The 57,497-nt window shown below is 56.2% G+C and carries 51 protein-coding genes, 1 other RNA gene, 1 pseudogene and 1 other annotated feature (1 of these 54 running past the window's edge); of the genes and pseudogenes, 30 read left to right on the top strand and 23 right to left on the bottom strand.

Annotated features, from left to right (window positions below; all coding sequences use genetic code 11):
* The 6 genes from BMW97_RS09860 to BMW97_RS09835 form a co-directional block, all read left to right on the top strand.
* Positions 1-467: the 3' portion of a LuxR C-terminal-related transcriptional regulator gene (locus tag BMW97_RS09860; protein ID WP_175481435.1), read on the top strand. It extends 142 nt beyond the left edge of the window; the window shows 467 of its 609 coding nt (coding positions 143-609); its start codon lies off the left edge, out of view; it ends in the stop codon at positions 465-467.
* 99 nt (positions 468-566) lie between these two features.
* Positions 567-1,112, top strand: a complete 546-nt coding sequence (locus BMW97_RS09855) for a fimbrial protein (protein WP_045909280.1) — start codon at positions 567-569, stop codon at positions 1,110-1,112.
* A gap of 35 nt (positions 1,113-1,147) precedes the next feature.
* Positions 1,148-1,810: a fimbrial biogenesis chaperone gene (locus BMW97_RS09850; protein WP_052714370.1), complete on the top strand. Its 663-nt coding sequence runs from the start codon at positions 1,148-1,150 to the stop codon at positions 1,808-1,810.
* Positions 1,811-1,854: 44 nt separating this feature from the next.
* Positions 1,855-4,383, top strand: a complete 2,529-nt coding sequence (locus tag BMW97_RS09845; RefSeq protein ID WP_052714369.1) for a fimbria/pilus outer membrane usher protein — start codon at positions 1,855-1,857, stop codon at positions 4,381-4,383.
* An 11-nt stretch (positions 4,384-4,394) separates the two neighbouring features.
* Complete coding sequence (locus BMW97_RS09840; protein ID WP_080474238.1) at positions 4,395-5,429, top strand: fimbrial protein; 1,035 nt, start codon at positions 4,395-4,397, stop codon at positions 5,427-5,429.
* Positions 5,430-5,513: 84 nt separating this feature from the next.
* Complete coding sequence (locus BMW97_RS09835; RefSeq protein WP_045909278.1) at positions 5,514-6,032, top strand: DUF6622 family protein; 519 nt, start codon at positions 5,514-5,516, stop codon at positions 6,030-6,032.
* A gap of 2 nt (positions 6,033-6,034) precedes the next feature.
* Here BMW97_RS09835 and BMW97_RS09830 read toward each other — a convergent pair whose 3' ends face one another.
* The gene (locus BMW97_RS09830; protein WP_045909277.1) at positions 6,035-6,454 is read right to left on the bottom strand and encodes a nuclear transport factor 2 family protein; all 420 of its coding nucleotides are present in this window, start codon (positions 6,452-6,454) and stop codon (positions 6,035-6,037) included.
* Positions 6,455-6,551: 97 nt separating this feature from the next.
* Between BMW97_RS09830 and BMW97_RS09825 the strand changes: the two genes are divergently transcribed.
* A complete protein-coding gene (locus tag BMW97_RS09825) occupies positions 6,552-7,289 on the top strand; it encodes an AraC family transcriptional regulator (protein ID WP_045909276.1) in 738 nt (245 codons plus the stop codon).
* Positions 7,290-7,337: 48 nt separating this feature from the next.
* Here BMW97_RS09825 and BMW97_RS09820 read toward each other — a convergent pair whose 3' ends face one another.
* From BMW97_RS09820 to BMW97_RS09805, 4 genes are all read right to left on the bottom strand, one after another.
* Complete coding sequence (locus BMW97_RS09820; protein WP_090392900.1) at positions 7,338-8,507, bottom strand: beta-barrel domain-containing protein; 1,170 nt, start codon at positions 8,505-8,507, stop codon at positions 7,338-7,340.
* Positions 8,508-8,517: 10 nt separating this feature from the next.
* The gene (locus tag BMW97_RS09815) at positions 8,518-10,716 is read right to left on the bottom strand and encodes a type I secretion system permease/ATPase (protein ID WP_045909275.1); all 2,199 of its coding nucleotides are present in this window, start codon (positions 10,714-10,716) and stop codon (positions 8,518-8,520) included.
* A complete protein-coding gene (locus BMW97_RS09810) occupies positions 10,713-12,116 on the bottom strand; it encodes a TolC family outer membrane protein (RefSeq protein WP_045909274.1) in 1,404 nt (467 codons plus the stop codon). Before BMW97_RS09810 ends, BMW97_RS09815 begins: the two co-directional genes overlap by 4 nt.
* An 80-nt stretch (positions 12,117-12,196) precedes the next feature.
* Positions 12,197-22,291 (bottom strand): BapA/Bap/LapF family large adhesin, encoded by a 10,095-nt coding sequence (locus tag BMW97_RS09805; RefSeq protein ID WP_090392703.1) that lies wholly within the window; start codon positions 22,289-22,291, stop codon positions 12,197-12,199.
* A 761-nt stretch (positions 22,292-23,052) separates the two neighbouring features.
* On the opposite strand from BMW97_RS09805, the gene BMW97_RS09800 reads away from it, so the two are divergent.
* Genes BMW97_RS09800 through BMW97_RS09790 form a run of 3 tightly spaced genes read left to right on the top strand, consistent with a single transcriptional unit; the run spans position 23,053 to position 24,906 of the window.
* Complete coding sequence (locus BMW97_RS09800; RefSeq protein WP_023294382.1) at positions 23,053-23,580, top strand: tetratricopeptide repeat protein; 528 nt, start codon at positions 23,053-23,055, stop codon at positions 23,578-23,580.
* The gene (locus BMW97_RS09795) at positions 23,561-24,118 is read left to right on the top strand and encodes a sigma-70 family RNA polymerase sigma factor (protein ID WP_045909272.1); all 558 of its coding nucleotides are present in this window, start codon (positions 23,561-23,563) and stop codon (positions 24,116-24,118) included. Before BMW97_RS09800 ends, BMW97_RS09795 begins: the two co-directional genes overlap by 20 nt.
* The gene (locus BMW97_RS09790; protein WP_045909271.1) at positions 24,115-24,906 is read left to right on the top strand and encodes an anti-sigma factor family protein; all 792 of its coding nucleotides are present in this window, start codon (positions 24,115-24,117) and stop codon (positions 24,904-24,906) included. The genes BMW97_RS09795 and BMW97_RS09790 overlap by 4 nt, the downstream gene beginning before the upstream one ends.
* Here BMW97_RS09790 and BMW97_RS09785 read toward each other — a convergent pair.
* Both BMW97_RS09785 and BMW97_RS09780 read right to left on the bottom strand, forming a co-directional pair.
* A complete protein-coding gene (locus BMW97_RS09785; RefSeq protein ID WP_045909270.1) occupies positions 24,898-25,458 on the bottom strand; it encodes a YceI family protein in 561 nt (186 codons plus the stop codon). The genes BMW97_RS09790 and BMW97_RS09785 overlap by 9 nt on opposite strands.
* A 105-nt stretch (positions 25,459-25,563) precedes the next feature.
* Complete coding sequence (locus BMW97_RS09780; RefSeq protein WP_023333137.1) at positions 25,564-25,920, bottom strand: hypothetical protein; 357 nt, start codon at positions 25,918-25,920, stop codon at positions 25,564-25,566.
* A 402-nt stretch (positions 25,921-26,322) separates the two neighbouring features.
* Here BMW97_RS09780 and BMW97_RS09775 point away from each other — a divergent pair, with 402 nt between their 5' ends.
* On the top strand, positions 26,323-26,637 hold the full coding sequence (locus BMW97_RS09775; protein WP_045909269.1) for a hypothetical protein: 315 nt from the start codon (positions 26,323-26,325) through the stop codon (positions 26,635-26,637).
* Here BMW97_RS09775 and BMW97_RS09770 read toward each other — a convergent pair.
* Positions 26,615-27,418, bottom strand: coding sequence for a DUF4225 domain-containing protein (locus tag BMW97_RS09770; protein ID WP_045909268.1), 804 nt, complete (start codon positions 27,416-27,418; stop codon positions 26,615-26,617). The two genes, BMW97_RS09775 and BMW97_RS09770, sit on opposite strands and share 23 nt — an antisense overlap.
* Before the next feature lie 330 nt (positions 27,419-27,748).
* Between BMW97_RS09770 and BMW97_RS09765 the strand changes: the two are divergent.
* The 3 genes and pseudogenes from BMW97_RS09765 to BMW97_RS09755 form a co-directional block, all read left to right on the top strand.
* Positions 27,749-28,015: pseudogene (locus BMW97_RS09765) on the top strand (nucleotidyltransferase domain-containing protein); the annotation flags it as partial.
* Positions 28,016-28,173: 158 nt separating this feature from the next.
* Positions 28,174-28,950, top strand: a complete 777-nt coding sequence (locus tag BMW97_RS09760; protein ID WP_045909267.1) for an isocitrate lyase/PEP mutase family protein — start codon at positions 28,174-28,176, stop codon at positions 28,948-28,950.
* Positions 28,934-29,980 carry a bifunctional transcriptional activator/DNA repair enzyme AdaA gene (locus tag BMW97_RS09755; protein ID WP_045909266.1) on the top strand — a complete coding sequence of 349 codons (1,047 nt, stop codon included), beginning with the start codon at positions 28,934-28,936 and terminating at the stop codon, positions 29,978-29,980. Before BMW97_RS09760 ends, BMW97_RS09755 begins: the two co-directional genes overlap by 17 nt.
* Before the next feature lie 141 nt (positions 29,981-30,121).
* On the opposite strand, the gene ssrA is transcribed toward BMW97_RS09755, so the two are convergent.
* Together ssrA and smpB are read right to left on the bottom strand one after the other, a co-directional pair.
* Positions 30,122-30,485: a transfer-messenger RNA gene (ssrA, locus tag BMW97_RS09750) on the bottom strand.
* Between the two features lie 89 nt (positions 30,486-30,574).
* Positions 30,575-31,057: an SsrA-binding protein SmpB gene (gene smpB, locus BMW97_RS09745; RefSeq protein ID WP_008502505.1), complete on the bottom strand. Its 483-nt coding sequence runs from the start codon at positions 31,055-31,057 to the stop codon at positions 30,575-30,577.
* A gap of 156 nt (positions 31,058-31,213) precedes the next feature.
* Here smpB and BMW97_RS09740 point away from each other — a divergent pair, with 156 nt between their 5' ends.
* Together BMW97_RS09740 and BMW97_RS09735 are read left to right on the top strand one after the other, a co-directional pair.
* Positions 31,214-31,651, top strand: a complete 438-nt coding sequence (locus tag BMW97_RS09740) for a type II toxin-antitoxin system RatA family toxin (protein WP_014832955.1) — start codon at positions 31,214-31,216, stop codon at positions 31,649-31,651.
* Positions 31,641-31,928, top strand: coding sequence for an RnfH family protein (locus BMW97_RS09735; protein ID WP_008502503.1), 288 nt, complete (start codon positions 31,641-31,643; stop codon positions 31,926-31,928). The genes BMW97_RS09740 and BMW97_RS09735 overlap by 11 nt, the downstream gene beginning before the upstream one ends.
* 104 nt (positions 31,929-32,032) lie before the next feature.
* Here BMW97_RS09735 and bamE read toward each other — a convergent pair whose 3' ends face one another.
* The 3 genes from bamE to nadK all read right to left on the bottom strand — a co-directional run bounded on the left by bamE (position 32,033) and on the right by nadK (position 35,135).
* A complete protein-coding gene (gene bamE, locus BMW97_RS09730) occupies positions 32,033-32,371 on the bottom strand; it encodes an outer membrane protein assembly factor BamE (RefSeq protein ID WP_045909265.1) in 339 nt (112 codons plus the stop codon).
* 138 nt (positions 32,372-32,509) lie between these two features.
* Positions 32,510-34,171, bottom strand: coding sequence for a DNA repair protein RecN (gene recN / locus BMW97_RS09720; RefSeq protein WP_045909264.1), 1,662 nt, complete (start codon positions 34,169-34,171; stop codon positions 32,510-32,512).
* 85 nt (positions 34,172-34,256) lie between these two features.
* Complete coding sequence (gene nadK, locus BMW97_RS09715; RefSeq protein WP_008502500.1) at positions 34,257-35,135, bottom strand: NAD(+) kinase; 879 nt, start codon at positions 35,133-35,135, stop codon at positions 34,257-34,259.
* A gap of 122 nt (positions 35,136-35,257) precedes the next feature.
* Between nadK and grpE the strand changes: the two genes are divergently transcribed.
* Positions 35,258-35,851, top strand: coding sequence for a nucleotide exchange factor GrpE (grpE, locus tag BMW97_RS09710; RefSeq protein ID WP_008502499.1), 594 nt, complete (start codon positions 35,258-35,260; stop codon positions 35,849-35,851).
* A gap of 52 nt (positions 35,852-35,903) precedes the next feature.
* Here the strand turns inward: grpE and BMW97_RS09705 are convergent, their stop codons facing one another.
* On the bottom strand, positions 35,904-37,190 hold the full coding sequence (locus BMW97_RS09705) for an HlyC/CorC family transporter (RefSeq protein ID WP_045909263.1): 1,287 nt from the start codon (positions 37,188-37,190) through the stop codon (positions 35,904-35,906).
* An 18-nt stretch (positions 37,191-37,208) separates the two neighbouring features.
* A complete protein-coding gene (locus tag BMW97_RS09700) occupies positions 37,209-38,000 on the bottom strand; it encodes a cytochrome C assembly family protein (protein WP_014884879.1) in 792 nt (263 codons plus the stop codon).
* 166 nt (positions 38,001-38,166) lie between these two features.
* Between BMW97_RS09700 and ffh the strand changes: the two genes are divergently transcribed.
* From ffh to BMW97_RS09665, 7 genes are all read left to right on the top strand, one after another.
* On the top strand, positions 38,167-39,528 hold the full coding sequence (gene ffh, locus BMW97_RS09695; protein WP_014884878.1) for a signal recognition particle protein: 1,362 nt from the start codon (positions 38,167-38,169) through the stop codon (positions 39,526-39,528).
* Between the two features lie 116 nt (positions 39,529-39,644).
* Complete coding sequence (rpsP, locus tag BMW97_RS09690; RefSeq protein WP_003863133.1) at positions 39,645-39,893, top strand: 30S ribosomal protein S16; 249 nt, start codon at positions 39,645-39,647, stop codon at positions 39,891-39,893.
* A gap of 15 nt (positions 39,894-39,908) precedes the next feature.
* A complete protein-coding gene (gene rimM, locus BMW97_RS09685) occupies positions 39,909-40,448 on the top strand; it encodes a ribosome maturation factor RimM (protein ID WP_029741020.1) in 540 nt (179 codons plus the stop codon).
* 31 nt (positions 40,449-40,479) lie between these two features.
* On the top strand, positions 40,480-41,247 hold the full coding sequence (gene trmD / locus BMW97_RS09680; protein WP_008502493.1) for a tRNA (guanosine(37)-N1)-methyltransferase TrmD: 768 nt from the start codon (positions 40,480-40,482) through the stop codon (positions 41,245-41,247).
* 43 nt (positions 41,248-41,290) lie between these two features.
* Positions 41,291-41,638, top strand: coding sequence for a 50S ribosomal protein L19 (gene rplS / locus BMW97_RS09675; RefSeq protein ID WP_002914145.1), 348 nt, complete (start codon positions 41,291-41,293; stop codon positions 41,636-41,638).
* 132 nt (positions 41,639-41,770) lie between these two features.
* The gene (locus BMW97_RS09670; RefSeq protein ID WP_045909262.1) at positions 41,771-42,175 is read left to right on the top strand and encodes a DUF2946 domain-containing protein; all 405 of its coding nucleotides are present in this window, start codon (positions 41,771-41,773) and stop codon (positions 42,173-42,175) included.
* Positions 42,176-42,212: 37 nt separating this feature from the next.
* Complete coding sequence (locus BMW97_RS09665) at positions 42,213-43,583, top strand: PepSY-associated TM helix domain-containing protein (protein WP_045909261.1); 1,371 nt, start codon at positions 42,213-42,215, stop codon at positions 43,581-43,583.
* A 2-nt stretch (positions 43,584-43,585) separates the two neighbouring features.
* On the opposite strand, the gene BMW97_RS09660 is transcribed toward BMW97_RS09665, so the two are convergent.
* The 4 genes from BMW97_RS09660 to BMW97_RS09645 form a co-directional block, all read right to left on the bottom strand.
* Positions 43,586-44,071 (bottom strand): OmpA family protein, encoded by a 486-nt coding sequence (locus BMW97_RS09660; protein WP_045909260.1) that lies wholly within the window; start codon positions 44,069-44,071, stop codon positions 43,586-43,588.
* Positions 44,072-44,083: 12 nt separating this feature from the next.
* Entirely contained in the window at positions 44,084-45,304 is a 1,221-nt protein-coding gene (dgcN, locus tag BMW97_RS09655; RefSeq protein WP_045909259.1) for a diguanylate cyclase DgcN/YfiN, read from the bottom strand.
* Positions 45,297-45,848 (bottom strand): regulatory sequestration protein YfiR, encoded by a 552-nt coding sequence (locus BMW97_RS09650; RefSeq protein ID WP_198925595.1) that lies wholly within the window; start codon positions 45,846-45,848, stop codon positions 45,297-45,299. Before BMW97_RS09650 ends, dgcN begins: the two co-directional genes overlap by 8 nt.
* 138 nt (positions 45,849-45,986) lie before the next feature.
* On the bottom strand, positions 45,987-46,361 hold the full coding sequence (locus BMW97_RS09645; RefSeq protein WP_045909257.1) for a DUF2799 domain-containing protein: 375 nt from the start codon (positions 46,359-46,361) through the stop codon (positions 45,987-45,989).
* A 214-nt stretch (positions 46,362-46,575) separates the two neighbouring features.
* On the opposite strand from BMW97_RS09645, the gene aroF reads away from it, so the two are divergent.
* Genes aroF through BMW97_RS09630 form a run of 3 tightly spaced genes read left to right on the top strand, consistent with a single transcriptional unit; the run spans position 46,576 to position 49,711 of the window.
* The gene (aroF, locus tag BMW97_RS09640) at positions 46,576-47,646 is read left to right on the top strand and encodes a 3-deoxy-7-phosphoheptulonate synthase AroF (RefSeq protein WP_045909256.1); all 1,071 of its coding nucleotides are present in this window, start codon (positions 46,576-46,578) and stop codon (positions 47,644-47,646) included.
* A 10-nt stretch (positions 47,647-47,656) separates the two neighbouring features.
* Positions 47,657-48,778, top strand: coding sequence for a bifunctional chorismate mutase/prephenate dehydrogenase (gene tyrA, locus BMW97_RS09635; RefSeq protein ID WP_008502473.1), 1,122 nt, complete (start codon positions 47,657-47,659; stop codon positions 48,776-48,778).
* A 60-nt stretch (positions 48,779-48,838) separates the two neighbouring features.
* A complete protein-coding gene (locus tag BMW97_RS09630; protein ID WP_045909255.1) occupies positions 48,839-49,711 on the top strand; it encodes an SMP-30/gluconolactonase/LRE family protein in 873 nt (290 codons plus the stop codon).
* Here BMW97_RS09630 and pheA read toward each other — a convergent pair.
* The 4 genes from pheA to bamD all read right to left on the bottom strand — a co-directional run bounded on the left by pheA (position 49,708) and on the right by bamD (position 52,482).
* Positions 49,708-50,868 carry a bifunctional chorismate mutase/prephenate dehydratase gene (gene pheA, locus BMW97_RS09625; RefSeq protein ID WP_021242003.1) on the bottom strand — a complete coding sequence of 387 codons (1,161 nt, stop codon included), beginning with the start codon at positions 50,866-50,868 and terminating at the stop codon, positions 49,708-49,710. The genes BMW97_RS09630 and pheA overlap by 4 nt on opposite strands.
* Before the next feature lie 30 nt (positions 50,869-50,898).
* Positions 50,899-51,024 (bottom strand) — a sequence feature (Phe leader region).
* Positions 50,976-51,023, bottom strand: a complete 48-nt coding sequence (gene pheL, locus BMW97_RS23860; protein ID WP_100249759.1) for a pheA operon leader peptide PheL — start codon at positions 51,021-51,023, stop codon at positions 50,976-50,978. (Overlaps the previous feature by 48 nt.)
* A 110-nt stretch (positions 51,025-51,134) precedes the next feature.
* Positions 51,135-51,476 carry a ribosome-associated translation inhibitor RaiA gene (gene raiA / locus BMW97_RS09620; RefSeq protein ID WP_008502470.1) on the bottom strand — a complete coding sequence of 114 codons (342 nt, stop codon included), beginning with the start codon at positions 51,474-51,476 and terminating at the stop codon, positions 51,135-51,137.
* Positions 51,477-51,744: 268 nt separating this feature from the next.
* Positions 51,745-52,482, bottom strand: a complete 738-nt coding sequence (gene bamD / locus BMW97_RS09615; protein WP_023308867.1) for an outer membrane protein assembly factor BamD — start codon at positions 52,480-52,482, stop codon at positions 51,745-51,747.
* 131 nt (positions 52,483-52,613) lie between these two features.
* On the opposite strand from bamD, the gene rluD reads away from it, so the two are divergent.
* The 3 genes from rluD (at position 52,614) to clpB (ending at position 57,025) form a co-directional block, all read left to right on the top strand.
* On the top strand, positions 52,614-53,594 hold the full coding sequence (gene rluD / locus BMW97_RS09610; RefSeq protein ID WP_008502468.1) for a 23S rRNA pseudouridine(1911/1915/1917) synthase RluD: 981 nt from the start codon (positions 52,614-52,616) through the stop codon (positions 53,592-53,594).
* Complete coding sequence (gene yfiH, locus BMW97_RS09605; protein ID WP_045909254.1) at positions 53,591-54,322, top strand: purine nucleoside phosphorylase YfiH; 732 nt, start codon at positions 53,591-53,593, stop codon at positions 54,320-54,322. The genes rluD and yfiH overlap by 4 nt, the downstream gene beginning before the upstream one ends.
* A gap of 129 nt (positions 54,323-54,451) precedes the next feature.
* Positions 54,452-57,025: an ATP-dependent chaperone ClpB gene (clpB, locus tag BMW97_RS09600; RefSeq protein WP_045909253.1), complete on the top strand. Its 2,574-nt coding sequence runs from the start codon at positions 54,452-54,454 to the stop codon at positions 57,023-57,025.
* Positions 57,026-57,497: the final 472 nt, after the last annotated feature.

The following is a 57,497-nucleotide window of genomic DNA, read 5'->3' as shown; positions in this document are numbered from 1 at the left end:
TAATCATTGACTATTATATTGCTGACCACAGTTTACTGTTGTTACTGTTAAAGATGAAGCGCCAGAATGTTTTTGACAATATACTTATTATTACGACTAATGCGCGAATTGTGGAAGTGACTGAAAATATTTTGCTGGACTCGGTTGCGGATATCTTAATTGATAACAGCGAATCATTTGATAAACTCAGCACTTTTATGGTCAAAGATAAGGCTGGCCAGATTATTTCAAAATCCGTGACCAATAAAACCTGGGCGATGATTAAGAAAAATTCAAATCTCACCCATCGGGAATTAGACCTGATGCCATTTTTTATTACAGGGAAAGGTAATAAAGAGATCTCCCGGCAGGTCGATATTAGTGAGAAAATGGTCAGTATTCACCGGCGTAACATTTATTCCAAACTCCAGGTTGAGAGTCTTACCGGGCTTTATCATTACCTGACAACGGATATAAAGGTTACATAACGTTCGCCGGGAAATGAAGCGTTTTATGCGGGTGTAGTATTCAGGCAGAAACGATGCACTGTTATTCATAATATGTTGTATAAACAGAAGGAGCTGTATATGAAATTGAAATCTCTTTGCGCGGCGATGGTTGCCCTGGGGCTTTTTACCTCTTTTGCCCATGCGGCAGACGGTAAGTTAAAATTTGTAGGGCAAATTGGCTCATCATCCTGCAAGCTCTCCGGGGAAAGCACTGCCGAAATTACGGTTCCGATGGGAACTATTCCGATGGAAACCTTGAAACAAGATGCCAACGGTCCGGAGGTGGGCTTTGCCATTAACCTGACCGGATGTCAGCCGGGCACCTATTATCTGGTTCTTGACGGCGTCAGCCCGTCCGGTCAGCCGAACGTGCTGGACCTGGATAACGCGACCGCCAGCACCACGGCAAAAGGGGTGGGGATTCAGATTAAAGATATCTCCGACCAGAACATTACCTTATCCAAAACCCTTGATAAATCCGATGCCAGCATCACCATTGCTGAAGGCGACACCTCGGGCAGCGGGACGTTCTTCCTGAAAGCGAACTATTACGCCTATAACAAAGATGCGGTCACCACCGGGGAAGCAAACGCAACGGCCACCTTCACCATTGTTCAACAATAACAGGAGCAGGCCTTCGGGCCTGCTTTTAAGGTGGTATGATGAAGTCACTTATTATTGCGCTATTCGCGCTGTACTCCGCATCGGCTATTTCAGCTATTCAGATTGAAAGTTCACGGGTGATTTATTCCGGTGAGAATAAATCGGCCTCGTTGACGCTGCATAACGCGTCACAAAAAAATTATATTATCCAGACCTGGCTGGACGAAGATTCAGACAAGCCCGGAAAAGAGATGGTGGTGACGCCGCCAATTATGAAGGTGAAACCCGATCAATCCGCCGTGTTACGTTTTATCTATTCCGGTAAAGGATTACCGACCAACAGAGAAAGCGTTTACTGGATTAACGTTCAGGAAATACCACCCCGGGCCAGCGAGCCTAATGTGATGCAGCTGGCGATTCGAACGCGCCTTAAGCTTTTTTATCGCCCGGTTGGGATGAAGGCAAAACTGGACGAGCAGATAGGTCAGTTAACGCTGACGAAAAGCAGTGAGGCATTGGTCGTCAGCAATCCCGGGCCTCTGCATATTAGCCTGAGCCAGTTAATTATTAAAACCCCGCAGGGAAAAGAACAAAAAATAACGGCCCCGATGATCGCTCCCTTTGGCAGCGAAACGATTCCTTTTCCCAAAGGCTCGCGGGTGGTTGGCTTAACGTACATTAACGATTACGGCGGCGTTGCCGACGTGAAAATGCACTAAGCCCACCGTTGCAGATTATTAAATAATGTCATGGATGAATCATTATGCAACGAACATGGATCCCCCTGTGCGCGCTCACCTCTTTACTGGTTTCCGGCAGCGAATGTCTGGCGCAAAGTGAATATAACACCGCATTTTTTCATGGAGCGGGCGAGCAATCGTTCATTAATTTGATCGACCCTGATTCCGGCATTATTCCCGGAACCTATTCCCTCGATGTTTACATAAACCGAAAGCTCGTTGAACAGCGTGACGTTGAGATCGTCCGCGATAAGCCCGACAGCGCGCTGCACCCGTGCATTAGCGCCGATCGGCTGCGCGCGTGGTCCGTCGCTCTTCCCGCTGACGATAACGAGTCGTGCTATCCCCTCGAGCGCCGGATTGCGGGTGCGTCCATGAGCGTTACGATGACCGAGCACCGGCTGGATATTCAGGTTCCCCAGCTCAATATGCTGACGCAACCGCGCGGAACGGTACCCGCCACGCGTTACGACGAGGGCATCAATGCCGCTTTTGTGAACTACAACCTGGCGGCGAACACCATCAGAAGCTACGGGCAAAACAGCCAGTACGCCTACCTTTACCTGAATAACGGCATCAATATAGGGGCGTGGCGCTTGCGCCAGATGGCGAACCTGACAAAGCGGGATGGGGAAACGGGCCACTGGAAAAATGTCTCGTCGTGGGCTGAAAGGGCGCTTCCGTCAATCAGGAGTCGTCTGCTGCTGGGACAAGGGAGTACCGGAACAACCCTCTACGACAGTATTCCGTTTCGCGGGGTGCAGCTGGCCTCGGAGCCCATGATGCGTGCAGACAGCCAGTCGCGCTATGCCCCTGTCGTCAGAGGCGTGGCGGAAAGCAATGCCCGCGTGGAGGTTCGACAGAATAAGTATCTGATCTACTCTACCAACGTGCCGCCGGGACCGTTCGCGTTTGATGACATTGTACCGGTCAGTCAGAGCGGGGATCTGTTTGTCACCATCATTGAAACCGACGGACGGAAAACCAATCTGGTGATCCCCTATACCGTGCTCCCGGGACTGGTTCGCAAGGGGCAGTGGAACTATGAAATCACGGCCGCAAAATATCATGACGGTGCCGACGGCTATGCCCCTGCGTTTGTTGAAAGCCAGCTCGCCAGAGGGATGAGCGATACGGTGACCCTGTCGGGCGGCCTGCTTTCGGCGGAACACTACCGCAGCGCGGCGATGGGCGTGGGCAAAAACATGGGGCATTTTGGCGCGGTGTCCGTCGATCTGGCGTTATCCGACACGCGGCTGGCGCGGGGCGACGATGAGCAAGGGGGGAGCGCTCGCTTCCTGTACGCGAAATCCTTTCTCGATTCCCGCACCGATTTTCAGGTGGCGGGCTATCGTTACTCCTCGTCCGGTTATTACGATTTCCAGGAGTCGGTTCAGGAACGTCGCCGCTGGGATAATGGCCGATATAAAACCTATTACTGGGATGACGCCGATCAGGATAACCCTGACTGGGTCGCGTCAAAGCCTGAAATCCATTACGACAGCCGCTACGCAACCAAAAAAGCGCGGCTGGATATCTCAATGAGCCAGCAGATAGGTGAGATCAGCCAGCTTTATCTCACCTTCAGCAAGCAAAGCTACTGGCAGGATGCCGGTTCTGATACCACGGTTCAGTCTGGCTTTACCTCACGGCTGGGCAATGTGACCTGGAGTCTGTACTACCAGAATACGCGCAACCACTACATTGCACATGACAGCAGCATTAACCTGCGCCTGTCCCTGCCGCTCAGCTTTGGCAGCCACCCGGCGACGGCGACGACAGACCTTCACGCCGATCGTGCCGGAAACGTGTCCTCCTCCGCGGGGCTGAGTGGCTCCCTGCTTGAGGATAACCGCCTTAGCTACGCCATGCAGGTGCAGCAAAACGATGCTGAGGGGACGGCGGGCGATCTGAGCATGGGCTACAAGGGGGGCGCCGGAAATCTGTGGCTGGGCTATTCCAGAGCGGAAGATGTGCAGCAAAGCAGCATGAACCTCAGCGGCGGCATCCTTGCTCACGCTGGCGGCGTGACGCTGTCCCAGCCACCGGGCAGAACCTTTACCCTGATTGAGGCTCAGGATGCGCAAGGGGTGAGGGTAGAGAATCAGGCCGGAGTGCGGATCGACGCTGCGGGCTATGCCGTTGCCCCGCATGCGATTCCTTATCGCAACAATACCTGGTCGTTAAACACCCAGGACTTCCCGGAGGGGCTGGACGTGCCTGTTGCCACCCAGAATAACGTCCCTACCCGCGGCGCGATTACGCGCGTGACGTTTGAAACATATCGGGGCGACAGCGTGCTGATTCACAGCAAACGACCCGACAACAGCGTGCCGCCGGTTGGCGCGCAGGCCTACAGCCGGGGCGAGCGTAACAACGGCATTGTCGGGCCTGACGGGGATATTTTTGTTTCAGGCGTGCTGCCGGGCGAAGCGATCGCCATTCGCTGGGGGGAGGGGGATGACGAACAGTGTCGTATCCAGCTTCCGGATGAGGAACGGCGTGAACAGGATACCGCGGGCTATCGCGAGATCAGCGCAATTTGTCGATAAAGGAGAGGACAATGCAATTTCAGGGACGACATATGCTGTACGCCGCGGTGATTTTTTGCTTCGGCCTGTTTTCTTCCACCGTTATGGCGCTGACCTGTAAAGCCCAGGGCTCGGTGAGCCAGTACGTTGCCATTAACAGCATCATCAAAGCGTCGATCGGTGACTTCGGCACCAACACCAAAATATGGGTATCGTCACCGATCACGGCGACGTTTACCTGCTCTGACACGGACGCCTATCCAAACGGCGAGAGCGCCTATTTATGGCTCGATCCGAAAGATGCGGTGAAAAACGTGCACAACTCTCTGGAGATTGGCATCACCTTCAGGAACGTCGATTACAAGCTGAAGAAAGGCGATAAAATAGAAATTGGTCCCGGTACCGTGTGCCGCCCTAACGGCAACAAAGGCTGTCTCTCCCCGGCGGCCCCGCAGACGTTCACGCTCACCTATCAGGTTTACATCAAAACCACCGGCCTTCCGGCGGCCACCAATGGCAAAGTGATGGGGGATGTCAGCCTGTCGCTCTTCCAGGTAGATGGCGTCGGCGGTCTGCGAGGCGGCACGGTGACTCAGGACGGTAACTTTAACCTGACCATTACCGGGCTGGATAAAATCACCTTTCTGGCCTGCACGCCAAAAGTGCTGCTGGTACCCGATACCCTCGACTTTGGCGTCATCAACGGCAGCTGGGCGACGCCCGGTAAGATTGAAAAAACAAAACCCTTTACGCTACAGGTCGATTTGACGCGTGAAGCCAGCGGTAAAACCTGCACGGGGGAGACGTTGCTGATGACGTTAAGCTCGACGAATACGGTCAAAGACGGAGCAATCATCATGCCCGCGGCAGACAGCGGCTTTGGCTTTATCATTTCCGCCAGCAGCCTGATGGAGCCGCGCATTGCGCTGAACACGCCGCAGGAGATAGGAACGATCGGTGGAGACCGGCTCACGCATGATTATCACGCAGGGTTTATATGGACGACCACGACGCCGAAGCTTGGGGATTACAGTGCGACAGCCACCTTTACCGTGACGTTCAAGTAACAAAAGTGGGGATTGCGCGCGGGCTATTTTGCGTAATACTTATCCCGCGCGATAACGGCCGCGTGACGCCCACGGTAAACAGCTATGTTCGAACAACTGACTGGTATTCTGACGCACACCCCCATCTGGGTCTGGGTGTTGTTTGTGTTTCTGGTTTCTCGTGGGCTCCGGGCCCGCCGGCCCGCCACGGTCACGCTGGAAAAACTGGCGATAATCCCGGCCATTTTTCTGCTATGGGATATTTACGATCTGGTGATGTACCGCTCTCTCAGCATCGCGACGCTGTCGATGTGGCTTGCGGGCATTCTGGCTGGCGCTGCGCTGGGTTACGCATTGATTCGCCCGACGGCGGTAACTCGCGCCGCCGCGCCGCGCACCCTTTGCCGCCAGGCTGACTACACCGCGCTGCCGTTTATGATGCTGGCGTTCGCGGTGAAATACGTGCTGGGGGTAATGAGCGCCATCGCGCCGCAGACGCTGCAGCAGCCCGCCATCAGCGCCCTTGCGATTGTCTCCGGCGGGCTGTTTGCCGGGGTGTTTATCGGCAAGTTTACGCGGTATGTTGAGGTGCTTAGCCGTACCGCGCCGCACCCGGCGGAGTGACGTTATTCTGTCGCGTGTGCCAGGGTGCGATCTGAAACATCGCCGCTGAGGGCTCGCGTGACTTCATGGATCCGCCAGATTTTCCCTTCACGCAGCGCGGCAAACAGGTAAACCTCTATCTCTGCCTGACGACCATCAGGATACGTGACCGTCACGATATGCCGGTCAGCCAGAAGTTCGTCATGACAGGCTATCTCCGCCACGGTAAAGGCGATCGCGCGGATCTGCGAGCGGACGTGGTTCAGGTGCTGAATAAAACCCCGGTAGTCAAGGGCGTGACCGTCCGTAACCTGTTGGTAATCGGGCGTAAATACCTCTGCCGGATCGATATCGCCGTTGAATAAGCGGGTTAACAGGCACGCCATTTTTTCGCGCTGCGCGGCGTTGTCAGGCTGGGCTACCAGAGAGGTGATAATGCTCATACGGGCTCCTTATGTGGTTGAGTCCCCATTATCCTTGACAGCCGAAGACGTGGTTTCTGTAATAGGCCGATGAATAACGATTTTCGGTCAAAATGAGATGGTCAGTTTTGAAACGCTCCGTCATCCCGGCGGGTATCGAACACCGTGGCACAGTCATCGCACCGGCCAGCTGTGGCGCATTGCAACGGGTCTGCTGGTCATTGAGACGCAGCAGGCGCGCTCGGTCGTACCGGCAAAACACATCGGCTGGATCCCGCCAGGTCAGCAGCATGCCGCCTTTTCAGAAAGCGCAATAGAAGGCTGCGCCATCTATCTTGACCCCGCCTGCTGTGCAGGGCTTCCCGATGCACCCGCGCTGTTCGAGCCCGACGCTCTCACTCATGCACTGTTTTCCCGTTTATGTGGTGCAGAGAACGAGTACGATCCGCGAAAGCTGACTTTGCTGCTGGATGAGCTTGCCCTGACGCCCCAGGTTCACTTTTCTCTGCCCGTGCCGACGGATCCGCGTCTGAAGAACGTGGTCAGCCATTTGCTGCAGTTTGTCGATGATAACCAGACGGTCGAGAGTCATGCTATTCATGCTGGGATGAGCGTGCGTACGTTCAATCGTCGGTTTAGTGCCCAGACCGGAATGAACTTTGTTAACTGGCGGCAGCTGGCGCGCGTCATGCAGGCTATGGAGTGGCTGGCGGCGGGGAAGCCGGTAGGGTGGATTGCGCTGTCCTGCGGCTACAGCAGCGTCAGCGCATTTATTGAGGTTTTCAGAGCATGGACCGGTAAAACACCGGGGCAGTGGGCGATGTTGCGGTCTGATGCCCTCCCCACGTCCCGCTGAGCTTTACAATGTAGGCCGGGTAAGGCGAAGCCGCCACCCGGCGATTGACTACCGCTCCTTCAGCGCCTCTTTCGCCCGGTTAAACGGCTTGATCAGATAATCCAGCACCGTTTTCTCGCCGGTCTTAATGTCCACCGTGGCAATCATCCCCGGCACAATCGAGAAATGCCTGCCCGCCTTATTGACCAGGTAATCCTGGCTGGTGCGGATAAATACCCGGTAGTAAAACACCTCCGGCTTGGCCTCGTCCTGAATAGTGTCCGGCGAAATCGTCTCCACGACCCCGTGCAGCCCGCCGTAAATGGCATAATCGTAGGCGGTGATCTTCACCAGCGCCTCCTGATTCGGGTGGATAAAGGCGATATCACGCGGCGACAGGCGGGTTTCAATCAGCAGATGATCGTCCACCGGCACAATCTCCATCAGCTCGCCGTTGGGCGGGATCACGCCGCCGATGGTGGTGACCTTGATGTTTTTGACGATCCCGCGCACCGGGGATTTTACCGTCAGACGGGTGACGGAATCCTGACGGCCCTTGAGGATCGCCGAAACCATATCCACCTCCGCGTTGGCCTTGGAGAGCGCCTCGCGGGCCTGGACGTAATACTGCGAACGCACGTCGGTGAGCTTCAGTTCCAGATCGCTTTTCTGCCGCTGCAGGCGCAGCACCTCCACGTGGCTGGCGGCCCCGGTCTTCACCAGCCTCTGGGTAATGGCCAGCTCTTTATTCGCCAGATCTAACGCGGCGCGAAGCTCCCGCTGGGTATCCTCCAGCTGAGCGCGGCGCGAGTTGTACAGCCGCGTTTCGTCGGCAATCAGATCCGGCCATTTCGCCAGCGAAGGAGGGAACTTCAGCGGCAGATCGTTCACCTCGGCATACAGGCGGGCGCTGGAGGCCAGAGACGCGCGGTAGCGCGCCGCGCTTTCGCCGACGTTTGATTCGGAACGGGTAGGGTCAAGCCGCGCCAGCACCTGTCCGGCCTGCACCTGATCGCCCTCGTGGACGTTCAGCTCGGTGAGGATCCCCCCGTCCAGCGACTGTAAAACTTGCTCACGCGAGCTGGGGATCACTTTCCCCGATCCGGTTGACACCTCATCCAGCACGCCAAACCACGCCCAGATGCCCAGCACCACAAACATCAGCAGCGAGAAGATCACGATCCGACGCGCGCCGGTGTAGCCGCTTTCGGAGTCGAGGGCATTATCCAGATCGTCCATTGCCGCCACGTCACGCTGACTGATTTTCATTTTTCCACTCCCGTCCGGTTGCTGCCTGCTGTTGTTGCTGCTGCATACGGCTGTTGCTCAGCGCCTGGGCTTTTGGCGCGTCCATCACCAGCATCCCATCTTTCAACACGACCACGCGCTCCACCAGCTCCAGCACCGGTACGCGATGGGTGGCGACGATCAGGGTGCGGTGCCCGAGCCAGTCGCCCAGCCGCTGGATAAATTCCCGCTCGGTGTGCTCGTCCAGCGAGGCGGTGGGTTCATCCATCAGCACGATATTCGGATCGCGCAGCAGCATCCGCGCCAGCAGAATCGACTGACGCTGCCCGCCGGAGAGCCCCACGCCGTTTTCCATGATCGGGTAGTCCAGCCCCTTGGGCAGCTTCTGCACGAAGCCCGCTGCGCCGGTTAGTTCCAGCGCCTCAAAGATCTCTTCGTCGGTGGCGCGCGGCATGCCGAGGGTGATGTTCTCGCGCAGGGTGCCGTAAAACAGCCGCGCGTTCTGGGTCATAAAGCCGACGTTGCGCCGCACGTCCGCCACGTCGAGATGCGGCAGGCTGAAGCCGTCGAGCCGCAGCTCGCCCGCCGCCAGATCCATCCCGCCCGCCATCGCCTGCAGCAGGGTCGATTTGCCCGCACCGTTGCGCCCGAGGATCGCCACTTTCTCACCCGGCCCGATCTCCAGGCGGTTAATGCGCAGCGCCATGCGCGGATCGTCCGGCTGATAGCGGAACTGCGCCTGCTCAAAGAGGTAGTGACCGCGCAGCACGTCCTGGCGGATCGGCGTCTCCTCGCGCTGGTTTTCGGTTGGGAGCTGCATGATGCTGTCCAGCCCCTCTTTTGCCGCTTTGACCTGCTGCCAGCGGGCCAGCACGCCGCACAGCGTCGCCATCGGGGCGATCATGCGGGAGGCCAGCATCGAGGCGGCGACCACCGAGCCGGTGGTCAGGGTGCCGTCGATCACCATCGGCGCGCCGACCACAATCACGGCGGCGTAAACCAGGCTCTGGATGGTCATCCCCCAGCTGATCAGGTTCTGCGTCAGCTCGCGGGTGCGCAGGCCGGATTCGGCGGTGATCTGGATATAGCTGTTCCACTGCTGCAAAAAGCGGTTTTCCGCCTGCATCAGCTTGATGTCCTCCAGCCCCTGCACGCTCTCCACCAGTACCGCGTTGCGCAGGGTTGATTCATGCGCCGACTGCTTTGCCAGCTCCGCCAGCTTTTTCTGCAGCAGCAGGCCGGGCAGGACCATAATCACCGCCGCGACCGGGGCGATCCACGCCAGCTGTGGGGCGATGATCGCCAGCACCACCACGAACAGTAAAAAGAAGGGCAGGTCGACAATCGTCGAGATGGTGGACGAGGTGACCATCTCGCGGATCTGCTCCAGCTCGCGTAGCTGTGAGATAAAGCTGCCGGTGGAGCGGGGAATCGCACTGTTGCGCAGCCGCAGCGCGTGGCCGAAGACGCGATCCGAAACGCGCATATCCGAGCGCTTGCCCAGCAGATCCATAATGTGCCCGCGCGCCACGCGCAGCACGAAGCCAAACAGGGTGGCGATCAGCACCCCGATGGTCAGGACGTACAGCGTCGGGTAGGACTGGGCGGGGATCACCCGGTCATAGACCTGCATGGAAAAGACGATCCCGGAAAGCGACAGCACGTTGATAAACAGCGCGGCCAGCATTACCCAGCTGTAGGGGCGGAGATCGCGCATCACCAGCCGGTAGAGCCAGTCCGGGCGATATTTTGAGATATAGGCATCCACGCGGCTGTCCTTCAGCGCGGCGAGTGGCCGCAGGGCAATGACGTGGCGGATGGCGGGCAGCATGGCCGTCATCGACAGCCGGTTAGTGTAGGTCTGGTCGTCGAAGAAGCTGACTTCCAGCGTGTCGTCGCCGTCGAAGTGCTCGATCGCACCGACCCGGCCGTCATTCAGCGCCACCACCACCGGCAGACGCCAGCTGTTGATCGACTGCTGGTCAGCGGTGAGCAGCTGAAACGACAGCCCCGCCTCACGCGCCAGCTGGGTGAGGGCGGGTACCATCGGTTTGCCTTTCAGCCACGGTGCGCCTGCGATCAGCGCGCCGGGCGAGCAGGCGACGCGGTAGCGCGTGGCGATAAAGCCAAAGGCCTGCGCCCACTGCGCCAGCGCCTCATCCGTCATGTTTTCACCTTGCGGGATATCACGCTGCTTCATGGCTGGATCTCCACGGTCTGGATGGTGCGGTTATCAAGGTCGAACGCATGACGCAATTGCCCGGTGTTATACAGGCAGTTGAGCTGCAGCTGGTGCAGCTGACCGAGGGTCTGCTGCTGGGTGAAGCGCGCCTGATAAACCTCCTGTTCGGCGTTGAGCACGTCGAGCAGCGGGCGCGAGCCGAGGTCAAGATACTGCTGCTGGTACAGTTCGCGGGTGCGGGCGCTGAGCGCCTCCTGGCGGCCCTGAATTTGCAGCGTGCTTTGTAGGCTCATCACCTGACTGCGGGCTTCCAGCAGTTTCTGTCGGACATCCAGGCGCGTGCGCTGAATGGTGGACTGTGCCGCTTCCACCGCGTGTCCGGCGGCGTTACGCCGGGCGGTGAGGCCGCCGCCCTGATAGAGCGGCATCTGCACTTTCACCCATGCGGAATACTGGGTGCGATCCCGCGTGTCGCTGCCCGCGTAGCGATCGTTCATGTAATGGCGCACCTCCGGCTCCAGCGAGACGGTTGGCGTCATCTGCGCGTCGGCGTAGTCGAGGTTAGCCTGGGCGACGTTAGCCTGCGCCCAGGCGGCGAGCACCGCAGGAACCAGGCGGTCGTCCGGCTCGGCGACATCGCAGCTGCGGGCCAGCTTTTGCGGAAAGTCGTTGCTGATCGCGTTCAGGCTGTTCCAGCCGAGAAAGCTCATCAGCGTCGCGCGGGCGCTCTCCAGGCTGGCCTGGTACTGCATCAGCTGGGCGCGCGCGCCTTCGATACGAGCATCGGTCTGCACCACGTCAGAGAGCGACGTGGCGCCCTCGTCGTTACGCTGGCGGGTCAGCGTGCCGATGGAGGAGAGGGCCTCAAGCTGCTCTTTAGCGGTGTCGACCATCTGCTGCCAGGTCTGCACCTGTACCATGGCGACGGCGGTATCGTGGGCGATGGTGTCGATACTCACCAGCACGTTGGCCTGCTGCTGGGCAACGCCAGCGCTCTCGGCGCGCACCTGGCTGGCCACTTTGCCGAAGTCGTAGAGCATTTGAGAGAGAGAAAGCACCAGCGACGGCGTAAAGCCGTTCTGGTCGCCGTCGTGGGAATACCCGTTGTCCACGCCGGCATTAATCTGCGGATAGTATTTTGACTTCGCGACGTCCACCTCTTCGCTCTGCTGGTAGAGTTTGCCCACGGCTTCGCTGATGGCCGGGTGCCACGTGACGGCACGGTTAACGGCTTCGCCAAGCTGTAATGAACCGGGAGCGGCGTTGCCAGCCACCGGGGCCACGCGGCCGTTGAGTGAGGGGAGTTCCTGTGTTTCGCGAAGCTGTCCGGTATTGATGGTTGCCGCCGGATTTGCGCAGAAAGCGGGTACAGATATCAGGCAGCACGAGAGCCACCAGTAAGGCATCTTCATTCCCATGTCATGTCCCTAATAAAAAAGTACAGCTTTATTATTAATGCCCGGGCGCTGTGCGCCCGGGTCATCTCTTGCAGGTGCTATCAGGTAATGATGTGTTGCTGGTTAACGAGCTCGTCGTACGTGGTCTGAACGTTATCAAGCGTAACGAGTGCAGTATTAGTGTAGGTGGACCCTGCACCATCACGGTCGATGGAGATCACAGTGTTGCTACCGCTTTGTGTGACATGGATATAATTCCCCAACGAGGCGGTATTTCCGTCCCAGCCCACCAGCAGATCGCCGATGTCGATCTTGTCCCCCTGCGCCAGCGAGAACCCGGTCCAGTGATCGCCTCCGGCGCTGCTGGTGTTACCCGCCGTGGCATTTCCCACCGTACTGTTCAGCACCTGGTAAATCAGCGTATCGCCGTAGGCTGTACCGGTGATGGCGTCGTTATGCTCCGAGCTGATGAACTGCGGCGCCATATTGATGGTCAGCGTGGCGCTGTCCGTTCTTCCGGCAGAGTCGGTCAGGGTGTAGTTGAAGGTCTCCTTCGAGGTCATGGTTGAGAGCGATACCCCGCTGTTGAGGGTATAGGTGTAATGGCCGTCAGCGCCGATCGCCAGCGTGCCGTAGTGGCCGACAATGTTCACCGTTGCGCTGCCGGTATACGGATCCAGCGTGGTGGTCACGCCGTTGTAGCCGGTTACGCTCAGACGGGTATCCACCGAGTGGAGCTGATCCAGCACGCCGCCAGAGTCGGTGCCGTCAAAGATATTGCCGTTGACGGTGTGGCTGCCGGTGACGTCGAAATTACTCAGCGAGTAGGTGGTGCCGTTTACGCTTGGCGTGATGGTGATGGTCCCGACGCTGAGCCCCGGTACGCTACCGGTAAAGCTCAGCGTATAGGTCCCGGCGTTGAGATCCAGCCCGGTCAGCGGGACGTCGATACTGCCGCCCAGCAGCGAGGCGCCGCTGAAGGAGCCGCTGCGGATCGCGCCGTTGGCATCGCTAATCGTCCAGTTCACCGTCAGCCCGCCCAGCGCCAGGAGCGAGGCCACGTTAAAGTGCAGCGACGCGTTGTGCAGCGCGGTATTCGGGTCGACAACGAAGGTTCCGCTGCCGCTGCCCTGGGTTGATGAGAACAGGGCCGTCGTCCAGCTGGCGACGCCCACGGTGGTATCTGAGTAGACCGACGTGTGGTGCACCGAGGTGAGGTCCATCGTGGCGCTGACATCGTTGACCGCATTCATTGCCTGCGCGGTTGGAGTGATGTTGAGCGATGCCGTATCCTTCGAGCCGTCAGGCGCGGTAACGGTGTAGACGAACGTATCCGGCGTGCTGATATGGTCCGCGCCCACGCCGCTCCTCAGGGTATAGGTGTACTGACCGGACGCATTGATGGTCAGCGTGCCGTATTCCCCCTGAATGGTGGTGGTGCCGCTGCTGTTGACCGCCACGCCGTTCACTTCGGTGACCAGCGTGCCCGCCGGAACCGGATCATTCGCCAGCACGTCGCCCGTGGTCGTTTCGCTGATGCTTGCCACGCTGTAGACATGATCCTGCAGGACGCTCAGCGTGTAACCCGTCAGTACAGCGATCCCGGACGCGGTATTCAGCAGGAACAGGTACTCCCCGGCAGGCAGGTTCAGCGTCAGCTGTGGTGACGTACCCCCCAGCAGCGGCGCGCGCAGCCAGCCCGACTCGACGCGGACCTGCTCGAAGGTCTGGGTCGCGTTGTTGAACTTATAGACGTACAGATCGAACACCGACGCCAGCGCCACGCCGCCCACGGAGGCCTGGATGGTCATGGTACGGGTCGTGCCTTCCTCCACGTTGTAGATGATCGGGTTGGTCATGTCGTCCAGCAGGTTAAGCCCCAGCGTGCTGCCGAGATTAATGCCCACCACGGTAAAGCCACCCTGAGACGAGGCGCCGTTATTAATCTCACTTACGGTGGTGTCAAAGGTCAGCGAGGCCGTGTCGTCCACCGCCACAATACCGTTGAGTACCGTACCGGCACCCAGAGACAGCACCAGGTTCGCCGACGCGCTGACGCCGTTATGGGTGATGGTGTAGGTGAAGCTCTCCGTCCGGCCAATGACCGCGGCACTGGTGTCGGTCAGGTTGTAGGTGTAGCTGCCGTCGCGGTTGATGGTCAGCGTACCGTATTTGCCCTGGATCACCGTGCCGTCGGCGTTCACGCTGGTGGTCACGCCCTGCGCGTTAGTGACCGTGGAAATGGTGGTTCCTGCCGGGGCATTGTCGCTGCCGGCGGTCGGGTCCGTATCGAGGATCACGTTGCCGTTGAGGCTGGTATCGCCCGTGACCGTACCCGGACCGGTCTCTTTCACCGCCACGTCGAGGCTGGTGTAGGAGCCGGTCGCCAGCAGGTTGGTGTTATAGCTGAGTACGCGGTAGTTGCCGTCGGCCAGCCCGGTCAGGTTCAGCGAGACGCCGGTAGCGCCGAGGGTCAGGAGATCGGCAAACTGCGGCTGGCCGGTATCCACCACGGTAGTCCAGACACCGTTGACGTAGTGCTGCACCACCAGCTCAAGGGTATTGAGCAGAGAGAGCACCGCCCCTGTGGCGTTGGCATTGACCACAATATCCGCGCTGCCGCCGTTGCCCACCGTGAAGTTCACCTGCGCGGTGTCATTGCCCAGCAGCGTCAGGACGTTGCCCACGGCGCCGACCAGCAGGAAGCCGTAGTCGCTGTAATGGCTGTTGGTCACGGTTGCCGTGGTGCTGAGGTTCAGCTCTTCAACGTTATTGCTGGCGGAGAGCGGCACCACCGGCGCAAGGGCAGACCCCGGCAGGGAAGTGTTGCCCGCGGCGTCGGTAGCGGTGATCTGCAGCGTCTGGCCTTCGATCTGTTTGTTAATGAAGGTGTAGCTGTAGGTGCCGTTGCTGCCGGCAATGGCGGTCACCGTTGAACCGTCCGCAAGGCGGATTGTGACGGTACTGCCCGCCTCTGCGCTCCCGGTCAGGACGCTACCGTCGGCATTGAGGGTCCCGGTCGGCGCCGTTGGGGCGGTCGTATCGACGATAATCGTCGTCACGCCTGATGCCGCGCTGGTGTTGCCTGCCGCATCGGTGGCCGTGGCGGTGAAGTTATGCGTGCCCTGCGTCAGCGTGGTGGTTTGCGGCAGGGTCCAGTTGCCGTTGCCATCGGCGGTGACCGTGCCTACCAGCGTGATGCCGTCGTAGATCCGAACCGTGGCATTCGCTTCGGCGGTTCCGCTCAGCGTTGGACGGGTGTCGTTAGTCGGGTTGGTACCGGTCACGGGGCCGGTGACGCTGCCGACATCATCAATGACCGAACTGATGACCGGCGCGGCTGGCGGGAGGGTATCGACGTTAATCACATACCCGGCGGTGGGCGCGCTGGCGTTGCCCACCGTATCGGTGGCGGTAAAGGTCAACGTGTGCGCGCCGTTGCTCAGCGCCGGAGATGGCGTAAAGCTCCACGCGCCGCCGGTCGCCGTCACGCTGCCGATCTGGACCCCGTTATCAAAGATTTTCACCGTCGACCCCGCTTCTGCCGTACCGCTGAGGGTCGGCTGCGCGTCGTTGGTGAACCCACCGTTGGCAACCGGCGTCGCCGCGTTGCCCACGTCATCCAGAATACTGGTCAGCACCGGCAGCGCAGGCGGCGTGGTATCTACGGTGAGGCTGAAGCTGGCCGACGACACGCTGGTGTTGCCTGCCGCATCCGTGGCCTGAGCGGTGAAGCTGTGCGGGCCACTCGCCAGCGTGGTGGTGAGCAAGATACTCCAGCTCCCGCTGCTGTCCGCGGTGCCCGTTCCGACAAGGGTGGTTCCCTCATAGATCTTCACGGTAGCAAACGGTTCGCTGGTTCCAACAAGCCGCGGTACGGTGTCGTCGGTCGTCTGCCCGGACGTGAGCGGTCCGGTGAGGCTGCCCACGTCGTCGATTGCCTGGCTGATAACCGGCGCGTTCGGTGCCGTGGTATCGACAATCAGGGTAAAGTTTGGCGACGCCGGGCTGACGTTGCCCGCTGCATCGGTGACCGTGGCGGTCCAGGTGTGGCTGCCGCTGGACAGCGGCGTTGACGGCGTAAAGCTCCAGTTGCCGCTGCCGTCCGCCAGCACGGTGCCGACCGGCTGCCCGTTTTCATACACGGTGACCGTGGCGTTGGCGCTGGCGGTGCCGTTCAGTGTCGGCGTGGTGTCGTCGGTGCTCTGCCCGGAGGAGAGCGGGGTTTGAATACTGCCCACGTTGTCACCCGCGGTCGAAATGACCGGTGCCGACGGCACACCCGTATCCACCGTCAGGTTAAACGGTGCCGTTGTGGTGCCGGTGTTGCCTGCCGCATCGGTAGCGTTGAAGGTGATCGTATGGGACCCGTCGCCCAGATCGGTGCCCGGGGTGAAGGTCCAGTTGCCCTGGGCATTCACCACCGCCGTACCTATTTCGCTCCCGTCGACAATCACGTGCACTGTGGCACCGACGTCGCCCGTGCCGTTGAAGGTCGGACGCGCGTCGTTAGTGCTGTTGCCCGACGTGAGCGTCCCGGTGACCGGACCGACATCGTCAACCACGCTGGTGACTACCGGTACGCCAGGGGCTGCGGTATCCACGGTAAAGGCGAAGACCGATGAGTTAGCCGAGGCATTGCCTGCCGCATCCGTTGCATAGACGCGAAGGGCGTAGCTGCCGTCGCCCAGCGGCGTGGTCGGGGTAAAGGACCAGTTCCCGCTTCCGTCAACGGTTGCAGTACCAATCTGCGTCCCGTTGTTCATGATGTGAACAGTGCTGCCTGCCTGTCCGGTGCCGCTAATTGTAGGGGTGTTGTCGTTGGTCACCTGCCCGCTGGTGAGGTTGCCCTGGACGCCGCCTGGGACGTTGTCATTTACCGTATCCAGCGTTGGAACCGTCGGTGCCGTCAGGTCAATCACCACGCTCCAGGGTGCGGAGACCGCGCTGAGGTTGCCCTGCGGGTCGGTCGCCTGGACGGTGAAGCTGTGCGAGCCTTCGCCGAGGGCGGTATCAGGAGTAAACGTCCATGCGCCGGTACTGTCAGCTGTCACTACGGCAATCTGCGTGCCGCCGTCGAAAAGGGTCACCACGCTGTTTGCGTCCGCTGTCCCCGAAAGGGTTGGCGTGGCGTCGTTGGTGAGACCACCGCTGACCACCGTGGTGGCGGCATTGCCCACATTATCCGTGACGTTGGTGATGACCGGCGTGGCGGAAACGGAATCCACCACGACGGTGAAGCCCGCCGAAGGACCGCTCTGGTTCCCTGCCGGATCGGTCTCGCGGATGGTCAGGACGTGATTGCCCTCTGCCAGGACAGGCGTGGTGTAGCTCCAGGTGCCGGTGATACCGACCTCTGCGGTCCCCAGCAACACGCCGTTGTTGTAGATGGAGATGATATCACCCACAGCACCAGTGCCGGTGAGGGTCGGCTGGTTGTCATTGGTGATCTGGCCGCTGGTCAGCGGGCCGGTGCCCGGCCCAACGTCGTCAATCACGGCGCCGATGCTCGGCGTGCCCGGCGCGGTAAGGTCAACGGTGACGCTGGCCGCCGGAGAGCGACCGCTGGTCTGACCGTTGAGGGTGGCGGTCACCTCAAAGGTGTGCAGCCCTTCGCCAAGCGCGGCTGGCGTATAGCTCCAGTTGCCGCTGCCGTCAGCGGTGACCGTCGTCAATGGCGTCGCGCTACCGTCCAGGTAGATGGCGATCTGGCTCCCCGCCTGAGCCGTACCGGTGAGGGTCGGGGTGGTGTCGTTGGTGGTTTTGCCTTTCACATCGCCAGTGACCGGATCGGTATCGTCGACGATCGCCGTAATAACCGGAACGTCAGGAAGATTCGGCAACGTACCGATGACATTGTAGGTGGCTTCTGGGCCGGTACGTCCTGCGGCATCGGTGGCGCTCACGATCAGCGCCGCACCATCCTGCGGGGTCGGGCTGATCGCGATGGAGAAGCTGCCGTCGCTGGCGGCAACGCCAGTACCGATGACGGTGGTACCGTTTTTCACGGTGACGGTGCTTCCCGCTTCTGCGGTGCCGGTCAGCGGCGTGCCTTCTGGCGCCAGGTTCAGGTTGAGGGGAATAGCTGGGTCGACGGTATCAACCGTAACGTTAAGCGCCGCAGAACTGCCTGAGGTGTTACCGGCCGGGTCTCGGGCCGATACGGTGAAGGTATATGTTCCATCCGTCAGCGTGCTGTCGGCGGTCCAGGTCCAGGTGCCGTTCGGCTGGACCGTTACCGGTACTGCGGAGGGGGTGCCGTTTACGGAGACGATAACCGTGGATCCCGGTTCGCCAGTTCCGGTGAGCGTGGGTACACCATCGCGAGTGTAGAGAACAGCGTTGGTGAGCTGGCTGTCTGAGACGGCACTGATCTGCGGGATCCCTGGCGCAACGGTATCGAGCGTGACGGTAAAGACCGAACTCGGCGCGCTGACGTTGCCCGCTGTGTCCACGCCCGCCACGGTAATGTTCAGCGGGCCGTCCGTTTGCGCTGGAAGCGTCAGGCTCCATTCTCCGTTCACCACCGCGACACGGCCCAGCTCGACGCCGTTGTTGTAGACGATCACCGTCTCACCGTTAACGCCGGTTCCGCCGACTGTCGGCGTGGTATCCGTGATGTAGCCCCCGTTCGGTTCACCGCCCACGGCGCTGATCGCTGGCGTAGCCGGCGCCACGGTATCCACTGTGATCGCGATCGCCGGGGAAGCGTCAGAGACGTTGCCCGCTTCATCGGTGGCGGTGGCGGTATAGACGTGGCTGCCCTCCGCAATATTACTGTCAGGGCGCCAGCTCCAGTTGCCGTTGCTGTCTACCGTGACGGTACCAACGATAGTTGGCGTGCCGCCGTTGACCGTGTCAGTGATGTTGATAACGTCGTTCGGCGTACCGGTGCCGCTCAGCACCGGGCGCGGATCGTTGGTGGTGCCGCCATTGGGAACGGGACCGGTGATCTGGGTGACGCTGTCAGTAATGACCGGTGCTGCAGGCGTAGCCGGCGCCTCGGTATCAATGGTGATGGTGACCGGCTGCGACGGGGCGCTTTCGTTGCCCGTGCCGTCCACGTTGGTGACGGTCAGGGTGATGTCATAGGTGCCGCCAGCCAGGGGGGATGGCGGCGTCCAGCTCCAGTTGCCGGTATTGTCCACGACAGCGTCGCCGATTTTGACGCCGTTGTTGTAGATCGTCACGGTATCACCCGGATTGCCGGTACCGCTCAGGGTCGGCGTGGTGTCGCGGGTGATTTCGCCCGGGTTCAGCGGCGTTGCTGTGCCGTCAGGATTGACGGTAATGGCCGGGATATCCGGCGTGGCAGGCGCAACGGTATCCACCGTCAGTTCAAATGGCGTTGAGATGGTGGTATTGCCCGCGGCGTCCGTGGCGTGCACCGTCAGGGAATGCGGACCGTCGGTGAGCGGGGTCACGGGCGTGAAGCTCCAGCTGCCGCTGCCGTTGAGGATGGCGGTGCCAAGCAGAGTCGTGCCGTCATAGACGGTGATCACCGTGTCTGCAGGGGCAGTGCCCTGCAGCAGGGGGCGAGTGTCATCCGTGGTATCGCCGCTGTTGAGCGAACCCTGTACGCCGCCGACATCGTCGGTCACGGTGGCGATGGTGGCCGCCGCTGGCGCAGTGATATCGACGTTCAGGGTGAAGTCGTCTGACGGCTGGCTGGTGTTACCCGCCGCGTCGGTGGCGACGACGCTAAAGGTATGAGGACCTTCGTCAAGCGGCGTGGTAAGGGTATAGGTCCAGGTGCCGCTGCCGTCGATCAGAATCGTAGTGAGATCGCCGCCATCCAGGCGAATAGTGACAGTTGAACCCGGTTCAGCCGTGCCGTTGAGCGTTGGCGTGGTGTCGTTGGTGCTGTCGTTAGGGTTGAGCGCGCCCAGGCGCTCCGGCACATCATCCAGCACCTGGGTAATGACCGGCGCCGCAGGCGCGACGCTGTCAACCGTCAGGGTCCAGGTGTTGGAGACGGGGCTGGGGTTGCCTGCCGCATCGGTTGCGACGGCGGTCAGGGCGTGGGAGCCTTCACCGATTGAGGAGGAAGGGGTAAAGCTCCATACGCCGAGGCCATTGGCAACGGTTGTACCAATTTCAACACCGTCCACGCGCAGGCTGATCGTCGCGTTTGCTTCGGCGGTACCGCTGAGCGTCGGGGTGGCGTCGTTGGTGGTCCCGTTCAAGTCGATCGCGCCGGTCTGCCCTGGGATATCGTTTGCAACCTGTAAAATCACCGGGGCGGTTGGCGCCGTCCCGTCAACGTTAATTGTCCACGCATTTGATATCCCGCTCGGGTTACCGGCGGGATCCGTCGCCTTCGCGGTCAGCACCCAGGTGCCGTCGGTCAGCGGTGTGGGCGGCGTAAAGCTCCACTGGCCGGAGGAGGGAACAACCACCGTACCGAGGGCATCGCTGCCGTTATAAATCGTGATGGTCGAGCCTGCCTCGCCCGTGCCGTTCAGGGTCGGTGCCCGGTCGTTGGTCAGCCCATTCTGGGCCACGGGGCCGGTGGTGGCCTGCACGTCATCAATCACCGACAGGATGACCGGGGTCTGCGGCGGGGTAATGTCCGGTGCCGCCGCGGAGGTGGTTGGACTGGTGTTGCCCGCCGTGTCGGTGGCGTCAGCGGTCAGGATTTCGCCGTTGATCCTCGGCGGGCTCAGCGTCAGGCTGAAGTTCCCCTGGCTATCAACAACCACTGTGCCAAGGGTTAAATCGCCTTCACGGATGGTCACCGTGCTGCCTGCTTCTCCGATACCGCTGATGGTACCGCCATCATTTGACACCACGAGGTTTCCTGGGGCAGACGGCGGCGTGGTGTCCACGGTAAAGGTGATGGGTTCAGAGGCGGTACTCTGGTTTCCGGCGGCATCGGTTTCAGTGACGGTGATCGAATGCGTACCGTCCGGAAGCGGGCCCCCTGGGGTAACGCTCCAGGTACCGTTAGGTAGCACCGTCGTTGTGCCAATCGCCACGCCGTTATCGTAAATAGTGATGGTTCCACCGGGCTCGCCCGTTCCCGCCAGAATCGGCTGCGAGGCATCGGTAGGCACGCCCGACGTGATTGTTCCTCGGATAATGCCCGTATCGTCGAGCAGCACAATCGCGGTGGGCGCTGTCGGAGGGGTGAGATCGACGGTGAGGGTGAATACCGGTGAGGCTGGTCCGGTGTTGCCGGCGGCGTCGGTTGCCCGTACGGTAATCTGGTGAGTGCTTTCATTCAGGTCGACGGACGGGGTGAATGTCCATGTGCCATTGCTGGCGACGACCGCGGTGCCAATGGCTATTCCGCCGTCATAAATCGTCACGGTGGAGCCCGCTTCGGCGGTGCCGGAGAGCTGCGGCCGCTGATCGTTGGTGCTGCCGCCGTTGGTCACCGTCCCCGTCTGAGGGGCGATATCGTCGATTACGCTGCCAATCGTTGGTGCATCGGGTGCGGTGAGATCCGGTGCGGTGACGCTTGAACCCTGGCTGGTATTCCCGGCGCTATCCGTTGCGGTGGCAGTTACCTGCTCGCCGTTGGTCAACGGTGTTCCGAGGGAGACGCTAAAGTTGCCGTCGCTGCCCGTTTTTCCTGTACCAATGACGTTGCCGTTCGCGTCTTTCAGCGTGATGGTGCTGCCGGGTTCCGCGGAACCGGTGACGGTTTTACCGTCTGACGAGAAACGAAGGCTGGATGGCGCATTCGGCGGTGTCGTATCCGGATCGGCGGGGTCGACAGGGGTGTTGGGGTTGGTGCTGTTGTTATTACCGTCATCGCCACCACCACCTCCTCCGCCAGTACTTGCCGCGGCCGCGATGCCGCCCGCAGCCGCAATACCGCCCAGAGCCCACGGCCAGATGGCGGCGCCACCGGCATCACTTCCTGACGCTGCAAGCAGCACATCCGTGGACGCGATAGATTCGTACGTGGCGGCACCAGCCGGATCTTCAATCCACCATAACGCGCCGTTGCTGTCCTGCAGAACCAGTTGGCTCACGCCCTGCGCATCCGCGACGTAGAAATTTTTAAGGGTGATCACTTCGCCGGATTGCAGTGTCACCAGCAGGTCGTTACCGCTTCGCGCGAAGTGGGAGACGCTCGCTCGCTCGACGTGAAGCTCAACGACAGAGGAATGGTTCAGCGTAACCTGTGTACCTTCCAGGGTCGTTTCTACGCCAGTAAGTTTTGAAATAACAGAGATTTGGCTCATTTTGTTATTACTCCAGCAGAAGTGTCATGAACGGCGAGCAAGACGAGCCATCTCTGCTGAAGGTAAAGGGCGCCCCGGCGCAGTTGCTGTTATAAAGCAGCTCTCACCGTAAAATTCAGCGCGCACGATGCCCGCCATGCGTCAGAGTGGCAACATCAGAGCGAATCTAATGACTTATGAAAAAACGTTTTAATGGGTGTTTTGTATTTTATAAAACCCTGTAATTAATAGAGGAATTGGTTTCTGGAATATAAAAATGATATAGACAGAAAATGCGTGTTGTGCAAATTAAGCTTTCGTAAATAAAGGCGCAAACAATGAAGGGGGCATTAATCTATTGATGTATTTTATAATTACATTTTTCTATCTTTTTGTTTTTGCATGTTTTTTATTTATTGTGATGGCGCTGTTATTTAAGGTTTACGACCCGGTATGATAATTGGTAGGGATCATTTTAAATAACATGTTAAGCGTTATTGTTTAAGCGGACTTAACGTGTGTTTAAGTTAGGATAACGTTTTTGATGTAAGATATATTATGTCATCGAGGTAATGAAATATATTCTTGTACAGGGTTAAAACTCTGCTATCACGCGTAAGCAATAATAACGGGCAAGCAAAGAGAAAATAAGCTGATTTATTTTCTTTGGGACTGAGGCGCGGGCAGGACTTCAGGACAGTAAAAAAATTCACCGAAGAATGAATAAAAATCGTCAGCCGGACGTTTACTGACGTCACTCCCCACTTACCCTGGAGTTTTGTATGAACACGACCTCGTTTCGTTTGATCCCGGTGCTGATTTTTTCCCTGCTGTCTCCACTGGCGCTGGCCATGGGCAATAATAGTACCGAGAGCAAAACGCCTGATTGTCCTTCCGGACAGGTGTATGACAGCGCCACGCAGAAATGCGTGCCGGACAAGAGCAGCAGCCTCAGCGACCAGGACAAAACCAACTACGCGTACCATCTCGCGAAGAAAGGGGAGTACCAGGCGGCGCTGAATCTGCTTGATTCGCTGAAAAATGGCAATACGGCTGAAGCGTGGAACTATCGCGGGTTCGCCACGCGCAAATTGGGCCGCACGGACGAAGGGATTGGTTACTACCAGCGCGCGCTGGCTATCGCGCCGGATTATGCCAAAGCCCGGGAGTATCTCGGTGAAGCATGGATGGTGAAAGGACGCCCGGACCTCGCGAAAGAACAGCTGAAAGTGATTGCCGGTATCTGTGGCCAGTCCTGCGAGGAGTACCGTGACCTGCAGGCCGCCATCAATGGACACCCGGAATCCTGATCTTCTCGTGGAGGGAAAACCCATCGCAACCCGTGAGGTTCGTCAACAGCTCGCCGCACTCCTGCCGCGTCTCTGGCGCTATGGGCTGGTGCTGTCGCGAAACAGGGATATCGCCGAAGAGCTGGTTCAGTCCACCTGCGTGCGTGCGCTTGAAAGAAGCAGCCAGTATACGCCGGGCACGCGCATCGACTGGTGGCTGTTCGCGATCCTGCACTCCATCTGGATCTCTGAGCTTCGGGCACGACACGTTCGACAGGGGCAGGGATTTGTTCCCAGCGACGAGCTGCTGGCGCCGGACACCCACGAACAGAATGAGACGCGCCTGCATTACCTTCAGGTAATGCAGCGCGTTAACGCGCTGCCTGAAGCCCAGCGCAACGCGGTATTTTTGGTTTATGTCGAAGGCTTTACCTACCAGGAGGCGGCGGAGACCCTGGCGGTGCCGATCGGTACCGTGATGAGCCGGCTGGCGACGGCGAGGGCTCGGCTTGCCAGATCCGCTGACGCACTCCCTCCGGTAAAGGAGAAACGCTCTTGAACGCGCACCGTTTTACACCGCCCTATAACGACGACGCCATCGTGGCCTGGATAGATGGCGAGATGTGTCGCGCCGACGCGCAGCAGTTTGAAGAACAGTTAAAGCGTGACGAACGCCTCGCCGGACGAACCGATGAACTGATGAAAAGCAGCCAGGATTACGCCGGGGCGTTTGCCTCCCTGCTGGATGACGCGCCTCTTGAGACGATGCAGGCGCGTCTTGCGGCACTTCCCGACCCGCAGTCCGCCACGCTGACTGGCGTCAGCCGACGGGCGCTGATCGCCGCCTCGGTCAGTTTCTTGCTGGTCGGCTCCGGGCTGGGCTACCTGCTGCGGTCTGCTGTTGCACCAGAGGATGAGAATGCCCATATCCGCGACCTCGAAGCGCAATATATGTCCCTGTACAGCGTCGAGACGCTGCTGGATATGGACAGCGCAACGCCGGTTCTGCAGCGCGGGCTGGAACGGGCCGCGCAGGACATCGGCATGAGGCTAAACCTGTCGCAGCTTACCCTGCAGGGGGCAGAGCTTAAAATGGTGCGCATGCTGCGCTATGAAACGACGTCTATCGCGCAGATTGCCTGGATCAGCGCCGACTACGGCCCGATGGCCCTCTGTATTTCGCCTGTTGATGAGAAGGCGACGGCCTCGCTCCAACAGGAGCAGCGGCACAGCATGAACCTGGCGTGGTGGCTGGAGGCAGGCTACCAGTTTGTCCTGATTGGCCGCAACCCACCGTCCTATCTGCGGGAACACGCGGAGCAGCTACAGCGCCTGATCTCAGGGTGAAGGCACCTGGTTCGTCTGAATCGCAATGGCGATGGCAATACGATCGTCCACGACCAGGGCAAACTTATCCATCCCATAGGACGCGCGCGAGATCGCCGTGGTGGCGTCCAGCGTGGGGGCCTGCGCATGCGGGTCTTTCACCACGGCCTCCAGGATCACCGGCCGGGCAATGTTTCGTACGGTCAGCGTGCCGAACACCCTGAACCGTCCGGCGCCCTGGGCGACCACGCGAGAGCTGATGAACTCGATGGTCGGATAGTGCTCCGCATCAAAAAACATGTCGCTTTTTAATTGCCAGGTGAGCAGCTTGTTTGAGGCCACCAGGGTTGCCACAGGAATGGTGACGTGGATGTGGTCGTCAACGTCGTTATCCGGATTGAGCGTCACGGCACCCGTTACGCCGCTGAACGTTGCCCAGGAGAGGATGCCGCCGAAGGCATGCCACGAGAGCCGAATGGCGGTGTTATCGGTATCGATAAGGTAGCTTTTCGGGGCAGCATGCAGGGAAGGGCACAACAGCAGAACGGTCAGAAAGGCCAAAAGGCGGTACATAGTGGTTTCTCCGATAAGTGCGCACTGCGTAAACGCCTGAGGTGCTAATTATATTCGAAGAAATAAAAAAGGCCGCAAGCGCGACCTTTTCGTGAGTATAACTAATTACTCAGTGACTTTCTTTTCCAGCTCGCTGGCACCTTCTTTGGTTTTGTTCCAGCCTTTCTCAGCGCCTTCTTTGGTGGCATCCCACCCTTTCTCGGTGCCTTCTTTGGTTTTATGCCAGGCTTTCTGGGAATCTTCGCTGACCTTGCTGCCCAGGCTCTCGCTCTTGCCTTCCGCAGCATGCTTCTGTTTCAGCTTCAGCTCTTCACCTTTGTTCTGCTCTTCGTGCAGTTTTTGCTTCGCCTCATTGGCGTTTGCGTTCGCCGCCGCGACGGTATCGTCAGTTGCATGTGTGGTCGCAGCAAATACTGGGGAAGCCAGCAGAACGGCAGATAATGCGATAATTGTTTTTTTCATAATATCCTCATTTAACGTTATCGGTTATGAGCGTGATTCAGCATGGCACAGGCGAAACGGGATGGCTTTAGGAAAAAACTGTAATAAGATCAACATGCCCAGATGAGAGATATTTCGCCTGAGGATTATCCAAAGGATAAAACGCCTATTTCCGCGAGGGCGGCGAGCGTCAGGAGAATGAATATGATGACGGTTATGGGTCTGTACATGGTGGAGTTCCTTCCGGGTTAAGCGGCTATTCCGTAGCGCGGGGTGGTGTGGGTAATTTTGCACAGGAGGGAGGAAGAGGGTGTTGATATTTGTCAATGTCATGGGGTTAACAATACAACTACTGGCCCGTAGGTCGGTTTTTTTTTGCAAAGATCACGGTATACTTGCTCTGATTAGAAGGAGAGGAATGTCATGGCGATAACAGAAGAAGCGTTGCTTAGGTCGGGTTTCACAAAAGAAGAGCTGCAAAAGCTTAAACGTTATGTGGATACTCAGCATTCGACGCTGGATATTTTGCTTCCTGCGCTTTCAAATCGGTTTAAAGGGACAATCATTCTTTCCGTCGTACTTACGGTTCTGTTCATCCTGGCGGTATGCTTTGCTTCCCGAGAAAATATCATCTCATCAGGCATTGCTGTAGTGTTTATCTTTGGTATCTTCTGTTGGATGACTCCCCTCAAATTAACGTATAAAGCCTGGCGTTTTAAGCAGGATTATTATCAATAGACAGCAAGTCAAAAACAATTTTTGCGTTTATGCCATATCCGATGATTTTCATGGTGAGTTTTGGCCGACTCATAGAGTCCATTTTTCTGTAAAAATCTGAGCGCATAAAATAAAAAAGACGCCAGGAACCCGGTTTGCGAAGTAAGCCGAATACGCTGTACGCATTTGCAGCAAGGCTTACCGTTTTATACGCAGCCAGACCAGTCTCACCGCGAAATCCCATAAACTCTGCAACCGACATTGCTGTGTCAGCAACAAATCCCTGCGAATCAGGTTTGTTCAGTAATTGATTATTCACTTCTCTGGATACGGTATTAGCCGCATCAATCACCAGTGTGGCACCTAACAACACACCGATAGGCGTCATCGAGCTCGCAAGGAGTAATCCACCTGCGGCTTGTAACCCAGCAAAAACAACCTGTACAGCGGAAATGACATAGCCAACAATTTTATTGTTTTCCTTAATGAACTCAACCCTTGCATAAAGCTGCGCTGCTTTCGTTCTGAGCAGGCGATCTTGTTCAAGAAGATTTTCGTTCTCTGCCCTGAGATTTTTTATATAGGAAATCCCTTCTTCGTCGGATGTCGCTCTGCGGGCAAGAGAAAATTGCTCAGTGATAAAAGACTTAATGTCTTCCATAAACTGAATTCTGGTGAGCCCATCTTTGAGATGGTCAGCAGCTACCCTATTTGCGGTATTAATGAGTTTACGTGCTTCCAGATTAATCATGGTCGCTGACCATGCGTTTGTCTGTTGTCCTGTAAGCAGTGAAATGTCCATATATATCCTCATGAACGCGTTATGCCAGCACCGGCCAAAAGCATATAACAATGTTTACTCGTTTGCATATGTTCTTGCAGAGCAAGGGCTACGCAGAGGGCCGTGTCATAATCTCATAAGGACTGCTTTGTTACCTTTACTGGTACGACTATGTTAGTCAGATATCCGAGTAATCGACGATGGTAAGAAATTTCTCCGAGTTTACAGGGCAATATAACGCATCGGGAGAACCCTCTCAGGACATTATTGTTCCTGCAAAAAATATCTGGCCTGCCTATAAACAGCGCGATACTCTGTAATGCTTTGTCTTTTTTGTGAATAGGAAAAAGTATGCTTAGTACGTTACCCGATTTACACAGAAGTTTTGCAGAGTAACTCAAGCTTAAATTTCAGGCTGATTCGCGGATTCACTCCCTTCTCGCTGGCGGCTCGCTTGTTCATGGCGGGTTCGATAAATACTCCGATCTCGATTTTGTCGTTGTGGTAGACCCTCTCTATTATGACGAAATCATGGCTCAGCGTATTGTGTTCGCCGGAACACTGGGTCACCTGCTCCATGCTTTCACCGGGGAACATGTCGGAGAGCCTCGTCTGCTTAGCCATGCTGAAAGCCGGAGCCCGGGCCTGAAAGGTTTTGGTCTGTTCCGCCCCCCATGTTCAGACGACGTTTGCTAAAAAATGGTCGTCCGAATTTCGGTTGTGAGGTTCTTCCTGAGTGCTTAGATTCATTTTCAATCTATCGAGAGGATATGAATATGAACTTTGCAGAACGCCACTATCAGCATGAGCCTCTTCTTATCGCCAACGTCTGGGATGCCGCCAGTGCTGTCGCAGCGCAAAAAGCAGGCTACCAGGTTCTGGGAACGTCCAGTGCAGCTATAGCGTTCACACTGGGATATGACGACGGGCAGGGAGTGCCGTTTGATGAGTTATTCTATATGGTCACCCGGATCCGGGCTGCCAGCAACCTGCCATTGAGCGTTGACATGGAAGCAGGGTATGGTGATTCAGCCGAAGAGATAGCAGACAATCTGAGGCGCCTTGCTCAGACAGGCGTCGCAGGCGTTAACCTCGAAGACAGCCGAGTCATAAACGGGGTTCGTCAGCTTGACGATGCCTCTGATTTTTCCCGTAACCTGAGAACAGTATGCGATACGCTGAGAAGCGAAAATTACAGCCTGTTTCTGAACATCCGGACTGACACGTACCTGCTCGGGCATGAAGACGCGTTGCAGGAGACGATATTACGGGGTCAACGCTACAAAGCTGCAGGTGCTGACGGCCTTTTTGTTCCCTGCCTGACGTCAGAGAAAGACATCAGCCTCATTGCAGAGGCAACGGGATTGCCTTTGAATGTCATGTGTATGCCCGATCTTCCGTCATTCGACAGGCTGAAACGGGCAGGGGTAAGCCGCATTTCAATGGGCAATTTTGTTCATTCAGCGATGCAGTCAACGCTGACTGATGTCATGCATGCGATCCGATCTCGTCAGACGTTTGAAGGACTTTTTGGCGATGAAAATAACCGATAAAAATCTGTGTGATATCTGGTATCAGGCATTACTTGAACGTGCTTCAGACTACACTGGCGTGTTTTTTGTTGGCGTCAAAACCACTGGCGTATTCTGCATTTCGGTATGCCGGGCGCGAAAGCCCAAGCGCGAAAATGTCGAATTTTATAAAGATGCCAAATCTGCCCTGGCGGACGGCTTTCGTCCCTGTAAGGTCTGCAGACCTGCGGAAAATGCGCACAGCGCGCCATTATTCGTTGAGCAGGCGCTCGCGCTTGTCAGGCGCGATATCAAATCCCGTGTAGCAGACGCGGAGCTTCGTCAGCATGGCATCAGCCCGGAGCGGGTAAGGCGCTGGTTCCTGCAACATCACGGCATCACTTTTCAGGCTTTCCAGCGAATGCAGCGGGTGAACGTTGCCTTGCAGGAGCTGAAAAGCGGACGAGCGGCGACTGACGTTGCGCTGGACAATGGCTATGAATCGCTGAGCGGCTTTGGTTATACCTACAAGCGTCTTACTGGCGCAGCGCCGACTCAGGCAACCCAGGTGATAGTCATTCACCGGTTTACCACGACGCTTGGACCGATGTTTGTCTGCGCGACAGAGCGGGGAGTCTGTCTGCTGGAGTTTACCGATCGCCGGATGTTAGAAACTGAATTTCGCGATATCCAGCGTTTATTTAACGCCAGAATCGTCACCGGCGAAAACAGCCATACCCGGCAGACAGTAAAAGAGATCGGCGAGTATTTTGCCGGAACGCGCCGACAGTTTGATCTGGCTTTAGATGCTCCGGGCAGTGATTTTCAACAATCCGTCTGGCATGCGTTGCGTGCTGTTCCCTATGGACAGACCTCACACTACCAGGCCATTTCACTACGGCTTAATAAGCCAAATGCTGTGCGCGCCGTCGCTGCCGCTAACGGTGCCAACCGGATTGCGATTGTGATCCCCTGTCACAGGATAATTGGAAAAGATGGGGCGATGACAGGTTATGGAGGGGGGATTTCACGCAAAGAATGGCTTATTGAGCATGAGAAAAACAATGTTTAATGGCGTGAAGTTGCTGTGTCGCCGGGAAAATTTACGGACTTCGCGGGACATGTTGAGGGTACAAAAAAGCCCGCAGGGCTTGCGCCGTGCGGGCTTTCAGGACTTCATCAGTCGACTCTGGTGATCGCCGATGGAGAATTTTGGTGGAGCTGGCGGGAGTTGAACCCGCGTCCGAAATTTCTACATCCTCGGTACTACATGCTTAGTTTGTCTTTACATTCGCACGCCAGCTGCGGACAGACACGCCACTAACGAACTAGCCTGATTAGTTTTAACGCTTCAACCCCAGGCAGGGCTTCCACGCGATCTCTTTTGGGTTTGACCTCTCTTTGATCCCCGTCTTAAGAGCGGAAGCTAGGGAGAGAGGGCTCAGAGCAGGTTATTAAGCTGCTAAAGCGTAGTTTTCGTCGTTTGCGACTATTTTTTTGCGGCTTTTAACGAGGCAAACCGCCCCTCGGCATGCACCTTGGGTTTCGCAAATCCCGTCGAATCCAGAATCAGCCCCAATAGTGTTGAACTGAGTATACCAGATTTCACTTCCTGGATACCAGCCCGGAACGCTAACTTATTGAATAGTACAATAAGTGTGCAGAATCAACGTCCTGCGTTTTTCATAATGCGCGCTTTGTCCAGTTGCCACTCGCGTTCTTTCAGGTCAGTACGTTTGTCGTGCTGTTTTTTACCCTTCGCGACGCCAACTTTTACTTTGCACCAGGCGTTTTTCCAGTACAGCGACAGGGCGACCACGGTGAAACCTTCACGGTTGATGCGTCCGTAGAGGGATTCCAGTTCACGCTTGTTTAGCAGCAGTTTACGCGTGCGCGTTGGGTCACACACGTAGTGTGAAGAGGCGACGGTCAGCGGCGTAAAGTTTGCGCCGAACAGGAAGGCTTCGCCATCTTTCAGGATCACGTAGCTATCGCCGATGTTGGCTTTCCCGGCGCGCAGCGATTTTACTTCCCAGCCCTGCAACGCAAGGCCAGCTTCGAATTCTTCTTCAATGAAATACTCGTGGCGAGCACGCTTGTTGAGCGCAATGGTCGCCGAGCCTGGTTTATGTGCTTTTTTCTTCGTCATAAGTGTCGTAAAGCCGTCGGTAATCTGATTTCAAAAAGTCACCTCATTGCGTCCTGTGAGGTCTAACGCGCTATCTTAGCACGAGATGAGGCTTAGCGTTTTTTTAACAGGTGATAAATGTTATTATTTGTCCGTTGTGTGACCATGGGAAATGCTATGCCTCAGATTAGCCGTACTGCGCTTGTGCCTTACAGCGCGGAACAAATGTATCAGTTAGTGAACGATGTTCAGTCTTATCCAGAGTTTATTCCGGGATGCACCGGGAGCCGCGTTTTGGAGTCCGGCCCGACGCAGATGACCGCGGCGGTGGATGTCTCTAAAGCGGGGATCAGCAAGACGTTCACCACCCGTAATACGCTGACGAGCAATCAGAGTATTTTGATGCATCTGGTGGATGGTCCCTTTAAGACCCTGATGGGGGGCTGGAAGTTTACGCCGCTGAGCGCTGACGCCTGCCGCATTGAGTTCCATCTGGACTTCGAGTTCACCAATAAGCTGATTGAGCTGGCGTTTGGCCGCATCTTTAAAGAGCTGGCATCGAATATGGTTCAGGCGTTCACCACCCGCGCCAAAGAGGTTTACAGTGTCGCATAAGATTGCTGTAGAAGTGGTGTACGCGCTGCCGGAGAAGCAGTATCTGCAGCGCGTGACGCTGGAAGAGGGGGCGACCGTTGAGGCGGCCATCCGTGCTTCCGGCATCCTCGAGCTTCGCAGCGATATCGACCTGGCGAAGAACAAGGTCGGGATTTACAGCCGTCCGGTGAAGCTCGGCGATGTGCTGAAAGAGGGCGACCGAGTGGAGATTTATCGTCCGCTGATTGCCGACCCGAAAGAGCTGCGTCGTCAGCGCGCGGAGAAGGCCAGTAAGTAGCGCTTTCTTCCCCTCACCCTGACCCTCTCCCCAAAGGGGCGAGGGGATCAACACAAAACAAAAAAGGTGCTCAATGAGCACCTTTTTGCTTTTCTGACACCGGATTATTTGGTCAGGGCAGGCTTGTTGTCGATGTTGGTCAACACACCGGCGCTGCTGAAGGTCAGCGTCAGGGTCTGCTGGGTCGCATCTTCATGGCCCGGCTTCTGACGGAATACATAGAACCAGGTGTTAGTGCCGAACGGATCGGACATCATCGGGGTTCCCAGTGCATAAGCGACCTGCTGTTGTGTCATCCCCACGCGGATTTTGGACACATCGTTAGGGGTAAGGTAGTTCCCCTGGTTGATGTCAGGACGGTAAACCACTTTCTCCAGAGTGGAACAGCCTGCGGTCAACATCAGAAGAACCGCTGTGGCAGCGGTCAGCATTTTACAACGCATAGTGATTTGATTCCTTTTCGGGCCCGAGCAGAACGCGGCTCATATGTAATATGCCGATGATAATAGACCTTGCCCCACTTTGAAACCGGTCTGGCGGCGTTTTTGTTGTTCTGTATGACCCTGAGATCCCGAAAAAGTTTATGCCGCCAGCAGTTCTTTCGCGTTCGCGAGCGTGTTACGCGTGACTTCGCTGCCGCCGAGCAGGCGTGCCAGCTCCTGCAGACGCGCACGTTTATCCAGCGACTTCATGTGCGTTTCGGTCATTTCACCGTCGGTTTCTTTGCTGACGATAAAGTGATGATGGCCACAGCCCGCGACCTGCGGCAGGTGGGTGACACACATCACCTGCGTGGATTCGCCGAGCTGGCGCAGCAGTTTACCCACCACCGCCGCCGTCGGGCCGCTGATGCCGACATCCACTTCATCGAAAATCAGCGCCGGGGTGTCCATTTTACGCGCGGTGATCACCTGAATCGCCAGTGCAATACGTGACAGTTCACCGCCGGAGGCCACTTTGGAAATCGCCTGCAGCGGCTGCCCCGGGTTGGTGGTGACGCGGAATTCGATGCGATCCGCACCTTCCGCCGTCAGGTGATTCTCTTCAAAGCGAACGTCAATGGTGAAGACGCCATGCGGCATCGCCAGCGTGTGCATGCTGTCGGTAATGTGCTGGCTTAACTCCTGAGCATAGTGCTGACGAATTTCATGCAGCTTTTGCGCTGTCGCCAGCGCCTGTTCATGGTGCAGGCTCACCGCCAGAGAGAGGGTTTCCAGCGAGTCAGCCTGATCGTCAAGCTGCTGCTGCTCGTCCAGCAGAGACTGATAGTAGCCCGGCAGCTCTTCCGGCGTGACGTGGTGCTTGCGCGCCAGCGAGATCTGACGGGAGATACGCTGTTCCAGTTCAAACAGACGGTTCGGGTCCAGATCCAGACGCTCACAGTAGTGGCGCAGTTCGTCACCGGCTTCAGAGATCTGAATGGCCGCCTCTTCCAGCATGTCCAGGACGCCAGACAGTTTGCTGTCCATGCCGACCAGTTCGGTAAGCAGCTGACGGACGTTATACAGCTGGCTCTGCAGGTTCACGTCTTCGCCATCCGCCAGCAGGTTGAGCGCATTCTGACTGGTTGAGAGCAGATGCCCGCTGTTCGCCAGGCGCTTGTACTCTTCGTCGATTTGCTCAAACTCACCCGCCTGCGGGTTAAATTCGTTCAGCTCTTTGAGCTGGTATTCCAGCAGCTCCGCACGGGCGGCGCGCTCCTGGCTTTGCTGCTGGTGCTGAGCGAGCTCGCGGCAGCTCTGATGCCACTGGCGATAGTGCTCCGCCATAAGCTGAGTAAGCGCGTACTCACCCGCATAGCCATCCAGCAGCGCTTTCTGCTGTTCGGGTTTAACGAGTTGCTGATGCGCGTGCTGACCGTGGATCTGAATAAGCAGCTGACCGAGTTCACGGAGCTGGGAGAGCGGGACCGCCGTACCGTTGATAAAGCCGCGTGAGCGACCATCGCTGCTGATCACACGGCGAAGTAAACACTCACGTCCATCTTCAAGCTGGTTCTGCTCCAGCCAGCGCTGAGCAGCAGGGGTGTCTTTCAGGGAGAAGCGGGCGCACAGGTCGGCACGGTTTGCGCCCATGCGCACCATGTCGCCCTCGGCGCGGCCGCCAAGGCACAAGCCGAGGGCATCAATGGCAATGGATTTACCCGCACCGGTTTCCCCGGTGATCGCCGTCATGCCGCTGTGGAAATCGATCTCAAGCTCACGAACAATGGCAAAGTTGCTGATGGTCAGTTGTGCCAGCATAATTGTTTTCCTGTATGAAAAACCATAACTGTGTTTTCATACAGTATAAACTGGTTTTTTATACAGTAAAGTACTGGATGCTAAATCAGAACAATTTTTTTGACCAGCCAAGCTTCGAACTTAATGTATTGAAATAGCTGTAATCTTTCGGGTGAATCAAATTCAGGTGGTAATCACACCGGCGAATAAGCACATCTTCACCTTCCTGGATCGGCAGCGCTATCTGGCTGTCGCAGCTGATCTCCAGGTCGTTACGGCGGTGCGAGAAGCGCAGACGGATCGTGCTGTCGCCGTTGATGACCAGCGGGCGGGCGGAGAGCGTGTGCGGGAACATCGGCACCAGGGTTATGGCGTCCAGAGAGGGGGTCAGGATCGGGCCGCCGGCAGACAGCGAGTAGGCGGTTGAGCCGGTCGGGGTGGAGATAATCAGCCCGTCAGAACGCTGGGAGAAGGCAAAGATTTCGTCGATATAGACTTCGAACTCAATCATGTGCGCCACTTTACCGGGGTGAAGGACCACCTCGTTAATCGCGGTGCTGATGCGTTTCTGACAGTCCTGCTGGCAGACCTGCGCTTCCAGTAAAAAGCGTTTTTCACTGATATAGTGGCCTTCCAGCACGTCGGCCAGCTGCTGCTGCGCATTGTCCGGGTCGAGGTCGGTTAAAAAACCGAGATTGCCACGGTTGATGCCGATGACCTTGATGTCATAACGCGCCAGCGTGCGGGCCGCGCCGAGCATGTTGCCGTCGCCGCCCACCACCACGGCGAGATCGGCCTGTTGACCAATTTCCGCCAGCGTGCCGGTTTTGACGCTCTTCAGCTGCAGCTCCTGGGCAATCTGCTGCTCGACCATCACTTCATAGCCTTTGCTACACAACCAGCGATACAACATTTCATGTGTCGTTAGTGCGGTAGGGTGACGCGGATGCCCGACGATCCCAATACACCTGAAATGATTATTCATTTTCTGGAGGTCCTTGTGCCTGATGAATGATGACAATCTGTCTTGTTCCCTTGAATCCCGGAAACTGATCCCCATAATAAGCGAAGTTAGCGAGATGAATGCAGAAAAACGCGGAGAAATTCATGAGTAGTAAAGAACAGAAAACGCCTGAGGGGCAAGCCCCTGAAGAAATTATCACGGAACAGCACGATGAAGTTGAGGCTGTAGAGCCAGACGCATCTGCTGAGCAGGTGGACCCGCGCGATGAAAAAATTGCGAATCTGGAAGCCCAGCTGGTAGAAGCACAGAATCGCGAACGCGACAGTGTTCTGCGCATCAAGGCGGAAATGGAAAACCTGCGTCGCCGTACCGAGCAGGACGTTGAGAAGGCGCATAAATTTGCGCTGGAGAAATTCGTCAACGAACTGCTGCCGGTGATCGATAGCCTCGATCGTGCGCTGGAAGTGGCTGACAAAGCGAATCCGGACAACGCCGCGATGATCGAAGGTATCGAACTGACGCTGAAATCCATGCTCGACGTGGTGCGTAAGTTTGGCGTGGAAGTGATTGCCGATACCGACGTTCCGCTGGATCCAAACGTTCACCAGGCGATTGCGATGGTTGAATCAGAAGAGATTGAAGCCGGTAAAGTGCTGGGCGTAATGCAGAAAGGTTACACCCTGAACGGCCGTACCATTCGCGCGGCGATGGTGACCGTGGCGAAAGCGAAAGCGTAATTCGCTATCCGTAGTGCCGGGTAGCGGCGTTCGCCTTACCCGGCCTACAACCTTACTCCGCGATACTTTCGCGCAGGGGTTTAACGGGCAGGACTTTCACCTGCTTGATCATATTGTCCTGCACGTCCAGGATATCAATATCGTACTGCTCAATGCGCACCCGCGTGCCCGCCGCCGGGATCTCTTCCAGCGCTTCAAGAATCATCCCGTTAATGGTGCGAGCCTCATCTTCCGGCAAATGCCAGTTAAAGGCTTTGTTGAGCTCACGAATGTTTGCGCTTCCGTCAATCAGCACCGAGCCGTCGTTTTGCGGGGTGACCTCTTCCGCGAGGGAAGGAGACATTGAGGTGGTAAAGTCCCCGACAATCTCTTCCAGAATATCTTCGACCGTCACCAGCCCCTGGATATCGCCGTACTCGTTGACCACCAGGCCGACCTTCTTCTTGTTGCGCTGGAATTTCACCAGCTGCGTGCTGAGCGGCGTTCCTTCCGGCACGTAGTAAATTTCGTCGGCGGCGCGCAGCATCACCTCTTTGGTGAACTCTTTTTTCTCGGTCATCAGACGGTAGGCTTCGCGCACGCGGAGCATGCTGATAGCGTCATCCAGCGAGTCGCGGTACAGCACAATGCGCCCGTGCGGAGAGTGCGTCAGCTGGCGAACGATGGCTTTCCAGTCGTCATTAATGTCGATACCGACGATTTCGTTACGCGGCACCATGATGTCGTTCACGCTCACCTTTTCCAGATCCAGCACCGACAGGAGCATGTCCTGATTGCGCCGGGAGATCTGCGAGCGGGATTCGTTCACGATGGTGCGCAGCTCCTCTTTGCTGAGTGCGCTGCTGATAGTGACGTCGGCTTTGATTCCCACCATCCGCATCAGGACGCGCGTCACCATGTTCAGCAGCCAGACCAGCGGCATCATCAGGATCTGCAGCGGTGCCAGCAGGAAGCTGCTTGGGTAGGCGACCTTCTCCGGATAAAGTGCGGCGATGGTTTTCGGCAGCACTTCGGCAAAAACCAGCACCACGAACGTCAGCACGCCGGTGGCAATCGCCACCCCGGCGTTACCGTACAGGCGCATCCCGACGATGGTGCCGAGGGCAGAGGCCAGAATGTTGACGAGGTTGTTGCCGATGAGCACCAGGCTAATCAGGCGATCCGGCTTGCGGAGCAGTTTTTCAACGCGACGGGCGGCGCGGTTACCCTGTTTGGCACGATGCCGTAACCGGTAGCGGTTTAAGGTCATCATGCCGGTTTCCGAGCCGGAGAAATAGGCGGAGATGACCACCATGACGATCAGCGTAACGATCAGCGTGGTGGTAGAGATGTGTTCCAGGGGGAACTCCTTTGTTTCTTAGCCAGCAAATTGCTGTATGAAGCGGCTGCCAAAATAGGCAAGGGTGAGAATGCCCGCACCCGCGACGTTGAACCAGACCACGCGACGACCGCGCCAGCCTTCATGATAATGGCCCCATAACAGGACAATATAGACAAACCACGCGATGATGGAGAGCACTGCTTTATCGATATTCTCCACGCTGAACAGGTTCTTCATGTAAAACAGGCCCGTGCAGAGCGTGAGCGTCAGCAGCACCACCCCCACCTGGGTGATGTGGAACATCTTACGCTCAATGACCATCAGCGGCGGCATTTCGTGGTTAAAGGCCAGCTTTTTGTTTTTCAGCTGGTAGTCAATCCAGGCGAGCTGCATGGCGTAAAGCGCGGCGATAATCAGCGTCGCGTAGGCAAAGAGCGACAGGCCGATGTGCACCAGCATCCCCGGCGTCGCCTCCAGATGCGTAATGAACTCATTAGGCATAAAGGTGGCGAGGGCCAGATTGATCAGCGCGAAGGTGTAGACAATCGGCAGCAGCAGCCAGCCGCGATTTTTAGACGCGACGATGGTCATTACCGTACAGATCATCAGGCTGACCAGCGAGCCGACGTTGAGGACGCTCAGGTTTTGCACGCTGCCGTCGCCGGGGATGATGCGTGATTCAAGCGCAAAGGCGTGGCTAATCAGTGCGATGACCGCAGAAAGAATAGCCATGCGCCGCCAGCCGCTGTTTTTTTGCAGCAGTCCGGGAACGATCAGCGCGAGGCTGACAGAGTAGGCAACAAGGGCGATCAGTGCGAAAACAGGCATATAGGCATCGACAGTTGTCTTAATAAGAAAGAGAAGCAGTATAACGTTACGTGACGCCTGCTCCAACCGTTGCATAACAACAAAGGCGCCTTCATGTTATACTCCGGCAAAATTCTGTGTATGTGTCGCTCATGGCGGCCCAACGTTTCTACTCAGGCGAGAGACAATGTTTGATAATTTAACCGATCGTTTGTCGCGCACGCTGCGCAACATCAGCGGCCGCGGACGCCTTACTGAAGAGAACATCAAGGAAACGCTGCGCGAAGTGCGCATGGCGCTGCTGGAAGCAGACGTCGCGTTGCCGGTTGTTCGTGATTTTATCAACCGCGTAAAAGAGAAGGCGGTTGGTCATGAAGTTAACAAGAGCCTGACCCCGGGTCAGGAGTTCGTCAAAATCGTTCGTAATGAACTGGTTTCGGCGATGGGCGAAGAGAACCAGGTGCTTAACCTGGCCGCTCAGCCACCGGCCGTGGTGCTGATGGCGGGCCTGCAGGGTGCGGGTAAAACCACCAGCGTCGGTAAGCTGGGTAAATTCCTGCGCGAAAAGCACAAGAAAAAAGTGCTGGTGGTCTCTGCGGACGTCTATCGCCCGGCGGCGATCAAGCAGCTGGAAACCCTGGCAGAGCAGGTTGGCGTGGATTTCTTCCCGTCCGACGTGGCGCAGAAGCCTGTCGACATCGTTAACGCCGCGCTGAAAGAGGCGAAGCTGAAATTCTACGACGTGCTGCTGGTGGATACCGCCGGTCGTCTGCACGTTGACGAAGCGATGATGGACGAAATCAAGCAGGTGCATGCCTCTATCAACCCGGTAGAGACCCTGTTTGTTGTCGACGCCATGACCGGTCAGGATGCGGCGAATACCGCGAAAGCGTTTAACGAAGCGCTGCCGTTAACCGGCGTGGTGCTGACCAAAGTGGACGGTGACGCCCGCGGCGGTGCGGCCCTCTCCATTCGTCACATCACCGGTAAGCCGATCAAATTCCTCGGCGTGGGCGAGAAAACCGAAGCGCTGGAGCCGTTCCACCCGGATCGTATTGCCTCCCGTATCCTCGGCATGGGCGACGTGCTGTCGCTGATCGAAGATATCGAGAGCAAGGTTGACCGCGCGCAGGCCGAGAAGCTGGCCAGCAAGCTGAAAAAAGGCGACGGTTTCGATCTGACCGACTTCCTTGAGCAGCTGCGTCAGATGAAAAACATGGGCGGCATGGCCAGCCTGATGGGCAAACTGCCGGGCATGGGCCAGATCCCTGACAACGTGAAAGCGCAGATGGATGACAAGGTGCTGGTGCGTATGGAGGCGATCATCAACTCGATGACGCTGAAAGAACGCGCTAACCCGGACATCATCAAAGGTTCCCGTAAACGCCGTATCGCAGCCGGTTGCGGCATGCAGGTGCAGGACGTTAACCGCCTTCTGAAACAGTTCGACGACATGCAGCGCATGATGAAGAAAATGAAGAAAGGCGGCATGGCGAAGATGATGCGCGGCATGAAAGGGATGATGCCTCCCGGTTTTCCAGGGCGTTAATCGCTTTTGAGATTGCTTTTTGCCCGAAAATGAGTAAAATTTTCGGGCTTTTAATATGACACCCGGGCTCCGTTCCTCGATGGGGCCCGGTTGTTTTATTCACACAAGAGGATGTTATGGTAACTATTCGTTTAGCACGTCACGGCGCTAAAAAGCGTCCGTTCTACCAGGTTGTTGTGACTGACAGCCGTAATGCACGCAACGGTCGCTTCATCGAGCGCGTTGGTTTCTTCAACCCACTGGCCGCTGGCGCAGAAGAAGAAACTCGTCTGGATCTGGATCGTATCGCTCACTGGGTTGGCCAGGGCGCTACTGTTTCCGATCGCGTTGCTACGCTGATCAAAGCAGCAAACAAAGCAGCTTAATCTGTCACGGTGGTCATGATGAGCAATAAAGCACCTGTTGAACCGATCGTATTGGGAAAAATGGGTTCTTGCTACGGTATCCGTGGTTGGCTCAGAGTGTTTTCCTCCACTGAAGACGCTGATAGCATTTTTGATTACCAGCCCTGGTTTATCCAGAAAGGCGGTAAGTGGGAAGAGGTCGAGCTGGAAAGCTGGCGTCACCACAATCAGGACATCATCATCAAGCTGAAAGGCGTTGACGATCGTGATGCCGCGAATGCGCTGACTAATTGTGAAATTGTCGTGGATTCGTCGCAGTTGCCACAGCTGGAAGAGGGCGACTACTACTGGAAAGACCTTATGGGCTGCCAGGTAGTCACTACCGAAGGCTACAGCCTGGGGAAAGTCATCGATATGATGGAAACCGGGTCAAATGACGTTCTCGTCATTAAGGCAAACCTGAAAGATGCATTTGGCATCAAGGAGCGGTTGGTTCCGTTCCTCGATGGACAGGTTATCAAGAAAGTCGATCTCACTACTCAAACCATTGAAGTAGATTGGGATCCTGGTTTTTAAATTCTCCGGATAAACGGTAAAAGACGGCGCTATGTGGATTGGCATAATTAGCCTGTTTCCTGAAATGTTCCGCGCGATTACCGATTACGGGGTAACTGGCCGGGCAGTAAAGAATGGCCTGCTGAGCATCCAGAGCTGGAGTCCTCGTGACTTTACTCATGACCGGCACCGTACCGTGGACGATCGTCCTTACGGCGGCGGACCGGGGATGCTAATGATGGTGCAACCCTTACGGGACGCCATTCACACAGCAAAAGCCGCGGCAGGTGAAGGCGCAAAAGTGATTTATCTGTCACCTCAGGGACGCAAGCTTGATCAAGCGGGCGTGAGCGAACTGGCGACGAATCAAAAGCTGATTCTGGTCTGTGGGCGCTACGAAGGGATAGATGAGCGCGTAATTCAAACCGAGATTGACGAAGAATGGTCTATCGGCGATTACGTTCTCAGCGGTGGTGAGTTACCGGCAATGACGCTGATTGACTCTGTCGCCCGGTTTATTCCGGGTGTTCTGGGCCATGAAGCTTCGGCAACGGAAGATTCCTTTGCCGATGGGTTGCTGGACTGTCCACACTATACTCGTCCTGAAGTGTTAGAAGGGATGGAGGTCCCGGCAGTGTTACTGTCTGGAAACCATGCCGAGATACGTCGCTGGCGTTTGAAGCAGTCGCTGGGCCGAACCTGGCTTAGAAGACCTGAACTTCTGGAAAACCTGGCTCTGACTGAAGAGCAAGCAAAGTTGCTGGCCGAGTTCAAAACTGAACACGCGCAACAGCAGCATGAACATGATGGGAATGCGTAATACGCTCCCGAATATCAGTTTACCCAGGATAAGAGATTAAATTATGAGCAACATTATTAAGCAACTTGAACAAGAGCAGATGAAGCAGGACGTACCTTCCTTCCGTCCAGGTGACACCGTGGAAGTGAAAGTATGGGTTGTTGAAGGTTCCAAAAAACGTCTGCAGGCATTCGAGGGCGTGGTTATCGCTATTCGTAACCGCGGTCTGCACTCTGCATTCACTGTTCGTAAAATTTCCAACGGCGAAGGCGTTGAGCGTGTCTTCCAGACTCACTCTCCGGTAGTTGACAGCATTGCTGTTAAACGTCGTGGTGCTGTACGTAAAGCTAAACTGTACTACCTGCGTGAGCGTACTGGTAAGTCTGCTCGTATTAAAGAGCGTCTGAACTAAGATTCGCTTAAGCGACATCCTGTTAGAAAGGGCTGGCCGAAAGGCTGGCCCTTTTTTTATCCTATCGCACCTCTCGCGTTAACCCTTTCGTCATAAATCATTTACAATGCTTGCCTCTTGAATGGAGGGGACGTGGATAACGTACTGCATCAGCCTGACCGGAAACGCGCAGCGGCTTTGACCGCGCTGTTCGCGATCCTGCTGATCGTGGTAGCACCCCTTATCTCCGTCTCGTTGCAGAAAGATCCCATGAGCGCCATGCCGGGCATGCATCATGACATGAGCATGATGTCGATGGACGAGCATCACGGCGATATGCCGCACACGATGCCTGTCGACCATGCGGAAGCGTGCGGCTACTGCGTGCTGTTAGCGCATGTCCCTGGCGTGATGCTGGCGCTCATCGTCCTGCTCAGTGTGGTGCTGCAGAGGCTTCGTGTTAAGCCGCCGCGTCAGGCGGTCAACCACTGGCACTTCTTCCCCTGGCTTTACCCTGATACCCGCGCGCCGCCGCGGCAGTCTGCTTTTTCCCAATAAAAAATATCGATAACTTTTTGCCTTAAAAAGGAAAAGTATGACTACCTGCACCTCGCGCGCGGCATGGGGAAACCTGCTGCGTCGCCTTCATTTCTACGTTGGGCTGTTTGTCGGCCCGTTTATCTTCTTTGCCGCGCTGACCGGGACGCTGTATGTGGCGACCCCACAGTTGGAAAACGCACTCTACCGGCACGCGCTCCACGCGGATTCCGTGGGTGAGCCGCAGCCTCTGGCGGAACAAATTGCCGTGGCGGAAAAAACCGTTGGATCAGATTTACGTTTGCACGCCGTTCGTCCGGGGCTGGTTGCGGGCGAAACCACCCGCGTGATGTTCGCTGACCCGAAACTTGGGCCATCGGAGAACCGGGCTATCTTTATCGATCCGGTGAGCCTGGCGGTGCTGGGAGATCTGACGGTATACGGCACCAGCGGGATTTTACCTCTGCGTCAGACTATTGATTACCTGCATACGTCCCTGATGCTGGGCGACATTGGGCGCCTCTACAGCGAGCTTGCGGCCTCGTGGATGTGGGTTGCCGCGCTGGGCGGTATTGCCCTGTGGTTTTATACCCGACCCAAAAGACGGATCAACAATCGCTTCCAGAACCGGCGTCGGGTGCACGTGACGCTGGGCTGGGTTCTGCTGGGTGGAATGCTGCTGTTCTCCGCAACCGGCCTGACCTGGTCCCAGTGGGCTGGCGGGAACGTGGATAAGCTGCGTGCAGAGATGAACTGGCTCACCCCGCAGGTGAACACGACGCTATCCGGCCAACATGAGGTTATGGATGAACATGCCGAACACCGTGGTCATCACGGTGGAATGATGATGCCGGAAATGGCGATGGATTTGACGCTGTTTGACGGGGTGTTAAGCGCGGCGCGTCACGCGGGAATTGATGCCAGCAAGCTGGAGATCCGCCCGGCGAAAACGAGGGATCGTGCCTGGACCGTGACGGAAATCGATCGCAGCTGGCCGACCCAGGTGGACGCCGTTGCGGTAGATCCCCATACGATGCAGATCCTGGACAGAACCCGATTCGAGGATTTTCCGTTAATGGCCAAACTGACCCGCTGGGGCGTGGATTTCCATATGGGGATCTTATTCGGCCTGGCAAATCAGCTGCTGCTCGTGGCGTTCGGCCTCGCCCTGTGCGTGCTCATTATCTGGGGATACCGGATGTGGTGGATACGTCGTCCTGCGCAATCGGCAGTGAGTCCGGTACAGACGCTTTGTCAGAGCTGGCTGGCGCTGTCAGGATGGGGAAGAGGCGTTACGGCGATGGTTAGCCTGCTGCTGGGGCTGTGCTTGCCCGTTATGGGCGTGAGTCTGGCGCTGTTTGTTCTGGTGGACTGGCTTCGCTGGCGAGCGGCAACCAGGCTGACGCTCGCCGAATCATCCGCTAAATAACCCTATGGCGTGCTGATCACCACTGCGACGCGGCGGTTTTCAGCGCGCCCTTGCGGGGTACTGTTGCTCGCAACAGGGTATTTTTGACCTAATCCCCGCGTGGTGAGATTGCTGCGCGGGATATTTGCCCCCTTCGCCCAGGCGTCGGCCACTGCGTTGGCGCGTTTTAACGACAGCGCTTCGTTGTAGCTTTCTTCCCCGTAGTTATCCGTGTGACCGTCCATTCGCGCGTGGTTCAGGCCGGTTTCGGCCAGGCGAGAGGCCATGGACTGGATCTGCGTTTCACTTTCCGGGCGCAGTCGGGCGTCATTTTTATCAAAGAGGATGGTGTCCGACATGCCAAGCGACCAGTCACCGTTCAGTTCGTTAAAACCGTAAGACTTCATCGCCGCAATTTGCTCAGGAGTGAATTTGCCTTCCGGCGGCGACTGACAGCCTGCCAGAACCAGTGAGGCCAGTACTAACGGCGCGAAGTAACGTTTTAACATAGTGTATCCTTTCTAACTTATTGTTTTCGTACGCTGGTTTTTAACCTGGTACATATTGCGGTCAGCCCTCTCCAGTAATGCTTCCACGGAAGCATTTTCCCACGCCAGAGCAAAGCCAATGCTGAGTGACATCGATGCTTTTTGTCCGTTATGAAGATCAAACGGACGGATAAACTGCTGCGAAAGCGCAGCACAAATGTGTTGAACCTCAAGCTCGGAGTGAACGCCGTACAGCACCATGGCAAATTCGTCTCCGCCAAGACGGTAAGACTGATGACGTTTGTCGCCAAACTCCATCATCCTGCTGGCGACTTCGATCAGCACACAGTCTCCTGCCGCGTGTCCCCAGGTGTCGTTAATAAACTTAAAATTATCACCGTCGAGGAAGAGCAGGGCCGAGTTTGTTCTGGCTGAAGGGTCGTTCATTAATGCCGCAATGCTGTTACGAAACGCCGCGCGGTTGGCAAGACCGGTAAGCGGGTCGTGCATGGCGGTCCGCAACAGCTGAGCGTTCTTCGCCTGAAGCTTCAGTTGCCACTCTTCCATTTCGTCCAGAAGACTGTTGAAGTCCTCGCCAAACTGGTGAAATTCTTCGATACGGCCGTCTTTCACCCGACGGGAGAAGTTGCGGTTCGTGCGTACGTCATGCACGACGTCGGTAATGTTCTGCAGGGCCGTGACCATTCCACGATGCAAAGACTGGGTAATGATGAGCGCGACGACGGCGGCAAAGAGAATGCAGCCGGTCAGTACGGCAAACGACGTCCAGATGAAATGGCTGATCAAACTGTCGCGTGCGGTAAGGCGGATTTCGCCGATCGTTAAGCCGTTATGCATGATGGGCTGCGCAACCGGTACGGGGAAAAGCCAGCGACTGACCAGCGCGCCCAGCGTGTCGTTGTTATCCTCCGGGTTCCAGGACCAGTAGGCGAACCGCTTTTTATGCGCGTTAATCACCTCCGCTGCGGCAAACTGCCCCTGTTTGCCCAGGGCGGCAAGCGTTTCGTTGGCCGCCAGCGAGTCGTTGAAAACCAGCGAGGCTTCCAGGCTGTGGCTCATTGTGGCGCCGGTTAATTCGAGATTCTTTTGCGCGTATTGTTTTAACGTCACGACGGAAGCAAAACAGAGCAACAGCCATATTAACGTCATGGTAATAATGACGCTTATCATGCTGTTTCGCCTCAACGTTCTTTTAAACGTCGGACGTGGCGTTGATGTGAAATCTTTATCCATGCTGCTTATTCCGTGCCAGCATTAATACATCCGGATTGACTCTTACGCCACTGCGCGTCAATGCATCCAGGTTGACGGAAAACCGTACCTGGCCGCGATCGATCATCAGGCAAAAGGCACTGCCAATTACACATTCCGGATTTTGCTCTGAGATTAATAGCAACGCTCTGCCCTGATATTGACTTATTAATTCAAGTTGTTTTGCCGGTGATTCAGACCCGAAATATATCGCATCGCACGTCGCGGCCAGGGCTTCCCGATCGTTACGTACAATAACGGGAGTATAGGGTAACTCGTTGTGCCCTTCGTCGCCGCTGAGCGCGTGTGTATAGTGAGAAGTGGCATAGACGCAAAGTCTGGGCTGCCCGGATAGTGACGGCCATCGCGTATAGCTCACAATGCCTGAGACAATCGAACGTACCGATTTATCCGTTTCCGTAAGCGTGCCTGCCGTCGCTGGGCCCACCATAAGGAACAGCATTAACACCAGAGTGAGTCGGAAAAAAGAGATCAAGAATAAATTTCTCACCAGAATCCGCCACATCGCTCCGGAAATAGATGTCCTTAAGAGTTGCGGGCAGAATACCATTGTTTATCAGAGCCGTCATTATGTCAGAAATAGCCTCAGGCCAACCTAAGCTAAATCCTACTGTTGTTTATTTTCCGGTGGTTAAAAGCAGACTTAATTGAGTCTGCTGGAACGCATACCTTCATCCATTCCTTTTTGCCATGACGCACGCAGTTTTGTCGCGTTTTCAACAGTATCGCAACTGGCAGGGAAAGATTTGCCCGCTAATCCCCAGGCGTGAATAAACCCTTCTTCGCAGACTCTCTTCTGACCATCGGCATAGCCGCGAAGATATTCACTACGATCAACGTGGGTGTCGTTAAAACTATCGGCCAGGGTCTGGTTATCTTTAACCGGCAGGCCATTCATGGCGTCTTCTTTACCGGCATCAAACCAGGATGGACTGGTCCAGTCGGGCTGGAAGGTGTAAGGATTGATCTGGCAGCCCGTTAAAAACAGCGACAACAGCGTGAGAGCAATTGAACGCATAGCCATTCTCCTTTTTTCTTCAGCATAGCCTGGCTTAAGAAAATATGTCTGTAATTTAAACTTTACGTTTTTATCGGCTGATTTTTGCAATAAATTGGCTTCTGTAAACTAATGTGTACGTATTTTGGATTGAAATGTTTACTTTTTATGGTATCGTGGTCTCACCTCATTGAGGAAAACAACTATCGCAAACGAGCTTTACAGGATCGCCATCATGCAAAAAGACGCGCTGAACAACGTACATATCACTGACGAACAGGTTTTAATTACTCCGGATCAACTGAAAGCGGAATTTCCGCTGAGCGTCGCGCAGGAGGCTCAGATTGAGCACTCGCGTCAGACCATTTCAAATATCATCGCCGGCCGCGATCCGCGCCTGCTGGTGGTGTGTGGTCCTTGCTCCATTCACGATCCTGAAACCGCCATTGAGTACGCTCGTCGATTTAAAGCATTAGCGGAGGAGGTCAGCGATAGCCTCTATCTGGTGATGCGCGTCTATTTTGAGAAGCCACGTACCACCGTCGGCTGGAAAGGGTTGATTAACGATCCGCACATGGATGGCTCGTTTGATGTGGAAGCAGGTCTGAAGATTGCGCGTCGCCTGCTGGTGGAGCTGGTCAGCATGGGGCTGCCGCTGGCAACCGAAGCGCTGGATCCGAACAGCCCGCAATACCTTGGCGATCTGTTCAGCTGGTCCGCGATTGGCGCGCGTACCACGGAATCGCAAACCCACCGCGAGATGGCGTCTGGTCTGTCGATGCCGGTTGGTTTTAAAAACGGTACCGATGGCAGTCTGGCGACGGCGATCAACGCCATGCGCGCGGCCGCCATGCCGCACCGTTTCGTCGGTATCAACCAGGCGGGCCAGGTTTGCCTCCTGCAAACGCAGGGCAACCCGGACGGTCACGTGATCCTGCGCGGCGGGAAAGCCCCGAACTACAGCCCGGCGGACGTGGCGCAGTGTGAAAAAGAGATGGAGCAGGCGGGACTGCGCCCGGCACTGATGGTAGATTGCAGTCATGGTAATTCGAATAAAGATTACCGTCGCCAGCCTGCGGTTGCGGAATCCGTGGTCGCACAGATCAAAGATGGCAATCGTTCGATTATCGGTCTGATGATTGAGAGCAATATTCATGAAGGCAATCAATCATCTGAACAACCGCGCAGCGCCATGAAGCACGGCGTCTCCGTGACGGATGCCTGCATCAGCTGGGAGACCACCGATGCGCTGCTGCGTGAGATCCATAAAGATTTAAACGGCCATCTGGCGACGCGTCTGGCTTAAGAGGGTAGTTATGGTTGCTGAATTGACCGCACTGCGCGATCAAATTGATGAAGTGGATAAGGCGCTGCTGGATCTGCTGGCGCGCCGCATGGCCCTGGTTGCCGAAGTCGGTGAGGTGAAAAGCAAATACGGCTTGCCGATCTACGTCCCGGAGCGCGAGGCCTCCATGCTGGCCTCCCGTCGCAAAGAGGCGCAGGCGCTGGGCGTTTCGCCGGACTTGATTGAGGACGTTCTGCGTCGCGTGATGCGGGAGTCCTATTCCAGTGAAAACGACAAGGGCTTCAAAACCCTCTGTCCGACCCTGCGTCCGGTGGTGATTGTCGGCGGTGCAGGACAGATGGGGCGCCTGTTTGAAAAAATGCTGACCCTTTCGGGCTATCAGGTGCGCATTCTGGAAAAAGAGGACTGGGCCCAGGCGCCGGAACTCATGAAAGATGCCGGGATGGTTATCGTCAGCGTGCCGATCCACGTGACGGAGCAGATCGTCGGGAAGCTTCCTCCTTTACCGAAAGACTGTATCCTGGTGGATCTGGCCTCCGTCAAAAATGGTCCGCTACAGGCTATGCTGGCGGCGCATACGGGGCCAGTGCTGGGTCTGCACCCAATGTTTGGCCCGGACAGCGGCAGCCTGGCTAAGCAGGTGGTGGTTTACTGCGACGGTCGTCAGCCGGAAGCCTATCAGTGGTTCCTGGAACAGATTCAGGTATGGGGCGCACGGCTGCACCGCATCAGCGCGGTTGAGCACGACCAGAACATGGCGTTCATTCAGGCGCTGCGCCACTTTGCCACGTTTGCCTACGGCCTGCATCTGGCGGAAGAGAACGTGCAGCTTGAACAGTTGCTGGCGCTCTCTTCACCTATCTATCGTCTGGAGCTGGCGATGGTCGGGCGCCTGTTCGCGCAGGATCCGCAACTGTACGCGGATATTATTATGTCCTCGGAAAATAACCTGGCGCTGATCAAGCGCTACTATCAGCGCTTTGGTGAAGCCATTACGCTGCTGGAGCACGGAGACAAGCAGGCGTTTATCGACAGCTTCCGCAAGGTCGAGCACTGGTTTGGCGATTACGCGCAGCGTTTCCAGAATGAGAGCCGGACGTTGTTGCGCCAGGCAAATGACAGTCGCCAGTAATGCGATGATGTATATACTGAAAGCCAGCAATGCTGGCTTTTTTCATTTTGGGGAACTGTCATGGCCGAACCGCAGCTGCTGTTGAATTACACCGGGCATTTGCCTGAATGCCCGACGTGGAGCGCCGACGAGCACGCGCTCTACTGGGCCGATATTCTGGAAGGAGAGATCCACCGCTACCATCTGCCGACGGCGGAACACACCGTGCTTTCTTTCCACGAGGAGGTGGGCTGTTTCGCGCTGCGCGAGCGCGGCGGGTTTATCGTCGCCATGCGCAATGGCATCTGGCTTGCCGATAAGCATGGCCTTCTGCAGCGCAAGGTGTGCGACAACCCCTCTAACCCGCAGCTGGCGCGTTTTAACGATGGGGGTACCGACCATCAGGGCCGGTTCTATGCGGGCACGTTCTGGGGACCCGGAGATTACAACGGTGCCCTGCTGATGCGCATCGACAACGACCTGACGCCGAAGGTGATCCAGTGCGATATTCACGGGCACAACGGCTTAGCGTTTAGCCCGGATAAGCAGTGGATGTTTACCTCAGACACGCCAAACGGTGTGATTTACCGCACCCCGCTTGATGAGCAGGGCGAACCGGGTAAGCGAGAGGTGTTTCGTCAGTTTAAAGAGGGCGAGGGGATACCGGACGGCGCGGCGATGGATGTGGAAGGTTGCTACTGGAGCGCGCTGTTTGACGGCTGGCGCATCGCGCGTTTTTCACCGCAAGGGGAGCAACTGGAAGAATACCGTATGCCGGTACGTTGTCCGACGATGGTTTGCTTTGGCGGCGATGATATGAAAACGCTGTTTATTACCACCACGCGGGAAAATATGGATGCGGAGGAGGTGGCGAAATATCCGCTCTCCGGCGCCATCTTCACCCTGCCGGTGAGCGTGGCAGGGATGAAGAAAAGCCGCTTTATCGAACGTTAGATCGGATCGACCGGGACGACGTTTTCGCTCGGATAGCAGCCCAGCACTTTCATGGAGCGGGTGATTTCGCCCAGCTCGCGCAGGGCTTTCTGCATGGAAGCAGACTCGAGGTTGGCCTGGATATCGAGGTAGAACATCTCTTCCCATGGGTTACCGTGGATTGGGCGCGATTCCAGCCGGGTCATGATCAGGTTGTGATTACGCAGTACCAGCAGGGCTTCAACCAGCGCACCGGCCTGTTGGCCGGTGGCCATCAGCAGCGTGGTTTTGGCCGGTACCTGGTCAGACACATTGATTGCCTTGCGGGCCAGCACCACGAAGCGGGTAATGTTTTGCGTCTGGTTTGCCAGGTTGCGTTCCAGCACCTGTAAACCATACAGCGCGCCGCCCGCTTCGCTGCCCAGCGCCGCGACGGTGGGAGAGTTCGCCTGGGCGACTTTTTCCATCGCCGCCGAGGTGCTTTCGGTGTACTCAATTTTCCAGTTCGGATAGCGGTTCAGGAACTGGCTGCACTGCTGGAACGGCTGCGGGTGGCTGTAGACGGTTTCGATCGTGTTCAGGTCCGTTGAGCCGGAGACCAGCACGCAGTGATCGATAGGAATCGTCAGCTCGCCGACCAGCGACAGGCTGGTGTGCTGGAGCAAGTCGTAGACATCGTTGATGGCGCCGGAGCTGGTGTTTTCAATCGGCACCACGGCGTAATCCGCCTGGCCGGTCTCGACCTGGTTAAAAATGTCGGCAAACTTCGCGCAGCCGCTTTCAATAAATTCTTCGAAATGGCGAGCGGCATACTGACGTGCGGCCAGGTGAGAATAGGAGCCCTTTGGCCCGAGGAAAGCGATACGCGCAGAGTGCGGATTGGTTTTATTGAGATGCTGCTGCAGTAGCGCTTGCTGGGTCAGAACGGAATCTTCGATGATGAGTTGGAACAACCGGGTGATGTAGTGGGCATCGAGGTGATGCGCTTTGCCGAGCTGAATGAGCCGTTCCAGCAGATCCCGCTCGCGGTCGATATCACGGACCGGACGATGGGAGTCCAGCTTGGCTTTACCCACTTCAACGGCAAGGGCGCGGCGTTCGGCCAGCAGCGCCAGCAGTTTCTCATCCAGCGCGCTGATTTTTACTCGCAGATCCAGTAACGGGTTTTCCGGTGTCATAGTGTTGCCTGTCTCATCTTATCGTTATCAATAAAAAAGGCCCCCCGGTGTGGGAGGCCTTGTTGTTCGTCTTCGCATTCTTTATCACACGACGAAACGCCTCCCGTTCAGGGGAAGGTAAAAAAGAATGCGAAGAAGAACGGCGTAAGTTTCATAAAGTCATCCTGTGAGCGATACCGTTAAAGTACCCGTACTGTTTTCACCCTGTCAATAAAAAACAAAAAACGCGCCCGAAGGCGCGTTGGCGGTACACTCAATTTAAAGGATTACTCTTCTTCAACTTCTTCCGCGAAGCTGGCGTCTTTCACCGACGTTGTGGCGCGACGGGCTTCACCTTTGTGTTGCACTTTATTGAGCTGCCGTTCCAGCTTGTTGATCAAATCGTTAATAGCGGTGTACATATCCTCATGTTTTGCGCTGGCGACCAGATGGCCGTTTGGAGTATTGATAGTTGCGTCAGCGATGAAACCCTGCGGCTCCTTGGACAGGATGATATGTGGATTAATCAAATGTGTTTGCCATTTATCCAGTTTGGCGAGACGGTCTGCGACGTGCTGGCGAATTGCCGGAGTAATTTCCATTTGTTTACTGGTAATGTTCATTGTCATAAATTTTACCTCTTGTCTTTCCGTCTTGGTGATTCCAGCATACCCGACCTAATGTCAAAATGTGTGATTTAGATCACGTTATTTTGTCGGTTTTTGTCAGGGAATCTTTTTTGTGAGGCAGGGCAGGAAGAGGTGAGATTTACCTTGTAGAAGGCATAAATTGGGACCATAGTTGACAGGATGTGTTGAGGCTAACGCGCTTCAGCGACGCTCAGAAACGAATAAAAAAACGGCAGCCTTCGGGCTGCCGTTTTGCATTGAGGCAAAATCAGGTGTTGCTGCTGTTCGCGGCGATGATTTTCGCCACTTTTTCAGCCTGAGCGGTCATCTGCATCTGACGGTAAGCATTTTCCATCAGCTTCAGGCCGTCGCGCGTTGCCTGAGTATCCGGGTAATCACGCAGCATACCTTCTACGCGGTTAACCACGGCAACCCATGCGCCACGGCGGGTATAATATTCCGCCACGGAGTATTCATATTTCGCCAGACGATCTTTCAGGAACACCAGACGTTTGGTGGCGTCGGTCACGTACTGGCTGTTCGGATAGCCGCGCACCAGCTTGGAGAAGTCATTGAAAGCATCACGCGCATGCTGCGGGTCACGGTCGGAACGATCCACGCCGAAGAAGCCCTGCAGCGCACTGTCGTCCAGCGCCATGTTGGTGAGGCCGCGCATGTACATCACGTAGTCGATGTTAGGATGAGTCGGGTTCAGACGCATGAAACGATCGATGGTTGCCTGAGCCAGCGGCAGATCGGCATTTTTATAGTATGCGTAGATGAGATCTAACTGTACCTGCTGCGAATACGGACCAAATGGATAGCGATTATCCAACGCTTCCAGTTGCGTTATCGCCTGTTTCCAGTTACCGTCCTGCAACTTTTGTTGTGCAGTCGCATAGATTTCATTCGGCGGATTGTCAGGGACCTGTTCATTTGAACCGGAGCAGCCCACCAAAGCCAGGCTCAACGTGGCCGCTGCCACCAGATATTTCATGCGCGTCATGACGTTTTGACTTTCCTCAAATGTTTGTCCGGGAGAAACTCTGTTCCTGCTCCCGATTAAGACCAGCTACAATAGCACACTATATTAAACGGCAAAGCCGTAAAACCCAACGTTAAACGAAGAAGCAGTTTATGGCACAACGAGTAGAACTCACCGCAACAGTCTCCGAAAATCAGCTCGGTCAACGCTTAGATCAGGCTTTGGCCGAATTGTTCCCTGATTATTCGCGTTCACGCATAAAAGAATGGATCCTTGACCAGCGCGTGATGGTAAACGGCAAGATCTGGGACAAACCAAAAGAGAAGGTGTTAGGTGGGGAAGCTGTCGCCATCAATGCTGAAATCGAAGAGGAAATCCGCTTCGAGCCGCAGGATATCCCACTGGACATCGTCTATGAAGATGATGACATTCTGGTGATCAACAAGCCGCGCGACCTGGTTGTTCACCCGGGTGCGGGAAACCCTGACGGTACGGTACTTAACGCACTTCTCCATTATTATCCGCCGATCGCGGATGTTCCGCGCGCGGGCATCGTGCACCGTCTGGATAAAGACACTACCGGTCTGATGGTGGTGGCGAAGACCGTTCCTGCTCAGACCCGTCTGGTGGAATCGCTGCAGCTGCGCGAAATCACCCGTGAGTATGAAGCGGTAGCCATTGGGCATATGACCTCTGGCGGGACGGTAGAAGAGCCTATCAGCCGTCACCCGACCAAGCGAACCCATATGTCGGTGCATCCGATGGGTAAACCGGCGGTGACACACTATCGCATTATGGAGCATTTCCGTATCCATACGCGTCTGCGTCTGCGTCTGGAGACCGGACGTACCCACCAGATCCGCGTGCATATGGCCCACATTACCCATCCGCTGGTGGGGGATCAGGTCTACGGTGGTCGTCCTCGTCCGCCTAAAGGCGCATCGGATGAGTTCATCAGCGTATTGCGTAAATTCGACCGTCAGGCGCTGCACGCGACCATGCTGCGTCTTTACCATCCTATCACCGGCATTCAGATGGAGTGGCATGCGCCTATCCCGCAGGATATGGTGGACCTTATTGATGCCATGCGTGCTGATTTCGAAGAACATAAGGATCAAGTGGACTGGTTATGACCAAACTGATTGTCCCGGAGTGGACATTGCCTGCCGGCGTGGCTGCCTGCAGTTCAACCCGTATTGGCGGTGTTAGCCAGGGCGCGTGGGCGTCGTTGAACCTCGGCGCACACTGTGGCGATAACCTGGAACACGTGGAAGAGAACCGCAGGCGTCTGTTTGCTGCGGGGAACCTGCCTTCAAATCCGGTCTGGCTGGAACAGGTTCATGGCAAGGCGGTGCTGAAGTTGACGGGGGAACCCTATGCTTCTAAACGTGCTGATGCCTCTTACAGCAATACTCCGGGAACCGTTTGTGCCGTAATGACCGCCGATTGTCTGCCGGTGCTGTTCTGCAACCGCGCAGGCACCGAGGTGGCTGCAGCACACGCGGGCTGGCGTGGACTGTGTGAAGGCGTGCTGGAAGAAACCGTCGCCTGCTTTAAGGATGAGCCCGCCAATATTATGGCCTGGCTTGGCCCGGCCATTGGTCCTCGCGCTTTTGAAGTGGGGCCGGAGGTTCGCGAAGCCTTTATGGATAAAGATCCGCAAGCGGCGGACGCCTTCCTGCCTTCTGGAGATAAATATCTGGCCGATATTTACCAGCTTGCTCGTCAGCGCCTGAACAGCGTCGGCATAACGCAGATCTTCGGCGGCGATCGCTGCACATTCACCGAAAAGGGTGATTTTTTCTCTTATCGCCGCGACAAGACGACGGGGCGTATGGCAAGTTTCATTTGGCTGATATAACCTAAAGAATCAAGACGATCCGGCACGTGCCGTTTTCTTTTCACATAATTCAGGTCATTAACCTTGAATAATTGAGGGATGACCTCATTTAATCTCCAGTAGCAAATTTGACCTGTTATGGGAGGAGTTATGCGTCTGGATCGTCTTACTAATAAATTCCAGCTTGCTCTCGCCGATGCCCAGTCCCTCGCACTGGGGCACGACAACCAATTTATCGAACCTCTTCATTTAATGAGCGCCTTGCTGAATCAGGAAGGGGGATCGGTACGTCCTTTATTAACGTCCGCTGGCATTAATGCTGGCCAGTTACGCACCGCTATCGATCAGGCGCTGAGCCGTTTACCGCAGGTCGAAGGGACCGGCGGCGACGTTCAGCCGTCGCAGGATCTGGTGCGCGTCCTGAACCTTTGCGACAAGCTGGCGCAAAAACGTGGGGACAATTTTATTTCGTCAGAGCTGTTTGTTCTGGCGGCGCTTGAATCACGCGGTACCTTGACCGACCTGCTGAAATCCGCCGGTGCGACCACCGCCAATGTGACTCAGGCGATTGAGAATATGCGCGGAGGTGAAAGCGTGAACGATCAGGGAGCCGAAGACCAACGTCAGGCTTTGAAGAAATTTACGGTCGATCTGACCGAGCGTGCTGAACAGGGCAAACTTGACCCGGTGATCGGCCGTGATGAAGAAATCCGTCGTACCATTCAGGTACTGCAGCGTCGTACCAAGAACAACCCGGTACTGATAGGTGAACCGGGGGTCGGTAAAACCGCCATCGTTGAAGGGCTGGCGCAGCGTATTGTGAACGGTGAAGTGCCAGAAGGGCTGAAAGGCCGCCGCGTACTGGCGCTGGACATGGGCGCGCTGGTGGCCGGTGCGAAATACCGCGGCGAGTTCGAAGAGCGTCTGAAAGGCGTGCTTAATGACCTGGCGAAGCAGGAAGGCAACGTTATCCTGTTTATCGATGAGCTGCACACGATGGTCGGTGCCGGTAAGGCAGACGGCGCGATGGATGCCGGGAACATGCTGAAACCTGCGCTGGCGCGCGGTGAACTTCACTGCGTCGGTGCCACCACGCTGGATGAGTACCGTCAGTACATTGAGAAAGATGCTGCGCTGGAACGTCGTTTCCAGAAAGTGTTTGTTGCCGAGCCAAGCGTTGAAGATACCATCGCGATCCTGCGTGGTCTGAAAGAGCGCTATGAACTGCACCACCATGTGCAGATCACTGACCCGGCCATCGTTGCGGCGGCGACGCTTTCGCATCGTTATATTGCTGACCGTCAGTTGCCGGATAAAGCGATCGACCTGATTGATGAAGCGGCGTCGAGCATTCGTATGCAGATTGACTCGAAGCCGGAAGAGCTGGATCGACTCGACCGACGCATCATTCAGCTCAAGCTGGAACAGCAGGCGCTGAAGAAAGAGTCTGATGAAGCCAGTAAGAAACGCCTCGATATGCTCAATGAAGAACTGGACGATAAAGAGCGCCAGTATTCTGAGCTGGAAGAAGAGTGGAAAGCCGAGAAAGCCTCCCTTTCTGGTACGCAGACTATCAAAGCTGAACTCGAACAGGCAAAAATTGCCATTGAGCAGGCGCGACGCGTGGGCGACCTGGCGCGAATGTCAGAGCTGCAGTACGGCAAAATTCCTGAGCTGGAAAAACAGCTTGAGATCGCGACGCAGTCAGAAGGTAAAACGATGCGTCTGTTGCGTAATAAAGTGACGGATGCCGAGATCGCGGAAGTCCTGGCACGCTGGACCGGTATTCCCGTGGCGCGCATGCTGGAAGGCGAGCGTGAAAAACTGCTGCGCATGGAGAACGATCTCCACAATCGTGTGATTGGTCAAAATGAAGCGGTTGAAGCGGTATCGAATGCTATTCGTCGTAGCCGTGCAGGGCTGTCCGATCCGAACCGCCCGATTGGTTCGTTCCTGTTCCTGGGGCCGACCGGTGTCGGTAAAACCGAGCTGTGCAAAGCGCTGGCTAACTTTATGTTCGACAGCGACGATGCGATGGTGCGTATCGACATGTCCGAGTTTATGGAGAAACACTCCGTCTCGCGTCTGGTCGGGGCGCCTCCAGGATATGTGGGTTATGAAGAGGGTGGGTACCTGACAGAAGCGGTGCGTCGTCGTCCTTATTCCGTCATCCTGCTGGATGAGGTGGAAAAAGCGCATCCGGATGTGTTCAACATTCTGCTTCAGGTGCTGGATGATGGTCGTCTGACCGACGGGCAGGGGAGAACGGTCGACTTCCGTAATACGGTTGTCATTATGACCTCGAACCTGGGTTCCGATTTGATTCAGGAACGTTTCGGTGAACTGGACTACAGCCATATGAAGGATTTGGTGCTGGGTGTAGTAAGCCATAACTTCCGTCCGGAGTTCATCAACCGTATTGATGAAGTGGTGGTATTCCATCCTCTGGGTGAGAAACACATTGCGTCGATTGCGCAGATCCAGCTGCAGCGTCTGTACAAACGTCTGGAAGAGCGTGGATATGAAATTCACATCTCCGACGATGCGCTGAAGCTGCTGAGTAAGAATGGTTACGATCCGGTGTACGGTGCGCGTCCATTGAAACGCGCTATCCAGCAGCAGATCGAAAACCCGCTGGCGCAGCAGATCCTCTCCGGGGAGCTGGTTCCTGGCAAAGTTATCCGTCTGGAAGCCAACGACGATCGCATTGTGGCAGTGCAGTAAGTCACAAAACGCAAAAACGAGCCGCTTGCGGCTCGTTTTTGTTTAAAAACCAGGCGAAAATTGAGGTCTGGAGTCGGTTTTGCCTGGAAAGTGAGCGGTCAGTAAATAAATTTCACTTTATCCTTGCAGGTTCAGAATTACTCCCTATAATGCGCCTCCACTGACACGGAACAACGGCACACACGCCGCCGGGTCAGCAGAGAAAAGCGAAAATAAACGCTTGACTCTGAAGCGGGAAAGCGTAATATGCACACCCCGCGCCGCAGCGAAAACGAAGCGGCACTGCTCTTTAACAATTTATCAGACAATCTGTGTGGGCACTCAAAGTGACATGGATTCTTAATGTCTTCGGACAATAAATGAATACCAAGTCTCTGAGTGAACATACGTAATTCATTACGAAGTTTAATTCACGAGCATCAAACTTAAATTGAAGAGTTTGATCATGGCTCAGATTGAACGCTGGCGGCAG

The sequence above is a fragment of the Enterobacter sp. NFIX58 genome, from assembly GCF_900110475.1.
Taxonomy (GTDB): domain Bacteria; phylum Pseudomonadota; class Gammaproteobacteria; order Enterobacterales; family Enterobacteriaceae; genus Enterobacter; species Enterobacter quasiroggenkampii.
This window is presented reverse-complemented; position numbering and strand designations above follow the sequence as displayed.

Bases quoted from the DNA above. Each gene is read 5' to 3' on its own strand.
- BMW97_RS09850 (WP_052714370.1), top strand. From the start codon at position 1,148: ATGATGAAGTCACTTATTATTGCGCTATTCGCGCTGTACTCCGCATCG.
- BMW97_RS09795 (WP_045909272.1), top strand. From the start codon at position 23,561: ATGGACACCCGGAATCCTGATCTTCTCGTGGAGGGAAAACCCATCGCA.
- dgcN (WP_045909259.1), bottom strand. From the start codon at position 45,304: ATGGATAAAGATTTCACATCAACGCCACGTCCGACGTTTAAAAGAACG.
- recN (WP_045909264.1), bottom strand. From the start codon at position 34,171: ATGCTGGCACAACTGACCATCAGCAACTTTGCCATTGTTCGTGAGCTT.
- BMW97_RS09830 (WP_045909277.1), bottom strand. From the start codon at position 6,454: ATGAGCATTATCACCTCTCTGGTAGCCCAGCCTGACAACGCCGCGCAG.
- bamD (WP_023308867.1), bottom strand. From the start codon at position 52,482: ATGACGCGCATGAAATATCTGGTGGCAGCGGCCACGTTGAGCCTGGCT.
- BMW97_RS09665 (WP_045909261.1), top strand. From the start codon at position 42,213: ATGACTACCTGCACCTCGCGCGCGGCATGGGGAAACCTGCTGCGTCGC.
- BMW97_RS09825 (WP_045909276.1), top strand. From the start codon at position 6,552: ATGGTCAGTTTTGAAACGCTCCGTCATCCCGGCGGGTATCGAACACCG.
- BMW97_RS09800 (WP_023294382.1), top strand. From the start codon at position 23,053: ATGAACACGACCTCGTTTCGTTTGATCCCGGTGCTGATTTTTTCCCTG.
- tyrA (WP_008502473.1), top strand. From the start codon at position 47,657: ATGGTTGCTGAATTGACCGCACTGCGCGATCAAATTGATGAAGTGGAT.
- BMW97_RS09660 (WP_045909260.1), bottom strand. From the start codon at position 44,071: ATGTTAAAACGTTACTTCGCGCCGTTAGTACTGGCCTCACTGGTTCTG.
- trmD (WP_008502493.1), top strand. From the start codon at position 40,480: ATGTGGATTGGCATAATTAGCCTGTTTCCTGAAATGTTCCGCGCGATT.
- clpB (WP_045909253.1), top strand. From the start codon at position 54,452: ATGCGTCTGGATCGTCTTACTAATAAATTCCAGCTTGCTCTCGCCGAT.
- yfiH (WP_045909254.1), top strand. From the start codon at position 53,591: ATGACCAAACTGATTGTCCCGGAGTGGACATTGCCTGCCGGCGTGGCT.
- BMW97_RS09740 (WP_014832955.1), top strand. From the start codon at position 31,214: ATGCCTCAGATTAGCCGTACTGCGCTTGTGCCTTACAGCGCGGAACAA.
- rluD (WP_008502468.1), top strand. From the start codon at position 52,614: ATGGCACAACGAGTAGAACTCACCGCAACAGTCTCCGAAAATCAGCTC.
- raiA (WP_008502470.1), bottom strand. From the start codon at position 51,476: ATGACAATGAACATTACCAGTAAACAAATGGAAATTACTCCGGCAATT.
- BMW97_RS09820 (WP_090392900.1), bottom strand. From the start codon at position 8,507: ATGGACGATCTGGATAATGCCCTCGACTCCGAAAGCGGCTACACCGGC.
- BMW97_RS09835 (WP_045909278.1), top strand. From the start codon at position 5,514: ATGTTCGAACAACTGACTGGTATTCTGACGCACACCCCCATCTGGGTC.
- BMW97_RS09755 (WP_045909266.1), top strand. From the start codon at position 28,934: ATGAAAATAACCGATAAAAATCTGTGTGATATCTGGTATCAGGCATTA.
- ffh (WP_014884878.1), top strand. From the start codon at position 38,167: ATGTTTGATAATTTAACCGATCGTTTGTCGCGCACGCTGCGCAACATC.
- BMW97_RS09840 (WP_080474238.1), top strand. From the start codon at position 4,395: ATGCAATTTCAGGGACGACATATGCTGTACGCCGCGGTGATTTTTTGC.
- BMW97_RS09855 (WP_045909280.1), top strand. From the start codon at position 567: ATGAAATTGAAATCTCTTTGCGCGGCGATGGTTGCCCTGGGGCTTTTT.
- nadK (WP_008502500.1), bottom strand. From the start codon at position 35,135: ATGAATAATCATTTCAGGTGTATTGGGATCGTCGGGCATCCGCGTCAC.
- BMW97_RS09785 (WP_045909270.1), bottom strand. From the start codon at position 25,458: ATGTACCGCCTTTTGGCCTTTCTGACCGTTCTGCTGTTGTGCCCTTCC.
- BMW97_RS09810 (WP_045909274.1), bottom strand. From the start codon at position 12,116: ATGGGAATGAAGATGCCTTACTGGTGGCTCTCGTGCTGCCTGATATCT.
- BMW97_RS09805 (WP_090392703.1), bottom strand. From the start codon at position 22,291: ATGAGCCAAATCTCTGTTATTTCAAAACTTACTGGCGTAGAAACGACC.
- smpB (WP_008502505.1), bottom strand. From the start codon at position 31,057: ATGACGAAGAAAAAAGCACATAAACCAGGCTCGGCGACCATTGCGCTC.
- rpsP (WP_003863133.1), top strand. From the start codon at position 39,645: ATGGTAACTATTCGTTTAGCACGTCACGGCGCTAAAAAGCGTCCGTTC.
- rplS (WP_002914145.1), top strand. From the start codon at position 41,291: ATGAGCAACATTATTAAGCAACTTGAACAAGAGCAGATGAAGCAGGAC.
- BMW97_RS09845 (WP_052714369.1), top strand. From the start codon at position 1,855: ATGCAACGAACATGGATCCCCCTGTGCGCGCTCACCTCTTTACTGGTT.
- BMW97_RS09770 (WP_045909268.1), bottom strand. From the start codon at position 27,418: ATGGACATTTCACTGCTTACAGGACAACAGACAAACGCATGGTCAGCG.
- bamE (WP_045909265.1), bottom strand. From the start codon at position 32,371: ATGCGTTGTAAAATGCTGACCGCTGCCACAGCGGTTCTTCTGATGTTG.
- grpE (WP_008502499.1), top strand. From the start codon at position 35,258: ATGAGTAGTAAAGAACAGAAAACGCCTGAGGGGCAAGCCCCTGAAGAA.
- BMW97_RS09700 (WP_014884879.1), bottom strand. From the start codon at position 38,000: ATGCCTGTTTTCGCACTGATCGCCCTTGTTGCCTACTCTGTCAGCCTC.
- BMW97_RS09650 (WP_198925595.1), bottom strand. From the start codon at position 45,848: ATGTGGCGGATTCTGGTGAGAAATTTATTCTTGATCTCTTTTTTCCGA.
- rimM (WP_029741020.1), top strand. From the start codon at position 39,909: ATGATGAGCAATAAAGCACCTGTTGAACCGATCGTATTGGGAAAAATG.
- pheA (WP_021242003.1), bottom strand. From the start codon at position 50,868: ATGACACCGGAAAACCCGTTACTGGATCTGCGAGTAAAAATCAGCGCG.
- BMW97_RS09780 (WP_023333137.1), bottom strand. From the start codon at position 25,920: ATGAAAAAAACAATTATCGCATTATCTGCCGTTCTGCTGGCTTCCCCA.
- BMW97_RS09630 (WP_045909255.1), top strand. From the start codon at position 48,839: ATGGCCGAACCGCAGCTGCTGTTGAATTACACCGGGCATTTGCCTGAA.
- BMW97_RS09760 (WP_045909267.1), top strand. From the start codon at position 28,174: ATGAACTTTGCAGAACGCCACTATCAGCATGAGCCTCTTCTTATCGCC.
- aroF (WP_045909256.1), top strand. From the start codon at position 46,576: ATGCAAAAAGACGCGCTGAACAACGTACATATCACTGACGAACAGGTT.
- BMW97_RS09775 (WP_045909269.1), top strand. From the start codon at position 26,323: ATGGCGATAACAGAAGAAGCGTTGCTTAGGTCGGGTTTCACAAAAGAA.
- BMW97_RS09645 (WP_045909257.1), bottom strand. From the start codon at position 46,361: ATGCGTTCAATTGCTCTCACGCTGTTGTCGCTGTTTTTAACGGGCTGC.
- BMW97_RS09815 (WP_045909275.1), bottom strand. From the start codon at position 10,716: ATGAAGCAGCGTGATATCCCGCAAGGTGAAAACATGACGGATGAGGCG.